We start from the raw sequence: 57,671 nt of genomic DNA on the forward strand, positions 1-57,671 counted from the left end.
CTCCCCGGCCCATTCCCCCATTGCCACAAGAAGCAGTCTGGCCCCGCCGCTCACGCGGCGGGGCCAGAACCCAAGATCTTCACGAGCCTTCTAGGCCTGGTCGCCGCGGACAACGACGACCGGGCACGGGGCGTGCTGGACGCAGTGCTGGCCCACTGAGCCCAGCAGTGTGCCGGCGAAGCCGCCGAGCCCCCGGTTGCCGACGACCAGGAGCTCGGCACCGCGCGCCCGTTCGAGAAGGATCTCTGCGGCGTGTCCGGACTCGACGATCTCGCGGATCTCGACCGGGTCGTCGTCCGTGGTGACCTCGGCGACGGCCTGCGCCAGAATCCTGCTGGCGACCGCTCCGAGTTCGCGGTCGACCGATGCCGGTGCCCAGCCGTGGACCGTCGGGAAGCGCCAACAGATCACCGCTTCGATCGCGGCGCCGGTCGCGGCGGCCTGTCCGACGGCCCATCGCAGTGCGCGCTTGGACGGGGACGAGCCGTCGACGCCGACGACGATCCGTCGCTCGTGAGGGACTGCGGTGTCCATCTCGTGCCCGTCCTCGGCTCGGGAGCAATGCGGTCGCCCCTGATCCGACCGTGCACTGCCGCGTGCCGCAACCCAAAGGGCCGCCCGGCCCCACCTCGGGGACAGTCCGGCCCTCGCGAGTGTCCCGTATCCGGGCGAGCATGGGAGATGCGCGAGAACCCGCCCGCCGGGAGATGTCCACGGCACGGCCCGAGGTCGGCCGCACCCCTCCCTGTCGTGTCGCCCAGGAGGTTGATCGCCATGGCCGCTCCCGCCCCGCCGCCGGTCCGGGTGGAAGCCCGGCTCGATCAGCCGCTCTCGCGCTGGCTCTGGCTGGTGAAGTGGGTCCTGGTCATCCCGCACTGGATCGTCCTGTGCTTTCTGTGGGTGGCTTTCGTCCTGCTGACCGTGGTCGCGTTCTTCGCGATCCTGTTCACCGGCCGCTACCCGCGCGGCATCTTCGACTTCAACGTGGGCGTGCTGCGCTGGTCCTGGCGGGTGTCGTACTACGCGTACGGAGGTCTGGGCACCGACCGGTACCCGCCGTTCAGCCTCGGTGCGGAGCCCGACTACCCCGCGTGGCTGGACATCGCCTACCCCGGTGAACTCTCGCGGGGACTGGTGCTGGTGAAGTGGTGGCTGCTGGCGCTGCCGCACTACCTCGTGGTCGGGTTCTTCCTGGGCGGCTTCCGTGAGATGTGGGGCGGCGGGCTCATCGGCCTGCTCGCGTTGTACGTGGGAGTGGCGCTCGCTGTCACGGACAAGTACCCGACCGGCATCTTCGACCTGTTGGTCGGCATGAACCGGTGGGTGTTCCGGGTCGCCGCGTACGCGGCCCTGATGACCGACACCTACCCGCCGTTCCGGCTCGACCAGGGCGGCCTCGATCCGGCCGACAGCGTCCTTCCGGGGGAGCAGGCCGAGCGGTGACGCCGACCGGCATCCGCCGTGCGGGGCTCGCCGAGGAGCAGGCGGAACGGCTGCTCGCGCTTCACGGGCCGAACGAGGTCGGCGCACCACCGAGCCCGCCGCTGTGGTCCCGCGTCGCTGCCCAGCTGCGCGATCCGCTGATCCTGGTGCTGCTTGCCGCGGTCGCGCTGACCGTGGCGACCGGCGACCACCCCGATGCGATCGTGATCGGGCTGGTCATCCTGGTGAACACCACCGTGGGGGTCACCCAGGAGATCCGTGCGGCCAACGCGGTGGCCGCGCTGTCCGCGCTCTCCGCTCCCGTGGCGCGGGTGCTGCGCGACGATGAGGAGCGCGAGGTGGCGGCCGCCGCAGTGGTGCCCGGTGACGTCGTGCTGCTCGCCGAGGGGGACATCATCCCCGCCGACGCCGAGCTGGTCGAGGCTTCGGCGCTGTTGGTGGACGAGTCGATGCTGACGGGCGAGTCCGTTCCCGTAGAGAAGGACGTGACGGGTGCCGTCGGCCTCAGCGCCGGTACGACGGTACTGCGCGGTCGGGGGGTCGCCACCGTCACGGCCACCGGCGCGGACAGCGCGCTGGGCCGGATCGCGACCTCGCTCCGTCCACGACCCCAGCCCACGCCGTTGCAGCGCCGACTGGCCGGGCTCGGCCGGGTGCTGGCGATGGTCACGGTCGGCCTGTGCCTGGTGGTGTTCGCGCTGGGGCTGGTGCGCGGCCAAGCGCCCGAGGCGATGGCGGTCACCGCGATCAGCCTCGCCGTGGCAGCCGTCCCCGAGTCGCTGCCCGCCGTGGTGACACTCGCGCTGGCGCTCGGCGCCCGCCGGATGGCCCTGAGGCATGCCGTCGTCCGCAGACTCCCGGCCGTCGAGACGCTCGGCTCGGTCACCGTGCTCGCGACCGACAAGACCGGCACGCTCACCGAGGGCCGCATGGTGGTCGAGCGGCTGTGGGCACCCGGATGGCAGGCGACGATCACCGGCTCGGGCTACCAGCCGGTCGGGGAGATCCAGGTGGAGGGCGCCGAAGCGAAAGCCGCAGCCCGGGCCCTGCTGCGGGTGACCGCGCTGTGCAACGACGCCACGCTGCGGCCGCCCGAGGCGGACGACGGCCAGTGGACCGTCCTCGGTGACCCGACCGAGGCAGCGCTGCTGGTGGCCGCAGCGAAGGCCGGATGCGACATCGACACCTTGGCCGAGGAGTGTCCCCGGGTCGACGAGCTGCCCTTCGACAGCGTTCGCAAGCGCATGGCAACCGTGCACCGCACCCCCTCCGGACAACGGGAGATCTGCCTCAAGGGCGCTCCCGAAGCCGTCCTCGACCCGGCCGTGCTCGACGCCGCCTCTGACGAGCTGGACCAGGCCCGGCAGGCGGCCGCCAGGCTCGCCGCCGAGGGCTACCGGGTGCTGGCTGTCGCGTCGGGGCTTCGGGAGGCCGCCGATGGTCAGGTCGAGTCCAAGCTGCGCCTGCTCGGACTGGCCGCGCTGAGCGACCCACCCAAGCCGGCGGCCGCCGCGACCATCGCGGCCTGCCGCAGGGCCGGCATCACCCCGGTGCTGATCACCGGGGACCACCCCGCCACCGCCCGCGCGATCGCCGACCGGATCGGCCTGCTGGAGGATGGCGAGACGGCGGCCGAGGTGGTCACCGGCCGGGAGCTCGCTGCAGGGGCCGTGCCGGACCTGTCGCGGGTGCGGGTCTTCGCACGCACCGATCCGCAGCAAAAGCTCGACCTCGTCGAGGCCTGGCGCGCGGGCGGCGCGGTCACCGCGATGACCGGCGACGGGGTCAACGACGGCCCGGCGCTGCAGCGGGCGGACATCGGGGTGGCGATGGGCCGGCGCGGTACCGAGGTGGCCAGGCAGGCCGCCGACCTGGTCCTGGCGGATGACGAACTCGCCACCGTGGTGGCGGCGGTGGAGGAGGGCCGCCGGGTCTACGACAACATCCGCCGCTTCCTGGTCTACGCAATGTCCGGTGGCGCGGCGGAGATCCTGGTCATGCTGCTGGGCCCGTTCATGGGCCTCGCGCTGCCGCTGCGCGCGGGCCAGATCCTCTGGATCAACCTCCTCACCCACGGGCTGACCGGCGTAGCGGTCGGTGCCGAGCCTGTCTCCGGCCGCGCGATGCGGCGCCCGCCCCGGCCGCCGAACGAGCATGTGCTGGGGGCCGGCCTGTGGCAGCGCGTTCTGCGCCTGGGCGTCGTGGTCACACTGGTCGCGCTGGGTGCGGGTCTGTGGGCCGAACGGGCCGGACACGCCTGGCAGAGCGTGCTCTTCCTCGCCCTGCTCGCGGCGCAGCTCGGCGTGGTGCTCGGCCTGCGGGAGCGGCTGTTCACCAGGGCGAATCCATTCCTCCCGCTGGCTGTCCTGGCTTCGGCGGGGCTTGGCGTCGCGGCGCTCTATGTGCCGTTCCTCCAGGACGTCTTGGAGACCGAGCCGGTGTCCTGGGCGGACGGCATCGTGGTGACGGCCGCCGCGTCGGTCGCCTTCGCCGCGGCTCGAGTCGCCGGCCGACCGGGCCGGGAGGGCCGGGAGGGCCGGGTCGGCCGCGATGCCGAGAGGCCGCGAGGAGCGCAGTGGCGAGGCCGTTTCCGGCACCACCGATGAAGGGCCGTGCTGGTGATGCAGGGCCGTGACGGGCCGGACAATCCGGTGGTTGCCCTCGGGTGCAGGCCCTGCCCGGAGTCGCCGACTCAGGGCGTCCGGTACCCGTGCTCGGCGGCGACCCGACGGGCGTGGGTGACGATCTCGGTGGCCGTGTGCTCGCTGATGCCGAGCGCGTGGACGAGGCGGTGGGCAGGCCAGCCGTGGCGGGCGAGCAGCACGGCCAGCCGGTGGTGGCCCGGTTCTCCGGTAACGAGGAGCGGCATTGCGGGCGCTGGGGGCCGGGCGGGCGCAGGCAGCACCGGAACGGCAGCCGCACGGCGGCGGACCAGGGCTCGGCGCAGCTCGTCCGCGCCCCAGACCACGAAGGGGAACGGTGCCACGATCGCGAGCTGCGCCGGGGTGAGTGCCGCTGTGCCGAACAGCCGGTGCAGGGCGGGGACATAGACGATCGCGGCGGCGACGGCCAGTGAGAAGGCGATGCCGACGAGCAGCTGCGGGTTGCTGAGGACACCGATCGACCGAAGGGAGGCCCGTTCGGTGCGGGCCGCGAAGGCGGTGCCGATCTGGCAGGTGACGATGCCGAGCCAGGCGACCGTGGTGGCCTGTTGGTACGTCAGGTGCATTGCGGTGCCCGCGCCGGTCGGGTCGCCGGGGCGCCAGCCGCCCGAGGTGAGGGTGAGGAAGTAGCCGCCCATGATCAGGACGGCGGAGATCAGTCCGAGGAACCCCCAGGCGCGGGCGAGCATGCTTCCTTGGATGACCCGCTCGTCGCGAGGGCGGGGCGGACGGTCCATCAGTCCGGGTTCGGCCTTCTCCCGGCCGAGGGCGAGGGCCGGCAGGGTGTCGGTGCCGAGGTCGATGGCGAGGATCTGCATCACCGTCAGCGGCAGGGGAATCGCGCCGCCCGCGAGTGCGAAGACCAGGAACGGGACGACCTCGGGGACCGCGTGGCTGAAGATGTAGACGATGAACTTGCGGATGTTGTCGTAGGTCCGCCGACCCGCCTCCACCGCCGCCACGATGGTGGCGAAGTTGTCGTCGGTCAGCACCATCGTCGCGGCTTCGCGGGCGACGTCGGTGCCGGATCGGCCCATCGCCACTCCGATGTCGGCGCGCCGCAGCGCGGGGGCGTCGTTGACGCCGTCCCCGGTCATTGCAACGGTGTGGCCCTCGGCGCGCAGGGCGTCGGCGATCCGGAGCTTGGCCTCCGGCGAGCTTCGCGCGAAGATCACCTCCTCGCCGAGGCCGAGCAGGGCGTCCAGCGGGTCGTCGTCCATCGCGTCCAGTTCCGTGCCGGTGACGATGCGCATGCCGCGGTGGCCGATGCCGACCTGCGCGGCGACGGCGGCCGCCGTCAGACCGTTGTCGCCGGTGACCACGTGCACGGTGATCCCGGCCCGGTGGGCCTGTTCGATGGCGCGGGAGACCTCCGGCCGGGGCGGGTCGGCCATGGCGACCAGGCCGATCAGGCACAGCCGCTGCTCGGCCTCCTCGCGGTCGGCAGGGGGCTGCTGCCCAGGAGCGAGCGGCCGCCGCGCCACGGCGAGGACCCGCAGCCCGCGCTCGGCCAGTCGGGCGACGGCGTGCGCGACCTCGGTGCGGTCGGCGGGGGTGAGCGCGCGCTCGGTGCCGTGGTCGAGCAGGTCGACGGCGTGGGTGAGGACCTCCTCGGGGGCGCCTTTGCTGTGCAGGACGACGGTGCCGTCACGCTCGTCGGCGGTGGTCATCAGTTTGACGTGCGGGTCGAAGCGGAACAGCGCCCGGCGTCCGCGGTCACGGCGCTCCGGCGGGCAGGGCGTGCCCACCCGGGCGGCCAGCTCCAGCAGGGCGAGTTCGGTCGGGTCGCCGTGGCCGGCCGCCGAGTCGGCGGTGGTGCAGGTGGCGGCCGCATCCGCGAGCAGGAGGAGTCCGGCGGGTACGGGCGAGGTGTCGTTGAGGGCGAGCTCACCGCCGGGCGTCCAGACGGCCGTGACACGCATGCGGTTCTCGGTCAGGGTCCCGGTCTTGTCGGTGCAGATGACCGTGGTCGAGCCCAGCGTCTCCACGGCGGAGAGCCGCTTGACCACGGCACCGCGGCGGGCCAGGTCACGTACCCCGGCGGCGAGGGCGAGGGTGATGGTCGGCAGCAGGCCCTCGGGCACGTTGGCGACCAGCAGACCGATTGCGAAGGACACGGCCGCCGCGAGTGACAGCCCGGCGGCGAGGCCCATCGGCAGGAACGCCAGCCCCACGCCGACGGCGATCACCGCGATCAGCCGGGCGACCCGCTTGACCTGGTGCTCCAGCGGGCTCTCCTCCCGGTGGGTGCGCTGGGTCAGGGCGGCGATGCGTCCCAGCTCGGTGTGCATGCCGGTGGCGATGACCATGGCCAGGGCCTGTCCACCCGTGCACGCGGTGCCCGAGAAGAGCAGGTCACGCGCGCCCAGGACGGGCCCGGTGACATCCGCGAACTCGGCGGAGCGGAACGCCGGGACGGACTCGCCGGTCAGCGCGGACAGGTCGACCTCCACACCGCCCGACATCAGGCGGGCGTCGGCGGAGACCTGGTCGCCCTCCTCGATCACCAGGACGTCCCCGGGGACCAGCGTGGTCGCGGCCACTTGGCGGCGTGCTCCGGCGCGCACCACGGTCGCCTGTTCGGGCAGGAAGTCGGCGAGGGCCTCCACGGCCTGCTCGGCCTGCCGCTCCTGAACGAAGGCGAGCAGCGCATTGAGCAGGATCACCGCAAGGATCGCCACCGCCAGGGCGAGGGCGCCGGTGACGGCCGCCAGCAGCGCGGCGAACGCCAGCAGCAGCGCCAAGGGGTGGGTGAACTGCTGAGCCAGCTCCCGGGGCCAGCGCCGTCCGCCGCGCCGCACGAGGGCGTTGGGTCCGTAGACCGTCAGACGGCGCGCGGCCTCACGCTCCGTGAGGCCCTGCGGGGAGCTCCGCAGATCACGGAAGAGCAGGGCGAGCGGCTCGCGTGGGTCCGTGCTGCCGGTCTCCTCGGCCTCCCGGGCCTGGCCCTGGGTGTTCGAGGGCTCGGTGGGCATGGTCAGGCCGGGAGGTGGGGGACCGTGACGACCGGGCAGTGGGCGCGATGCAGCAGGCCGTGTGGGACGGAGCCGAGCCGCATTCCGGTGAACCCGCCTCGGCCGCGTCGCCCCACCACGACGGCGAGGGCGTGTTTTGACGCCTTGGCCAGCTCCTCGACCGGGTGGCCGCGGATCACCTCGTGGGTGAGCTTCAGGTCGGGAAAGGCCATGGCCCGCCCGGCTGTGGTCTCGGCGAGCAGCCGCCGCAGCGTCTGGACGGCCGCCGTCTCGTCGAAGTGGGCGATCAGCTGGGACTGCCACACCCACACGGCGCGCAGCGCGGCTCCGCGCCGGGCCGCGAGGTCGAAGGCGACATCGACGGCGGCAGCGGACGATTCACTGCCGTCGATCCCGACCACCACGTAGGGCGGGTCCTGGGTGATGTGCTCGGGTTCGCGCACCACGACCACTGGGCAGTGCGCCTGGGCGCTCACCGGGACGGTCACCGAGAAGGCGCTGAACAGCTCCTCGAGCCGGTTCATCCGGCGTGAGCCGAGGACGACGAGCTCGGCATGAGCGGACTCCCGGCAGAGCACCTGCGCCGGGATGCCGTCCGCGACGGCGGTGGCGAGCGCCAGCCCCGGGTGGCGCGTGCGGGCGAGGCCGGTGGCCCGGTCGAGTGCCGCGTCGCCGCGCTCGCGCAGTGCCTTGTGGTAGCGGTCCTCCTCGAAGCCGCGCAGGTCGTGAATGACCGGCGGTACGGCGTGCAGCAGTCGTAGGGGCAGGCCGCGCCGGTCGGCCTCGTCGGCGGCCCAGGCCACGGCCATGGGCTCGGGTTCGAGGGCGTCTACGCCGAACACGATCGGACGGCGTTCGCTGACGGACGTCATGGCTCTCCTCCACCCGTATGCGGGGTCGGCGAGCCGGGGCCGGCCGCCGTGCCCATACCGGCACCGTAAGTCCCGCAGCGATCGGCCGCGAGGGCCGACAGGCCCACGGGGCCACCTGCTTCTCGGCCCGCCCCTGACTCGCGCCGCAGCATGGAGGGGAGCCACACCGGGGCTTACCGACCCAATGGGATCCGTGCCTCGCGGAGAACCAGTAGATCATCGGCACTCCGGAGCGCTTCTACGACAAGGAGAACCCGTACTACCTGCCGGACGACCTGGCCGACAGACCATCGGGCGGCTTCACGGGGTCCGGGCGCAGAACGCCCGTCGGCCGTTCTTCGTCTACTTCGCCACCGGGTGCAGCCACGCCCCGCACCACGTGGCGTCCGAATGGGCGGACAAGAAGGCTTGGCGGTCGGCGCTATCGGCTACTCAGTGACCCAGCGCCACCGAGCGCAGGGCACCCGTAGTGGGAACCGCGCGGGTCCCCGGGAATCTCCGAACCAGCTCACTAGTGTCCTGCACCTGAAATATCAGCTCTAAGTCTGCTTCAGGTTTCAGTGGTCGGCGGGTTGATTTTGGTGAGGTAGTCGGCGAGGGAGTTGAGGATCTCGTCGGCGGTCTTGGTCCAGGTGAAGGGCCTGGGGTTCTCGTTCCATCCGTCGATCCAGGCCCTAATGTCTTGCTCCAGGGCCTTCACGGAGGTGTGCACCCCGCGGCGAATGAGCTTGTCCGTCAGTATGCCGAACCATCGCTCGACCTGGTTCATCCAGGAGGAGCCGGTGGGGGTGAAGTGGACGTGGAAGCGCGGGTGTTTTCCTAGCCACGTCCTGATCTCGGCAGTGTTGTGGGTGGCGTAATTGTCACAGACCAGGTGGACATCGAGGCCGGCGGGCACAGCCTTGTCGATCGTGACCAGGAACTTCTTGAACTCGATGGCCCGGTGGCGGCGGTGCAGTGCCGATATGACAGTGCCGTCGGCGATGTTGAAGGCGGCGAACAGGCTGGTGATGCCATGCCGGTAGTAGTCGTGGGTGCGGCGTTCGGGCATGCCCGGCATCATCGGCAGCACCGACTGGGACCGGTCCAGCGCCTGGATCTGGCTTTTCTCGTCCACGCACAGCACCACCGCTTTCTCGGGTGGGTTGTGGTACAGGCCTACTGGTCCAGGAGGATCGAGGGCGGCCTGCCGGGACGCGGCTCATCACTCAGCCCGTCCAGCCGCAAGCGGATGAACCTCGACCGCCAACGGTTCACCGTTCCGTGCGAGACACCGAGTTCGGCGGCGATCTCCTTGTTCGTCCCGCCTTCCGCGCACCGCAGCACGATCCTCGCCCGCAGCGCCAGGAACTGCGCGGTCTTCGCCCGCCTTGCCCAGCGCGTCAACTCCGCCCGCTCGGCCTCGGACAGCACCAGCTCCGGCTTGCGCCGGCCAGGCCGCGGCTCATCCGCCAGCCCCGCCAGCCGCCGGGCTACGAACCGGGAGCGCCACTTGCGCACCGTCTCCGTACTGACCCCGAAGCCCGCCGACACAGCGGTGTTTGACGCCCCGTCCGCACAGGCCAGGATGATCCGGGCCCCGCTCCGCCACACGGGCCGATAGCGAGCCGGCCGCCCAGCGCGACAACTCCGCACGCTCCGCGGCGGACAGCACGACTTCGACAGCACGAGGACCCCGAGACGACATGAAAACAGCCTACAGACTTAGAGCTGATATTTCAGGTGCAGGACACTAGGACGGCGAAGACATGGAGGCTGGGCCGGCCGCCAGCCGTGGTGGTGCACAGGCATTCGTGCGGCGAGGTGAAGCCGACCTCGCGGCTCCCCGGCTCGGCGGTCTGGGTCCGCTCGGCGGGCTCGTCGACTACACGGCGGATGCCACGATCCGCTGACGGACGTCGTCCATGTCGACGGCACGGACCTGGCGGATCAGGTCCTCCAGCGCGGCCTCCGGCAGCGCACCCGGCTGGGCGTAGAGGACGACGCCGTCGCGCACCGCCATCAGGGTCGGGATCGAGGAGATCTGGAAGGCGGCGGCGAGCTGCTGCTGCGCCTGGGTGTCGACCTTGCCGAACACGATGTCCGGGTGCTTCTGCGAGACACGCTCGAAGACGGGCGCGAACATCCGGCACGGACCGCACCACGCGGCCCAGAAGTCCACCAGCACGATGCCCTCGCCGCCGGCTGTCTCGTCGAAGTTCTTCTCGGTCAGCTCGACCGTGGCCATGGCTAATCTCCTCTCGTAAATACCCCCACGGGTATTCCAACAGTGCAGCGCGGCCGGCTATTCCACCCCGCCGTCCCGGGCAACCTCGATCCGGACGGCGGGGGGCTGATGAAGCGTGTTGTGGACGGTGCAGCGCGAGGCGACGGCGAGCAGCGCGTCGTACCGTGCGGGGTCCAGGCCCTCCGGCGCCTTCACGGTGAGGGTCACCTCGGCGACCCGGGCGGGGCGGTCGGAGGCCATCGTGAAGCCAGCGTCCACCCGCAGCCCTTTCGGATCGACGCCGTGCCGGGTCAGGTAGCAGCCGGCTTAGAACGCCACGCACGAGGCGAGCGACGCGGCGAACAGTTCGGTCGGGGTGGGGCCGGTGTCCTGGCCGCCGGCCTCGACCGGCTGGTCCACCACGAGCCGGTGGCCGCGAGCCGCGATCTCGTAGCGGTCCTGGCTCAGGTGCTCGATCCTGATCCGGCCCGCGGGGAGGGCTGCGGCGGCGTCAACGGGTGGGGTGCCCTGCATCGGCGAGGTCATGGTCTGCTCCTGTCGGACGAGCCTCGAAGCGGCTGGTGACGGTCGTGTCCGGGTCCAGTAGAGATCGGTGCCGAGCCGCGGGCCAGAGCCGACCGGCCCGGCGGGCCGGGGCCCTTCATCCCCAAGGCAACGCCCGATATATACCCCACGGGGTAAACTGGCGGAAGAACGACACTCTGGAGGTACGCACATGCAGGTCGACGACGACGCGGTCGGCGCGGTCCTCAACCGCCTTCGCCGCGCGCAGGGCCAGCTTGCCGGCGTCATTGCGATGATCGAGGCCGGGCGCGAGTGCAAGGACATCGTGACCCAGCTCGCCGCCGTCTCCCGCGCCCTCGACCGGGCCGGGTTCAAGATCGTGGCCAGTGGCATGCGCCAGTGCATGGCCACTGCCGACGGCGACGCGCCGCCGATGAGCGAGGCCGAACTCGAAAAGCTCTTCCTCGCCCTCGCCTGACGTCCCGCCTGCCCATCGGCGGCGCCGCGCGGCGCCGCCCCGTGTGCTGTTGATCTGCCTGCGGTCGGGCCGCCCGCCCGGCGCGTGAGGCATGCGACACGTCCGATGGCCTGGAGTGGAATGCAGCTCTCCTGTGCGGCGTTGGCGTACTCTGTCACATACTCTGGGGGGTATTAGAGAGGTGGATCATGGTTCGGGAAGTCGACATCGAGGTGTTGGGGATGCTCGCGGGAGGGCTCGCCGAACTGCCTCGCGACCGGGCCGTCACGGTGACCTGCGCTTCCGGCAACCGGAGCCGGATCGGAGCCGAACTGCTCGGCCGTGCCGGCTTCGACGCCGCCTCCGTCCAGGGCGGGACCGCAGAGTGGTCGCTCTCCGGCCGCGATCTCGCTGTCTGACCTCTCTGACCTCCCTGACCTCACGCCACGAACGGAGCACGCCATGGACTACGGCATTCCCCTCACCCTCGATCTGCCCTTCGACGAGGCGGTCGAGCGGGTGCGGTCCGCGCTCGCCGAGCAGGGCTTCGGGATTCTCACGGAGATCGACGTCCGGGCCACCCTGCGGGCCAAGCTCGGCGAGGAGATCGAGGAGTACGTCATCCTCGGCGCCTGCAATCCGGCACTGGCCCACCGTGCCCTCGAGGTCGACCGGCGTATCGGGCTGCTGCTGCCGTGCAATGTGGTGGTGCGTGCGGCCGGCGGGCGCACCGTGGTCGAGGTGATGGACCCGCAGCTGATGGTGCGTATCACCGACCAGCCCGCGCTCGAAGCCGTGGCCGACGAGGCGGCCAGCCGACTGCGCGCCGCGCTGGACACCCTCGCCGGCTGACCGCCGCATCCCGGGCCCGCCCCCGCGGGCCCTTTCCCCTGGACTTTCATATACCCCTACCCGTATAGCGAGCCCGGACCGGGCCGCCCTCGGAACGGAGCACCCCGTGCATCACCCGGACACGTCCCTCGCCCAGCCCTCCACCGAAGGGCCGCCCGGTCCGCCGGGCCGTGCCGGCCTCCTGGGCCGCCTCGGCGCCTGGTCAGCCGGGCACTTCAAGGCCGTACTCGTGGGATGGCTGCTCGTCGTGGTCGCGCTCGGCGCGTTCGCCCCGCAGGTCACCACCGCGCTGTCCGGCGCCGGATGGCAGGCCAACGGCTCCGAGTCGGTCAAGGTCCGGCAGGTCGCCGAGCAGCACTTCGCGGGCAACGCCTCCACCGCCCTGCTGATCGTCGTCGCCGCCGACCGGCCGGTCAGCGAACCCGCCGTCCAGCAGGTCATCGGCAAGGCCGAGGCCGTCGCCGCCGCCGACCCCCGGATCTCCACCGTCGTCCCGCCCCAGCCCGGCGCCACCATCAGCCAGGACGGCCGCACCGCGATCCTCCTGGCGGGCGCCAAAGCCAACCCCGACGACATGGTCCGCGCCGCCGACGACCTCAAGGGTCCGCTGAACGAGCTGTCCACCGAGGGTGTCAGCGTGCACGCCACCGGCGCGTCCGTGCTGTGGAGCGACTTCAACAAGGCCAACCACGACGCCATGATGAAGTCCGAGATCATGTCGTGGCCGGTCACCCTGGCCATCCTGGTGCTCGCCTTCGGCTCGCTGGTCGCGGCCGGACTGCCGCTGCTGCTGACCATGGCCGGGCTCGCCGCCTCCGCCGGGTCGCTGGTGCTGATCAGCCATCTGTTCCCGGTCTCGATCTGGGCGATGAACTTCGCCATGATGTTCGCCCTCGCGCTCGGCATCGACTACGCGCTCTTCCTGGTGGTCCGCTTCCGCAGCGCCCGGATGGGCCGCTCGCTGAGCAGCGCCGAGGCGGTCGCCGAGACCATGGACACTGCCGGCAAGGCCGTCCTGCTGTCCGGCGCGACCGTGCTGGTCAGCCTGTCCGCCGTGATGCTGGTGCCATCCCCGGCGTTCCGCTCGATGGCCGGCGGCATCATGCTCGCCGTCCTGTTCGTCCTCGCCGCCACCCTCACCCTGCTGCCCGCCGTCCTCGGCAAGCTCGGGCACCGCGTCGACGCCCTCGCCCTGCCCTGGGTGAAGAGCGGCGAACACCGCTCCGCGCGCTTCGCCGCCTGGGGCGAGCGCCTGTGGAAGCACCCCGTCCGCTACGGCGCCCTCGCCCTGGCCGCGCTGATCGCCCTGGCCGCGCCGGTCATCGGCCTGCGCACCGCGATGCCGTCGATCACCGTCATCCCCGCCCACGACAGCGCCCGGGCCGGCTACACCGCCGTCCAGCAGGCGTTCGGTCCCGGCGCGCCCGGTACGCTGCAGATCCTCACGCCCACCGGGCAGGCCGCCGACGTCGGCGCGCAGATCGCGGCGACCCCCGGGATCGCCGGAGTGATGCCGGCGCAGCTGGCCGCCGACGGCTCGGGCTGGTCGATGATCCAGGCCGTGCCCACCGTCGACCCGTCCAGCCCGCAGCTCGGCTCCACCGTCGACACGCTGCGCGCTGAACTCCCGCACGACACCCTGGTGGGCGGCGCGGCGGTCGAGAATCTCGACCTGCAGCACCTGCTCACCCAGAAGACCCCGCTGGTCATCGGCGTGGTGATGGGCCTGGGCTTCCTGCTGTTGCTGGTCGCCCTGCGCGCTCCGCTGATCTCCGCGCTCGGCACCGCCGCGAGCCTGCTGTCCACGGGTGCCGCGTTCGGCGTCGCCCGGCTGGTCTTCCAGGACGGTCACGGCGCCGGGCTGCTGGGCTTCAAGCCGCAGGGCTTCCTGGACGACTGGGCGCCGGTGTTCTTCTTCGCGATCATCTTCGCGATCGCGATGGACTACACCGTCTTTCTGCTGGCCTCAGCCAAGGAGCACTACGAGCGCAGCGGTGACCCCAAGGAGGCGATGGTCGGCGCACTCGCGCACTCCGGCCGGGTGATCTTCGCGGCGGCCGGCGTCATGGTCGCGGTGTTCTTCACCTTCGCGATCTCCGGGCCGCTGCCGCCCAAGGAGATGGGCATCGTGCTCGGCGTCGCGGTGCTGCTCGACGCCGCGCTGGTCCGGCTGGTCCTGCTCCCGGCCATCCTCCGGCTGACCGGCTGGGCCGCCTGGCACACCCCGGCCTGGCTCGACCGGGTGCTGCCGAAGATCTCCTTCTCCCACGGCTGAGCTGTCCGAACCGCCGGTGGCGGGACCGCTGGAGTGCGGTCCCGCCACCGGCGGTTCTCCCATGTCCCCGAGCGGGGCCGTTCGGCCCGCAGTGCAGACAGGTAGTGGAGAGCAGTAGGGGCCTGGGCCTCCCGTTCAAGCGCGGTCGTCAGCGGCCCGGCGCAGCGCTCTCCGGGCGGGGCCGCCGGGTCGAACCGTGTGTCCGTGTACGGAGTCGGCGCCCCCGAAGGCGGCGGAACAACGGTGGGCGGACGTGCCGCGGGCCGTGCCGGGGATCCCCGGCACGGCCCGACGGATCGGCCCTTGCTTGCTCAGTGGCGGCCCAGAATCCTTGCCAAGAGGCCGCCGCCCTTGTTCGCGTTCCGGTCGCAGGTGCAGCGGTCGGCCTTGGGGACTCCGGCAAGCACCTGGTCGACGTGCATGCCGCACCCCGCGTAGGTGGCCTTGCCGCAGGTGCGGCACTTGGTACGTCGACACATCGCGGAACTCCTCGCGTCCATTCAATGGAAGGGCACTCCTTCCTCCCAATAATACCCACTGGGGTATTTTACGGCTGCGATGCCCGCTTCGTATCTCTTGGCGGGCCATTGCCATCTGCTCGGAACGGCCCGCCCCACCGGACACATGAGCACTGGGTCGGAGGAACGAGGTGTCCCCCTGGCAAGGATTTCCCTTCCGGTGCAGTAGCGGCGCGTTCGGCAGGTGGGGACCGGTACGGTGGCGCGTTCCATTCGGCCCTGCCTCGGTGCTCTCGCCTCGGACGGTGGACCTCCCAGCGCGTCGGAACGTCAAGTCGTGCGTAGGGGTGCGCGTATCGGGGTTCTCGCCCGCTGGTGCCGGGGCGCCGAGGATGGCGGTCCGGTTTACGAGGAGGCCGGGTTGCCGCACGCGTCGCCCCGAGCCTCGTCCGGCCGCCGCGGCTACCCGCCGCAGCCGGCCAGCTGATCTTCCACCGAGAGGTGCAGGCGGCCGGGCTCACGCTCGGCGAGGTCCGTGTGGTGCCGGGGATCCGGGACTCGGGCGAGCACGCGGCCGCGCCCCTGGGCGGAGCATCCGCGGACGGTGGAGGAGAACCTCGCGGAACCGATACCAGACGGCGCGCCGTCCGCGCCTGCCCCCGACCTGCTCTCCACGCCGACCCGGCCCCACGCTGAGTAGCTGGCGCCACCGCCCAACCGGCCCTGTCGAGTGCGCAGGCCTGTCAGCAAACCGACAATGAACTCGACGACCGACAGGAGCGGCTGACCGATGACCTTCTTCGACCGGCTCAACCCGCACCAGGAGAGCCACAGCGCGGGCCGGGCCGGCTGGTTGCGCGCCGCCGTGCTCGGCGCCAACGACGGGCTGGTGTCCGTCGCGAGCCTGATGGTGGGCATCGCGGCCAGCGGTGCGAGCACCTCGACGGTGGTCACCGGCGGCCTCGCGGGGTTGTCGGCGGGTGCGATGTCGATGGCCGCCGGCGAGTATGTGTCGGTCAGTTCCCAGGTCGACGTCGAGACCGCCGACCGTGCGAAGGAGCAACGCGAACTCGCCGAGAACCCGGCGGCCGAGCTCGCCGAACTCACCGCCATCTACCGGGCGTCCCGCCGGATCTCGCGCGGCAGGTCGCGGTCGCCCTCCACGAGGCCGATCCGCTTCAGGCCCACTTGCGTGACGAACTCGGCCAGAGCGAGCACACCGCCGCGAAGCCGCTGCAGGCCGCCCTGGCCTCAGCCACGAGCTTCCTGGTCGGCGGACTCGTCCCCTTCCTCGGCCTCCTCGCCGGCACCACCAGCGCCCGGCTGTGGCTGATCGTCGCCGTCACCCTCCTCGGCCTCGCCACGGCCGGCGTGCTGGCCGCCCGCGCCGCCGGCACCGGTGTCCTGCGCCCGACCCTGCGCGTCGTCCTCAGCGGCGGGCTGGCCATGGCCATCACCGCTGCGGTCGGGCAACTTGCCGATGTCTCCGGCATCTGACCGCAGCGGCGTGCGAGACCCGCGAGCCGGCACCGGTGACCGTGATCGGCCTGCCCCGGGCCGCCGGGGTGGGCATGATCGGCACACTGCCGGTGATCTGCGGCCCACCGACGGTCGGCGCCCGGCACGTCACGCGATCGCCCGCGCGCCTTCGCACGGCGTAACTGGGTAGTGCGGGTACAGGCTGGACGCTTGGAGTCACGCGGCAACAGCCCGGTGACGTGGGCTGGCTTGGGGCCGGCCGGCCCGGCATCGGGACCGTCGGACCCAGGGCACCGCATGGGGACGGTATGGACACTGGTCATGACCCGCAGCAGGGGCGCTCTGAGGAGGCACGATGACGGTTCTGGTCGGCTATGCGAGCACGCACGGTTCCACCCGGGAGATCGCCGAGCGCATCGGCGCCCGCCTGGCCGAGTCCGGCTGCCCTGCCGATGTCCGGCCGCTCGACGACGGGACGACCGTGGACGGCTACACCGCCTTCGTCCTGGGCAGCGCGGTCCACAACCGACGGTGGCTGCCGGAAGCGGCCGCCTTTTTGCGACGCCACCGTGACACGCTCGTGCACGATCGGGTCTGGGCCTTCAGCGTCGGTATGCCCGCCGCGCTGCGGGGGCCATGGCGCAGGTTCGCCTGGCGCGAGGAGGCGATCATCCTCGACGCGCTCGCGCCGCTGCCCGGCCTGTGCGGACACCGCCTCTTCTCCGGTGTCGTCACCCGCGAACAACTCGGCCGGGTGGGCACACTCACCCTCCGCCTCCTGGGCGGCCACACCGGGGACTACCGTGACTGGGACGCCATCGACGCCTGGGCCGCCGAGATCGCCGAGACGCTCGCCGCCGCCGGAAAGGCCCAGGGGCGCTGACCTCGGGCCCTGGGGATCACTGCGACACCACCGCACCAATCCCCGGTTGCTGACCGCTCATGGACCTCCCGGCTGTGCGGTCCTGGCACGGGCAGGCGGTTCTGAAGCCGGGCCAGCGCCGAAAGTGCGTGGACATGGCTCAGCCCTCGCACCTCGCAGGGCCAGTCGCAGCCCTTCCGGCGGCCCTGTCCGGCTCGCCGGGACGCCGGGACGTGACAGCACCGGTTTGTGCGCCGGGCCTCGCCAGCTCCTGCCGCCCCCGTACGATGGCGGAAACCACCGCCTCTTCCACTGTGCGAGTGTCGACTCTCATCAACGCTCGTTCCTATGGCGGGCCAGATTTTCGGAGAAGGAGTGTGGGGTGCGTGGCTGCGACAGCTGACCACCTCAAGGCGCTCCTCACCGCGCATGCCGAAGGCGACGAGGACCTCTTCTACAGCGTCGCTCTCCAGGTTGCCGCGAAGTCCGCCCGCCAGGGGCACGGAAAGCTCGCCGTCGAGATCCGCGAACTCATCGACGCCGCCCGCGCCCAGAAGATCCCCCGCACCGGCCCCACCCCTGTGGTGCAGCCCAGGGGTGAGCTGGCCAGCCTGCTCACCGCCGGCTACTCCGATGTCCGCCTGGACGACATGACTCTCGCCGAGGATCTTCGCGCCTCCCTCGACAAGGTCCTCCACGAGCAGCGCCAGCGCGCCCGCTTGGAACGGTTCGGCTTCACACCTGTCCACCGGATCCTGCTGTCCGGGCCGCCGGGCACCGGCAAGAGCATGACCGCCGCCGCCCTGGCCAAGGAACTCTCCCTGCCGCTGTTCACCATCCGCCTCGACGGGCTGATCAGCCGCTTCATGGGCGAGACCGCCTCCAAGCTCCGCCTGCTCTTCGAAGCAGCAGCCGAGACGCGGGCGGTGTATCTCTTCGACGAGTTCGACGCGCTCGGCGCCGAGCGCACCGCCGGCAACGACGTCGGCGAAGCCCGCCGCATCCTCAACTCCTTCCTCCTCTTCCTCGACGAAGCCCCCTCCGAAAGCCTCGTCGTCGTCGCCGCCACCAACCACCGCCAGCTCCTCGACCGAGCCCTGTTCCGCCGCTTCGACCTCGTCGTCCGCTACGCATCCCCCTCCGCGGAGCAGGCGATCGAGGTTTTGCGGCGAAGGCTCACCGGTATGAACACCGCAGCAGTACGGTGGGCCGACCTGACCGGCAAGGTCGATCAGCTCAGCCACGCAGAGCTGGTCAAGGCAGCGGAGTCGGCGGCCAAGCGCGCCATCCTCGGAGGGGACGACATGATCGACGAACGCCTACTCATCGACGCCCTGGACGAGCGGCACGCGCTGCGCCATGCCTGACCCGGCCCAGCCGAGGTTCACCCCGCACCTGCTCGTCCCGTGGAGCGCCGCAACCTGGTGCCGAAGAAGCAGACCGCGCGTGGCGGCGGGGACGACCTGGTCGACAGGTCCGCCGACCGGCACGGCCACGTCACGCGTCTGCTCGAAGGACTGCGTCAGGCCCAGCAGGAAGCCGTCGAGGACCGGCGGGACATCCCTGCGGAGAACCGGCCCGATGGGTTCGCCATCCGCGTCGAAGCTGCGGAAGGCCATGGCCTGAACCTGGGTGCCCTGGACAGCTCCGGCCTGACCCTGCTGAGCGCCCACCCGGCGACTCCTGGCCACCCGCAGGACGCGGTGGTCTGGATTCCGGACGGACTCGTGCCGTCCTTCGCCGACAAGATCAGCCAGTTCACCCAGGACACCCGGGACCACAACCCGAAGCAGGCCGCGACCGTCGCCAACATGGAGCGGATCCAGCGCGCCCTGCTCGAACACTTCTGGCAGGAGGAGGCACCGCTCCCGGAGCTGCAAGCGCCCAGATGGTGGGAACTGTGGTTCGACCCCTCCATCACCGAAGAGGACCAGATCCAGGGTCTGCGCCGCACCGCCGCCGAGCACGGCTGGCGGCTCCCACCCCGGTCGATCACCCTCGGGGACTACCACGTCGCCCAAGTTGAGGCCCCGGGCGACCAGTTGAGGCTCCTGCTGACCACCAACTGCCCCGCCGAGATCAGACGGCCCAACTTCACCGAAGAGATCCACACGACCCAGCGCGCCCTGCAGATGCCGCTCGTGGCCGACCTCGCCACCCGTCTCGAGCAGGCACCGCCCGGATCACCCACGGTGTGCATCCTGGACACCGGAATCCGCCAGGAACACGTTCTGCTGAAGGATGCGCTCGCAGGCCGCGCGCAGAGCGCCTTCCCCACGGAAGGCCCGGACGACCGCAACGGGCACGGCACCTGGATGGCCGGCCTGGTGCTCTACGGTGACCTCGACACCGCACTGGCGACCAACGATCCCGTGCGCCTCACCCACGGCATCGAAGCGGTCAAGCTCCTGCCGGCGAATACCCCGGACACCCCCCGCACCTTCGGCGAGGTCACGGCCGACGCCGTAGCCGTCGCCGAGACCGGATCCGTCGAGCAGCCCCGCGCCCGGGTGTTCTCGATGGCCGTCACCACGCACTCCGTCCGCCCGGAGAACGGCACCGACGGAACGGCGACCCTCTGGTCCGCCACCGTCGACGCCCTCGCGGCCGGCACGTCCGTCACCGTCCGCGACGACCGCATCGAACTGCACGGCGCCCCCGACCCGGCCGCCTCCCGGCTGATCGTCGTCTTGGTCGGCAACATCCGCGACCGCCTGCCCCACGAGATGCGAACCGCCGACGGCAGCCCAACCCACCTCGACCTGTGCGACACCTCCCGCATCGAAGACCCCGCACAGGCCTGGAACATCCTCGCCGTCGGTGCCCACACCAACCTCACCGACATTCCCGACCACCCTGACTACAAGGGCTACCGCGCCCTCGCGTCGGCCGGTGAACTCTCGCCCTTCAGCCGCACCTCCGTAGTGATGAGCGAGTCCACCCCCATCAAGCCCGACATCGTCCTCGAAGGCGGCAACCTCCTCGTCGACGACGCCAACACCCAGTGGCACGAGCACGACATCGTCGGCCTCACCACCACCGGCATCCACATCGACCGGCCCCTCACCACCGCCAACGCCACCAGCGCGGCCACCGCCCAGGCCGCCCGCCTGGCAGCGATGGCCCACGCCGCCTACCCCGCCCTCGGTCCCGAAGCGATCCGCGGCCTGCTGGTCCACGAGGCCCGGTGGACCACGCCCATGCTCCAGGGCGTCTACACCAGGACCGGCAGGCCCAAGATGGGGCCGGGTGACTTCGCCAGAAAGGTACTGCGCCGCTACGGCTGGGGCGTACCGACCGAGGAGAGGGTCCTGTCGAGCGCCGCGAACGCCGTCACCCTCATGATCCAGGGCTCGCTCATCCCCTACCACCGCTACCCGGGCGGCGTCCGCCTCGGCGAGCTCAAGCTCCACGAGCTCCCCTGGCCACGCGAGCAACTGGACGACCTCGGCGGCACGGACGTCGAACTACGGGTCACCCTGTCCTACTTCGTCGAACCCAACCCCGGCCGGCGCGGTGTCAGAGGCCAGCGCACCTACCCCTCCCACCGGCTCAGGTTCGCCATGAAGGGCTCCCTCGAGTCCCAGGCCGCCTTCGAGCGCCGCATCGCGGAGACAGCGGAGGCAGAGGACGACGGAATCACCAAGGTCAAGAAGTTCGACAGCGACGACGCCTGGGTCGTCGGCCCGACCAACCGCAAACGCGGCTCACTCCACTCCGACGTCTGGAGGGGCGACGCGACAGCACTGGCCGGCAGCGGCATGCTCGCCGTCTACCCCGCCGGCGGCTGGTGGAAGGACCACGACCGCTCCGACCGGGTCGGCCTCCCCGTCTCCTACGCCCTGCTGGTGTCCCTCGCGACACCAGAAGTCGAGACCGACCTCTACACGCCCACGGCCGTAAAGCTCGACGTGCCGATCCCGGCCGACCTCGCCGCCCGAGTCGAGACGTCCTCGGGAGTGCCGGTCCAACTGCCAATCAGCTGGTAGGTGACATCGGGCAGGCAGCGCTCACGTCGATTACGACGACAGCGGAGGCAGCAGTAGGTATGGAGGGGCAGGAGAGGGAGTTGGCGTACCACGGCGATCCTCCGCGGCTGGGGGTCAAGGGGTCGCAGGTTCAAATCCTGTCGTCCCGACTGTGAAGTCGGTTGTGAGAGCCGGTACTTGGGAAACCGAGTGCCGGCTCTTTCTGTTGTGGCGTCAGTTGGTGGTCGCATGGTGGTCGCGCCGTTCACAGTGGGATGGGGGCGCGACCTGCACGTATGCGGCGGGCCCGGCGTTGGCGGTCGGCGAGGTGGTCGCGGAACTGCTCGATCAGATTCCGTGGGCGGTCGGTGCATTGGGCTGCGTGGAGGGCGAGTTCGGCGCTGTCGAGGAGGCGGGCGATGGCGTCGACGGCTTCGCGGGCAGCCTGGCGGGTGAGATGGCTGTAGATGTTCGCGGTGGTCGACAGCGTGCGATGGCGCAGGGTCTTGGAGACGATCACGAACGGGACGCCGCCGTTGAGGGCGAGTGTGGTGGCGAGGTGGCGCAGGTCGTGGACGGCGATCCGCGGGACGCCGGCCTTGTCGCACAGCTTCTGGAAGCGCTTGAGGACCCGGTGCGGGTCGAGTGGCCGGCCGTTGTGTTGGAAGACGTAGCCATGGGCGGGGATGGCGAGGCCGAGGAAGTGGTGGTCGGCCAGGTCTTCGAAGACGCGGCGGGCGCGGTCGTTGATGGCGATCCAGCTGAGGCTGCTGGATGTCTTGGGCGGGGTGAGGACGGTATAGGAGTTGTCGACGGCGGAGAGGGTGTAGCGCACGAACAGGACGCCCTCGTCGAGGTGGACGTCGTCCCAGTGGAGTCCGAGGGCTTCGCCTTTGCGCATGCCGGTGTTGATGATGAGCTCGACGAGGTGGGCGAACAGCGGGTCGTGCTCCCTTGCGTAGTCGAGGAAGCGGACGGCCTCGTCGGGGGTCCAGATTCGGCGTTCGGGCGTGGGCGGTCGGGGGATGACGGCGGGCTTGGCGGGGTTGTGGCCGAGGCGGTGGCGGACGACGGCCGCGCCGAGTGCGCTGGAGAGGGTGGCGAGGATCCGGTGGACGGTGACGCGACCGCGGCCGGCCTTGAGCTGGGTGCGCGCGTAGTGGTCGATGTGCTCGTAGGCGAGGTCGTCGAGGGGGATGCGGCCGAGCGCGGGCACGAGGTCCTGGAGGACATAGGCGCGGTAGCGGGCCAGTGTCGTGGGCTTGAGCCACTGCTCCTGGATGGCGAGCCAGGCGAGCAGGTAGTCGCCGGTGCTCTGCCGCGGGTCCGGGTTGCAGCCGAAGGCCTTGCCGTCGAGGAAGCGGCGCAGGTCGGCGCGGGCGGCGTGCTCGTTGTCGTAGCCGCCGCGGCGTACGGTGTGGCGCCGGTTGTCGGGCCAGGGAACGTCGACGGCGTAGGTCCAGGTCCCATGGTCGGGGTCGGCGGCCAGGCGCGGGCAGCGGGCGCCGAGCTGTCGGCGGCTGTGGTCACGGCAGCCGCAGTGCCGGTATACCCGGCCGCGATCGTCGGAGCGTCGCATGACGATCACCTCGAAGGCTCGGGTGGAGAGCTGCTCCCAGTCTCGTTCGGCTCGTCGGGGGGCGCCCCTTGTCGCCGAACCAGGGGATCGCCGCAGGTCAGGGGCATGATTTGCCGGTGGTGATCGTACGGTGGTCGCAGCCGGGCCGGCCGGCGGTGCCCGTGCGGGTGCGCGCCAGTCATTCGGCGGCTCGCCCGACGGGTGGTGGGCTGGCCGGCAGCAATCTGACCGCGCTTTCGGTCTCTTTCTGTGACTGAAAGGAGGGCGGGTTCGTCGATGGACGTGACCCCGGTGCGGCTACAGGGAGTAACTGGTCTCGGTTGGTCGGGCCGGCCCCTCGTCTGAGTGGGTGGTGGGTCAGATGAGGCGGTCGCGGTGGCGGGCGGCGGCTTCGCGGACGAGCTGCGCGAAGCGTTCACGACTGCGGTTCTGATGCTCCTCGGCCTGTGCGTCGTCCCGGTCCTCGAGGTCTTCGTCGTCGTACTCGCTGTGGAGGAGCCAGCAGGCGTGGATGCCGGTGAGGAGGTCTTCGAGGAGGTCCCTGGCCGGGCGCGTGGGGTCGAGCGGTGTCAGGCGCAGGGCGACGTCCGCGGGGTCGATATCTGTCTCGTCGTCGGTGAGTTCGGTGAGGGCTTCGTCCAGGTTATCGAGTTGCTCGCGCAGGGCAGCCGGGTCGGGCAGGAGGCCGTCGGCGACGTTCATGGCGTGGCGGACGAGTCCGGTGACCGCGTCGTAGGGGGAGGCGCCGGATTCGAGGAGTTCGAGGACGAGGGTGGGCGTCTCGTGGGGGAGGGCTTCGATGTTGTCGGCTTCGAGGACCACGGTGGTGGGGTCCTGGCCCGAGGCTTCGGCGGCGACCTCGGCCGCGGCGGCGAGCCAGTGGGCGGCGGCGACGGCGGCGGCGGTCGGGTCGATGGCGGAGAAGAGGGTCTTGGAGCCGAAGGGTTCCTGTTCGAAGAGGTGGTTGGCGGCGGCGACCTGGGCGGGGGAGGCGCCTTCGCGGCTGAGCAGCACGGCTTGCTGGGCTCGTCCGGTGAGGTCGCCGAGCTCGGCGTTCTCGATGGCGGCGAGTTCGACGGAGGCCTCGGTGAGGACGGCCTGGGTCAGCTCCGGGCTGTCGAGGGCGACGAGGGCGCGGCCGATGCGGTTCGCGGATTCGAGGACGGGGCTGTAGGAGACGGTCATCGTGCCGCCGTGGGGGAGGTTCGGCTGGGAGATGGCCCGGACGACGTCGTCGAACCTCTTGCGCTCTTGATCGGGTTGCGAGTCCTCCGTGTCGGTCTCGAGGCCGTCGGTGGCGCTGGTGGGGTGGGTGTAGGTGCGCCAGGCGGCATCGGACAGTTGGGTGAGGGTGCGGGCCAGACTCAGGAGGGCGGTGGTGCTCGCCTCGGCCGGAAGGAGCGCGATACGGGTGGCGAGGTCGCCCTCGCCCGTTCCCCATGTAGCGATCAGCTCGCGGCGGTCGAGATCGACGCAGTACCGCGTCATGGGACGTACCTCCGGTTCCGTTCCTGCGCGCCTTCTGGCACATGGTCAATTCTGGCGCACCGGCAGATCCTCATCTCTGTACGGCTGCTCGGAGGGTGCAGCAGCCCTTTGCCTCGGGGCGGTTCGGTCTCTGCGCCTGGGGCGCACCTGCCGCGGGGCAGCTGCAGACTCCCTCATTCCGCTCGGGCAGCTGTTGGGCGCCGTCAGCGGTGAGCCCGGTGGTGATCGGCTGCTCTGAGCGCGCGGCGGCTGCACGTGGCGTCCGCTCTCAGGACCCGGCATCGCGCGCGTCGCCGGCTCGGCGGTGCAGGAGCCGGCCATGGGCGGCCTCGAAGTGCGTCACGACGTAGACGTCGATCTCGTCGCCGGAGCCTTCGATGATCGCCTCGCCGGTGCCGCGGGCGAACAGGCTCTTGAGACGGCTGCGCCGGGTGGCGCCGATGACGATCTGGGTGGCGTCGACCTCGCGGGCGAAGGCGAGGACGGCCTGGGCCGGGTCGTCGCCGGTGAGTGTGTGCCAGGTGCCGCCGAGGCTTTCCGTCAGGGTCCGCTGGCGGGCCAGCAGCCGTGCGGAGGGGCCGGCCAGGCCGTCGTCGCGTGCGACGTGGACGGCGAGGAACTCGCCGCCCGCGCCGCGCGAGGCGGTCCGTTTGGCCCGCCGGATGAGCGTGTCGCCCTCCGGGCCGCCGGACAGGGCGACCAGCACGCGTTCCCGGACGCCCCAGGGCTGCTGGATGCCGTGGTCCTTGCGGTAGCGCAGCAAGGCTTCCTCGACCCGGTCGGCCGCCCAGAGCAGGGCGATCTCCCGCAGGGCGGTCAGGTTGCCCGGGCGGAAGAAGTGGGCGAGGGCGGCGTCGATCTTCTCGGGCGGGTAGATGTTGCCGTGGGCCATCCGGCGGCGCAGCGCCTCGGCGGACATGTCGACCAGCTCGATCTGGTCGGCGCCGCGTACCACGTCGTCGGGCACCGTCTCGTGCTGCCGGACGCCGGTGATCTGTTCGACGACGTCGTTGAGGGACTCCAGGTGCTGGATGTTCACGGTGGAGATCACGTCGATGCCCGCGTCCAGCAGTTCCTGGACGTCCTGCCATCGCTTGGTGTTCCGGCAGCCGGGGACGTTGGTGTGGGCGAGCTCGTCGACCAGGGCCAGCTGGGGATGGCGGGCCAGGACCGCGTCCAGGTCCATTTCCGTGAAGGACGTGCCCCGGTAAGGCACCGTCTTGCGGGGGACCGTCTCCAGGCCCTCGGCCATCTGACGGGTCAGGGGTCGCCCGTAGTCCTCCATGAACGCGATGACCACGTCCGTGCCCCGCCCGGCGCGGCGCTGCCCTTCGCCGAGCATGTCGTAGGTCTTGCCCACCCCGGGGGCCGCCCCGAGGTAGACCCGCAGTCGGCCGCGCGGCATGTCGCCTCCTCTCGAGCGGGGCCCGGTTCCCGGGCCGGGTCGCCCTCAAGGCCCGGACCGAGGTGACCGGAGCTCTTGATCGGCGCTTCCATCGTCATCCAGGCCGGTGGGAGAGCGCCGCCGGGCCACGCCGGCGAAAATGCCGTGCTGCTGCTCGCTAAAGTCCCGATAAAATGAGCGCAGGTGTGCCGGGAAGCCTGGTCGGCTCGGGGGATGACCGCAGCGATCGGGCGGCGGTGACCCCTCTCGTCGTGATGGGGTCATTTCCGCCGATGCGCGTTGTGGGGATCGTTCTCGTTCTCGTGGTGCTGGCGACCGCCGTGGCCACCTTCGCCCGGCGGCTGCGCCTGCCGGCGCCGTCCCTGCTGGTGCTGGCCGGAGTGGCGGTGGCGCTGATACCCGGTGTTCCCGCGCTGCACATCCCGCCGCAGGCCATCGCACTGGTGGTGCTGCCGCCGCTGCTGTACGCCTCCGCCGAGGAGCTGTCGCTGCGCGACCTGCGGACGGTGTGGCGGCCGGTGACGATCCTCTCCTTCGGCCTGGTCTTCGCCTCCGCCGCCGCCGTGGGCTTCGCGGCCGTCGCCGTCGCGGGCCTGCCGCCCGCGATGGCGTTCGTGCTGGGTGCCGTGCTGTCCAGCACCGACCCGGTGGCGGTGACCGCGCTTGGCCGCCGACTCGCGCTGCCCGGGCGGGTGCAGGTCCTGGTGCAGGCGGAGAGCCTGTTCAACGACGCCACCTCGCTGGTGCTGTTCAAGGTGGCCGTCGGCATCGCCGTGGCCGTCGGCGCGACGGTGAGTGTTCCGGCGGCGGGCGGGGAGTTCCTGCTGCTCGGCGGAGGGGGAAGCCTGGTCGGCGCGGCCGTCGCGGGCCTGGTGTGGCTGGTGCGCCGCCGCACCACCGACCCGGTGCTGGAGACCGTGATCGCCCTGGTCACGCCGTACGCCGCGTACGTGCTGGCCGAGTCCGTCCACACCTCCGGCGTCACGTCGGTCGTGGTCGCGGGTGTGCTGCTCGGACGCTCCGGCCACCGCCTCACCGACGCCCACATCCGCCTCCAGCTGCACGCCGTGTACGCGGTGGTGGTGTTCCTGCTGGAGAGCGTCGTCTTCAGCATCGTCGGCCTGGAGCTGCCCGCCCTGGTGCGGGACCTGCCGGCCGGCACCGGCTGGTGGCCGCTGCAGGCCCTCGCCCTGGCGGCCGTGCTGATCGCGGTGCGGGTGCTCTCGACGCTGCCGCTGACCCGCGCGGTCAAGCCCACCCAGGGCCGACTGTCCTGGCGGGTCGCCGGAGTGGTGACCTGGGCTGGCACCCGCGGGGTGATGCCGCTGGCCGCAGCCCTCTCCATCCCGCTGGTCACCGACGACGGGACGCCGCTCGCCGGCCGGCCGCTGGTGCTGGTGCTGACCACCGCCGTCGTGGTGTTCACCCTCGTCGTGCAGGGCCTGACGCTGGCCGCCGTGGTCAACCGCTCCGGCCTCGCCCTCGAACCCGAACACACCGCCCGCGAGGAGGACGACGCCCGCGACGCCCTCAACCGGGCCGCCCTCGAGCACGTCGAGCACCTCGCCACGCTGGAGACGATGCCCGACACCGCCCTCGACCGGGTCCGGCGAAGCCTCAACGCCCGCCTCGACCGCAGCCCCGAGGGCCCGGACGGCAGCACCGCCGACGCCGCGCACCGGCAGCTGCGCCATGAGGTGATCGCCGTGCAGAACAACGAACTTCACCGCCTGTACGACGAGCACCGCATCAGCGACACCACCCGACGCCGCCTTCAACACGACCTCGACCGCGAGGAAGCCGCTCTCGGCACCCCCTGATCATCGCGTGACAGAGCGGCAGCCCGAGGGCGGCCGTGCCCCTGCGGGCGAAAGGAGGACAGCGGGCGCCGTCGGGTGTGCGTCAGGTGACTCGGGCGGGCATCAGCGCAGTGCCCGGATGCCTGGGACCGCCGTGGGAGGCTGGCGGCCGTGAACCGGTGCGGATCGCGAGTTCGAGGCAGTCCAGGAGCGCGGCCGGGGAGACGACGAGCATCGGGCACCCGGCGTGCGCGCGGCAGTACCGCACCGTCACGCTGAGCCGGACGGGCTGGCGGCGGCTGCGGTGACCGCAGCCGAGGACCAGGAGATCGTCGGCGCGGCCCGCGGCTCGCACCAGCGCGGGGCCAGGAGTGTCCCGCACCACGAGGGGGCGGATCACCAGATCGTCCGGGTGGCCGCCGAAGGCCTGCTCGAAGGCCGTGTCCAGTCGTCGGCAGGCCGCGCGCTCCAGCTCGGAGGTCGGCCGGAACTCCTCGTCGCTCGACCACGCGGTGACCGGCACCAGCACGGCGCCGCGGCTCCGCGCCTCCTCGGCCGCGCGGCCCAGGGCGGCCAGACTGCTCAGCGTGTCGGTCACTCCGACGACGACTCTGGATTGCGTGCTCATGGCTCCAGTGGACACCTGCACGGGCGCGGGCCGGCGGTTCTTGACGCGGCGGATACGGATCGGTCCCCGGGTTTCACGCAGTCCTGACAGTCCGCCCGTGTCAACGCTCCGTCAATCGCCGCTGGCGGAACGTCAGGATTCCGCCATGGTCCGGTGATCGGCGCCGGGCGCGCGTTTGGCTGGGCTGTCGGCCTCCGGGCCGGCCTTCATTCACCGGCCCGTGCCCGAGAAGGACTGCCCCATGCTTCCCCTGGCTCCCGAGAAGGACGCCGTCACGCCCGAGCCGGTGGCATCGCCGTCACCTCGACGCCACCGCGCGGGTGGCGCCCTGTTCGATCCGAAGCAGCTGGCCGCCGCCTTCCCGGAGGCGCTGCGCAAACTGCATCCCCGGGTGATGGTGCGCAACCCCGTCATGTTCGTGGTCGAGGTCGGCTCGGCGCTGACCACACTGTCCGCGATTCTCGCGCCGAGCGTGTTCGCCTGGCTGATCAGTGCCTGGCTGTGGCTGACGGTGGTATTCGCGAACTTGGCCGAGGCGGTCGCCGAAGGGCGAGGCAAGGCGCAGGCGGCCTCGCTGCGCCGAGCCAGGACGGGAACCACCGCGCGACGCCTGCGCAGCTGGCGGGTGGGGCTCACCCGCTTCGAGGAGGAGACCGTCCCGGCGGAGAAGCTGCGCCTGCACGACTTCGTGGTCGTGTCGGCGGGGGAGACGATCCCCGGTGACGGGGACGTGGTCGACGGCGTCGCGGCGGTCGACGAGTCCGCGATCACGGGGGAGTCCGCGCCGGTGATCCGGGAGGCCGGCGGCGACCGCTGTTCGGTGACCGGCGGCACGACGGTGCTGTCCGACCGGATCGTCGTGCGGATCACCTCCAAGCCGGGGCTGACCTTCATCGACCGGATGATTGCCCTGGTCGAGGGTGCCGAGCGGAAGAAGACCCCGAACGAGATCGCGCTCAACCTGCTGCTCGCGTCGCTGACCGTCGTGTTCATCCTGTCCGTGGTCACCCTGCAACCGATGGCGATCTACGCCGGGGCCGAGCAGTCGACGGCGGTACTGGTGGCGCTCCTCGTGGCGCTGATCCCGACCACGATCGGCGCGTTGCTCTCGGCGATCGGCATCGCCGGCATGGACCGGCTGGTGCAGCGCAACGTGCTGGCGATGTCCGGCCGGGCGGTGGAGGCGGCAGGCGACGTGGACGTCCTGCTGCTCGACAAGACCGGCACGATCACCTTCGGCAACCGGCAGGCCGTGCGCTTCGTGCCCGCCCCCGGCGTCCCGGCGGACCGGATGGCCGAGGCCGCCCAGCTGTCCTCGCTGGCCGACGAGACCCCGGAAGGCCGGTCGATCGTCGTTCTCGCCAAGCAGTACGGGCTGCGGGAGCGTGCCGACGGCGAACTGGGGCGGATGGAGTTCGTGCCGTTCAGCGCGCAGACCCGGATGAGCGGCGTCGACCTCAACTGGCCGGACGGGACGGTCATCCACGTCCGCAAGGGCGCCTCGGCGGCGATCTCCGCGTGGGTGTACGAGCGGGGCGGCCTGGTGCCCGGCGAAGCGCTGGAAGCGGTCGACATCATCTCGGCGAACGGCGGCACACCCCTGCTGGTCGCGGTCCACGACCGGCACGGCGCGCGGGTGATGGGCACCGTCCAGCTCAAGGACGTGGTGAAGGACGGCATCCGGGAGCGCTTCGCCGAGCTGCGCCGGATGGGCATTCGTACGGTGATGGTCACCGGCGACAACCCGCTGACCGCCCGGGCGATCGCGGCCGAGGCCGGCGTGGACGACTTCCTGGCGGAGGCGACCCCGGAGGACAAGCTCGCGCTCATCAAGCGGGAGCAGGAGGGCGGGAAGCTGGTCGCGATGACCGGTGACGGCACCAACGACGCCCCGGCCCTCGCCCAGGCGGACGTCGGCGTGGCGATGAACACCGGCACCTCCGCCGCCAAGGAGGCCGGCAACATGGTCGACCTGGACTCCAGTCCCACCAAGCTGATCGAGATCGTCGAAGTCGGCAAGCAACTGCTCATCACCCGCGGCGCGCTGACCACGTTCTCGATCGCCAACGACGTCGCCAAGTACTTCGCGATCATCCCGGCAATGTTCGCCGGCGCGTACCCGGGCCTGCGGCACCTCAACATCATGGCGCTGCACAGCCCGACCTCCGCCATCACCTCGGCGATCATCTTCAACGCGTTGATCATCGTCGCGCTGATCCCGCTCGCCCTGCGGGGGGTCCGCTACCGGCCGGCCTCCGCTTCCCAACTGCTCGCCCGGAACCTGCGCGTCTTCGGGCTCGGCGGGCTGCTCCTGCCGTTCGTCGGCATCAAACTGATCGACCTGCTGGTGGTGCGGTTCCTGGTCTGAGCGGAGCCGGTACGCGCTGGTGCCGCACCAGCTGGCGTCTGTCAGGTGTCCAGTCGGGCGCGGATGAGTGTGTCGAGTCGCTGCCAGGCCGGGGACGAGGCGTTGACCGTGTCCTGGATGAGCGAAGGGATCTCGGAGGGCGCGTCCAGCCCGGGCAGTTCGTCGGGACCGTAGCGTTCCCGGGTCGCCTCGGCGATCCGGCGGGCGAGGTCGTCGATGCGGGGATCGTCGGCGTCGAGGTCGTGCGCGTGGTCGTAGTCGAGGAAGAGCTGCCGCAGTGCCGGGTCGGCGAGGGCCTCGGCCTGGTCGTGGAGCAGGGCGATCGCGCGGTCCGGGTGGGTGGCGAACACGAGGATCCACAGGTCCCGTTGCAGCTCCACCCATCGGGGCGTGAATCCCCAGTGGGCCAGGTGTCGCAGGTGGACACCGGCCTCGGTGGGCAGCGGCGCCAGCTGCCCGGCGGCGAGCTCGCGCAGGCGTCCCTGCGTTGCCCGCAGGCCGCGGATGCGGACGGTCAGCTCGTCGTCGATCTCGCGCAGTGCCTGCTGGAACTCCTCGTCGCTCGCGGATCTCAGGTCTCTGATGCGGGACAGGGGGACGCCGGCTTCGGCGAGAGTCCGGATCTTGATCAGCTCGATCGCGTCCTTCGCGTCGTACCGCCGGTAGCCGGACGCATCGCGGCCGGGCTCGGGGAACAGCCCCTTGTCGTGGTAGACGCGGATGGTCTTGGTCGACACGCCGATGTACCTGGCCAGCTGTCCGATCGTGATCACTCGGCCATCATCCCGCTTGACCTTTCCCTTGGGGCAGGGTTGCACGATGGCGTCATGACGAACATCAATGTCGATCGGGAGACCCTGCGCGAGCTGGCCGATGAGGGCAACGAGACCGCTCTGGACCGGTTGGCCGACCTCGCCGACACGGCCGGCAACGTCGAGGAGCTGAGCGAGCTGCTGGACGAGGGGTCCATGCGCGCCGGTCTCCTGCTCACCCGACGCGCGGTCGCGACCGGCGACCTGCGCGAGCTGCAGCGGATCTCCGACGCCGGGTACGACGAGGCCGGGAACGAGCTGGACCGGCTGCTGAAGCCGCCGGCCGGCGAACCGAACGACTGAGGATTCGATCGGCCGCGACGGCGGCACTCGTTGGTCCTCCGGCGTCAAGAACCCGTAGGGATTGCGGCCCCCGGCGTCAGGAATCCGTCAACAAACGCGTGGATCGCCGGGAACGCGCTCTTGGCTGGACCGGGCAGCACAACGGCACGCGCCCGTTCCGGTGATCCGCCGGGACGGCGGCTGCCCCATCCGGGAAGCCCGGTGTGTGCTGAACGAGACGGACCGAGGGCCGAGGAGCGCACCGGTGAGGATGTACCGTGTCCGGCCCGGTGGCCGGTGGTTCCACCCGGTGGCGCAGCGCCTCGGGGTCGGCATGTCCCTCGCCGTCGCGCTGACCGGTAGCGCGGTCCTCACGCCTGCCCTGGGCTGGGTGCGTGAGCTGAACCCGGGCTGGTTCGCCTTCGGCGCCTACGCGCTGCTCTGCACCCTGATCAGCGCGGTGTCCCGCCCTGCGGCCGCGCCGCTCGTGGGGCTGTCCGGGTGGCTGTTCTTCGACGGGTTCGCCGTGCACCGGTACGGGGCGGTGGCTTGGGCCGGGCGTATCGACGTGCTGCGGTTCCTCGTGCTCGCCGCGGTGGCCCTCGCCGCCTCGCTCCCCGCAGCGTTGCCCCGGCGGAGGATCCGCATCCACGCCGTCCGCGTGCCCGACAGGGTCGCGGGCGGTCGGCGTTGACGGTCGTCAAGGATCCATCAGGACCCGCGGTTGCGCCTTGTCCGGCCCTTCGCGGTGGATTTGAATGAGCGTCATGAACCGTCCGGCCCGTCACCACGACCGCCCGCCGCATCCGCGGGCGCTGGGCTGTGCCGCGGTCATCACCTGCGCCATCCGGTAGGGATTGCCTCCCCGCAACCCGCCCGATCGCGCCCCGCAGGCGGGCGGTAGCAGCGGCCCGCCTGCGGAGGTACCCGGCCTGGCCCGAGCGCTGAACGCACACTGCCGCAGCCTCCTTCTCGCTGTTCACTTCCCGCACGCCCGGCACCCGGTCGCTCCACGCGCGCCCGCGGCCCTCCGGGGTGCCCTCCTACCCAGGGACCGAACCATGTCCGAAGTCCTGTCCGCCCGCACCGCCCTGGTGACCGGAGCCTCGTCCGGTATCGGTTGGGAGACCGCCCGGCTGCTGGCCGAACGCGGTGCCACCGTCGTCGTTCATGCCCGTACCGCTCGCGAGGGCGAGGACGCCGTCGAGCGGCTGGTATCCCGCGGTATCGCCGCCGGGAGGCTGCACATGTTCGCCGCCGATTTCACCCGCCTGGCCGAGGTCGGACAGCTCGCGGACACCGTCGCCCGGGCGTTCCCGGCGCTCGACCTGCTGGTCAACAACGCGGCCGTGATGGCGCCCGAGCGGTGCACCCTGACCGATGACGGCATCGAGGTCTCCTTCCAGGTCAACTTCCTCGCCGCCCACCTGCTAGCCCGGCTGCTGCGCGGACCCCTGTCCGCGGCCGCCGGCGGCGGACGGATCGTCAACGTCTCCTCCTCCCTGCACCGCACGGCTGCGATGAACTGGAACGACCCGAACCGGGTCAGGAAGTACTCCCGCGTCGCCGCGTACGCGCAGTCGCAGCTGGCACTGAGCATGGACACCCTCGCGATGGCCCCCGAGGGCTCGGGCATCACCGCGGTGAGCGTCAACCCGGGCCTGTGCGACACCGCGCTGCTGCCGCTGTACGGCCGGGTCGGCGCCCCGCCGGCCGAAGGCGCGGCCGCCGTGGTCCGCCTGTGCCTGCCGGCCTTCCGGCTCATCAACGGCGAGTACTACGACGGCGGCGACATCGCCCCGACCGCGGTCGCCGTCCACGAGGACCGCTCGCAGCGCCGCCTGGTCAAGCTCGCCGACCAGCTGACCGCCGCCGGCGCCTGACCCCGCCGCGCAGAAAGAGGAGCGCCCGCGTGTCCAAGCGCGCCCGCAAGAAGAAGACCCGCCGGAAGAAGAAGGCCAACCACGGCCGCAAGCCCGGCCAGTAGACCCACCACAGACCCACCCGGTGCCGCGTGCCACCGGCACCGGGTGACGCACCACCACGGCCCCGAGGCCGCCGTCCGCCAGCCGCTCGGCGACGGCGCCTGGGGCCGTGGCGCGGACCCTGTCAAGGTCGCATCAAAGGCCCGTGGCGTGGCGTCAACGTCCCGTATGGCAGCCCGGCCGCCCGCGCCGGGAGCCCGGACGATCGGAGAACACCGCATACCACGGAGGCCCGAGCACGATGTCCGACACCGCCCGAGTGCAGCAGTCCACGACGGAACCTCCTGATACCGCCGCCGTCCACGACCGGCACCGGCTGACCGCACTTGGCGGGCTGGCCGCCCTCTCGCTGGACGCTATGGCCTCAGTGGCGTACGGCCCGGAGGCGATCGTGCTGGTGCTGGCCGCGGCCGGCTCGTACGGACTCGGGTTCACGCTGCCGGTGACGGTGGCGATCGCGGTGCTGCTGGCGGTGCTGGTCGCCTCCTACCGCCAGGTGATCGCAGCCTTCCCGGACGGCGGCGGCTCGTACGCAGTCGCCAAGGCCCACCTGGGCCGGCGTACCGCGCTTACCGCGGCGGCGTCGCTGGTGATCGACTACGTCCTGAACGTCGCGGTGTCCGTCACGGCCGGCGTCGCGGCGCTTACCTCGGCCTTCCCCGGCCTGTACGGCGAGCGGGTCTGGCTGTGCCTGGGCGTGCTCACCCTGGTGACGGCGGTCAACCTGCGCGGCATCGCCGAGTCGGCGCGCTGGTTCATGGCGCCCACCGCCGTCTTCGTGCTGTCGATCCTGGCGATCATCGCGGCCGGCCTGTTCCGCGGCGCCCCCGCCTCCACCGCGGCCGCCACCGGCCATGCCTCGGCGCTCGCCGGCAGCGCCACGACGGTCGGCGTGCTGCTCCTCCTGAAGGCCTTCGCGGCGGGCTGTTCGGCACTGACCGGCGTCGAGGCGATCGCCAACGCCGTCCCCACCTTCCGTACGCCCGGGGTGCGGCGGGCCCAGCGGACCGAGGTGGCGCTCGGCGCGCTGCTGGGGGTGATGCTGATCGGCCTCGCGGTGCTGATCGGCCGATTCCACCTCCAGCCGGTGGAGGGCGTGACCGTGCTGGCCCAGCTCGCGGACGCCTCGCTCGGGCACGGGTTCGGCTTCTACCTGGTGCAGTTCGCGACCGTGATCCTGCTGGCGCTGGCCGCCAACACCTCCTTCGGCGGCCTGCCGGTGCTGCTGCGCCTGCTGGCCCGCGACAACCACCTGCCGCACGTCTTCGCGCTGCGCGCCGACCGGCAGGTCCACCGGCACGGCGTCCTGTTCCTCGCCGTGGTCTCGGCCGCGCTCCTGGTCGCCTCCGGCGGGGACATGAACAGCCTGGTCCCGCTCTTCGCGATCGGCGTGTTCGTCGGCTTCACCATCTGCCAGGTCGGCATGGTCCGGCACTGGCGGCAGGAACGCGGCCCGCGATGGCGCGGCCGGGCGCTGCTGAACGGCTTCGGCGCGCTGCTCACCGGCATCGCCGCCCTGGTCGTGGCGGGCACCAAATTCACCGAGGGCGCCTGGGGCATCTGCCTGGCCCTTCCGCTGCTGGTCCTGCTCTTCGAGGCGGTCCACCGCGCGTACGGGCGGATCGGCGAACGCCTGGAGCTCGGCCGGATCCCCGCGCCCGTCGCACCGCAGCGCTCGCTGGTCGTCGTCCCGGTCCACGCGATCACCCGCCTCACCCGGGAGGCGCTGTGCGCGGCGGCCTCACTCGGCGACGACGTGCTGGCCGTCACCGTCGTCCACACCTCACCCGACGAGGAGGACCGCCGCGCCGCGGAGGCGCTGCGCCGCGACTGGGAGCTGTGGCGCCCCGGCGTCCCGCTGGTCGAGGTCCCGGCCGGCCACCGCCGCGTCGGCGCGCCGCTGGCCGACTACGTCAACCGGCTGGCCTCCGACCGCAGCCATGACCGGATCACCGTGCTCGTGCCGGAGGTGGAGCCGGCCCGGCTGTGGCAGCGGGCCCTGCAGAACCAGCGCGGCGCCGTCATCGTCCGAGCACTGCGCCGGGACACCGAGGCCGTGGTCTGCCGGCTGCGGTTGCGCGTGCCCCGGTAGACGCTGGTCGATATGACCGAATTGCTCCGACTGGTGGAGTTCGAGGGCTGATATTGACGATTCCTTAACGGGTCCTCTTAGCGCCCGGGCGCGACGCTGCCTCGGACGGTGGAATGTCGCTTGACCTGCGGAAACGTGGAAGCCATGGGCGGGCGGAGCCTTCTGGGACGAGCTCCTCGGGGTCATTGTCTTAACGCCGGCGGCCCCTACTCTCGCTTACGTGTTCAACGTGCCCCAGGCGCTCAAGCGCCTCGTGATCGGCCAGGCCATGCGCAGCGAGGAGCTGGGCGAGACGCTGCTCCCCAAGCGGCTGGCGCTGCCGATCTTCGCTTCCGACCCGCTCTCCTCGGTCGCCTACGCGACCGGTGAGATCCTGCTCGTCCTCACCGTGGGCGGCACCGCCTTCCTGTACCTGACGCCGTGGATCGCGGCGGCCGTCGTTGCCCTGATGGCGGTCGTGGTGCTGTCCTACCGCCAGGTGGTGCGCGCCTACCCGAGCGGTGGCGGCTCGTACGAGGTGGTGTCCAAGAACCTCGGCGCCAACTCCGGCCTCGTGGTCGCCGCATCGCTGCTGGTCGACTACGTGATGACCGTCGCGGTGTCGGTCGCCTCGGGCGTGGACAACATCATCTCCGCGTTCAACGGGCTCGCGGACTACCGGGTCGTGCTGGCGATCGCGTTCGTGGTCCTGCTGACCGCGATGAACCTTCGCGGTGTGCGCGAGTCCGGCCGGGCCTTTGCCGCGCCGACGTACCTGTTCATCGGCGGCATCCTGCTGATGGTGATCACCGGCCTGATCCGGGTGGTCTTCGGCGATAACCCGCAGGCGCCGACCGCGGCCTTCGGCATCAACCCCGAGGACCACAAGGACACCCTGGCGGGCCTCGGCCTGCTGCTGCTCGGCCTGCGCGCCTTCGCCTCCGGCTGTACGGCGCTGACCGGCGTCGAGGCGATCTCCAACGGCGTGCCGGCCTTCCGCACGCCGAAGGCGAAGAACGCCGCGACCACCATGGCCGTCATGGGCATCACCGCCGTGGTGATGTTCGTCGGCGTCACCGTGCTGGCGATGACCTCGCACGTGCACTACGTCGAGAACGCCTGCCAGCTCGTCGGGATCACCGGCGACTGCAACAGCTACACCCAGCAGACGGTGATCGCGCAGCTGGCGTCGACCTTCCTCGGCGGCGACAACAGCATCCTGTTCTACTTCATCCAGGCGGTCACCGCCCTGGTGCTGATCCTGGCTGCGAACACCGCGTTCAACGGCTTCCCGCTGCTGGCCTCGATCCTGGCCGAGCACCGCTACCTGCCCCGGCAGATGCACACCCGCGGTGACCGGCTGGCCTTCTCCAACGGCATCATCGCGCTCGCGGTGGTGGCCGGCGGCCTGCTGTGGTTCTACCAGGCGGACGTCACCAGCCTGATCCACCTGTATATCCTGGGCGTGTTCACCTCCTTCACGCTCTCCCAGATCGGCATGGTCCGGCACTGGAACCGCGCCCTGGCCACCGAGACCGACCCGTCCGTGCGCGGAGCCGCCCAGCGCTCCCGGATCATCAACGGCCTGGGCGCGGTCACCACCGCGCTGGTCCTGGTGATCGTGCTGATCACCAAGTTCACCCAGGGCGCCTGGCTCGCCGTAGTCGCCGCCGTGCTGCTGTGGCTGATGATGCGCGGCATTCGCCGGCACTACGACGCCGTCTCGGCGGAGCTGGCGATCGAGGACCCGCGTGAGGAGTCGGCCAAACCTACGAAGGTGCACGGCGTGGTGCTGGTCTCCAAGCTGCACAAGGCCACCCTGCGCGCCTTGGGCTACGCCCAGGCGTTCCGCCCCGACACCCTGGAGGCGGTCACCGTCGCGGTGGAGAAGGACGCCACCGACGAGCTCAAGGCGCAGTGGGACTCCTACGAGATCCAGGTGCCGCTGAAGGTGCTGGACTCGCCGTACCGCGAGATCACCAAACCGGTCGTGAACTACGTCCGCGAGTACCGCAGGTCCAGCCCGCGCGAGGCGGTGGCGGTGTTCATCCCCGAGTACGTGGTCGGGCACTGGTGGGAGCACCTGCTGCACAACCAGTCCGCGCTGTGGCTGAAGTCCCGGCTGCTGTTCACCCCTGGCGTGATGGTGATCAGCGTGCCGTGGCAGCTGGCCTCCGCGCCGCGCGCCGACCGTCCGGCCCGCCGCGCGCCGGGCGCCGTGCGCCGTGGCGAGCCCGCGCCCGTCAAGGACGTGCCCGAGCCGCAGAAGATCTGACCCCGTTCCCGATGCCCCGGACAGCGCCGCTGGCCGGGGCATCGGCACGTTTCGGCCAAGCCTCGGTCTCGGCCGAATGACGCGGGCGTCAAGGCGGCGTCAATGTTGGTGGTTCACCCGTATGGAGGGCGTCAGGAAACCGGGAACGGCGCTGACCGGCTGGTTTGCTGCTCTCGCCGGTCCTTCGCCGGCCCCGCCCGGAGCGTCCGGGGATCTCCGGCGGTGACAGCCCCCTTCGACCAGTTGGTGGAGCACCCATGCTCGATCTCGTCTTCGTCGGTGTCACGGTCGCCGTGTTCGCCGTCATCGCCCTCATTGCGAAGGGGGTCGAGAAGCTGTGAGCGCCGAGAACATCGCAGGTCTCATCGTCGCCGTCGCACTCGTCGGCTACCTCGTCGTCGCGCTGATCTACCCGGAGAAGTTCTGATCATGAGCTCCACTCTCGCCGGGTGGCTGCAGGCCCTCGCCCTGGTCGGCGCGCTGGCTCTCTGCTACCGCCCCCTGGGCGACTACATCGCCCACCTGCTCACCTCCGCCAAGCACCTGAGAATCGAACGCGGCCTCTACAAGGTCGTCGGCGTCGACGGTGACGCCGACCAGCGCTGGCCGGTCTACCTGCGCTCGGTCCTCGCCTTCTCCGCGCTGTCGATCCTCTTCCTGTACGGGCTGATCCGCCTCCAGACGCACCTGCTGCTGTCGCTGGGCATGCCGGAGATGGCCCCGCACCAGGCGTGGAACACCGCGATCTCGTTCACCACCAACACCAACTGGCAGTCGTACTCCGGTGAGGCCGCCCTCGGCCACCTGGTGCAGATGGCCGGCCTGGCGGTGCAGAACTTCGTCTCGGCCGCCGTCGGCATCGCGATCGTCGCCGCCCTGATCCGGGGCTTCACCCGCAACCGCACCGACCGGGTCGGCAACTTCTGGGTCGACCTGACCCGCATCGTGCTGCGCCTGCTGCTGCCGCTGTCGATCGTCTTCGCGCTGGTGCTGGTCGCCAACGGCGTGATCCAGAACTTCCACGGCTTCCACGACCTGGCGACCCTGGGCGGCGACACGCAGTCCATCCCGGGCGGCCCGGTGGCCTCGCAGGAGGTCATCAAGGAGCTGGGCACCAACGGTGGTGGCTTCTTCAACGCCAACTCCGCGCACCCCTTCGAGAACCCGAACGGCTTCACCAACTGGCTGGAGATCTTCCTGCTGCTGGTGATCTCCTTCTCGCTGCCGCGCACCTTCGGCAAGATGGTCGGCGACAACCGCCAGGGCTACGCGATCGTCGCCGTGATGGCGATCTTCTGGGTCGCCTCGGCCGCGCTGATCACCTTCGCCGAGTCGCAGCACTCCGGCACCGCCCTGCAGGCCGCGGGCGGCGCGATGGAGGGCAAGGAGCAGCGCTTCGGCATCGCTGCCAGCTCGCTCTTCGCCGCCTCCACGACGCTGACCTCGACCGGCGCGGTGAACTCCTTCCACGACTCGTTCACGCCCTTCGGCGGCGGCATCACGATCTTCAACATGATGCTCGGCGAGATCGCACCTGGCGGCACCGGCTCGGGCCTTTACGGGATGCTGATCCTGGCGATCGTCGCGGTGTTCGTGGCGGGTCTGATGGTCGGCCGCACTCCGGAGTACCTGGGCAAGAAGCTCGGCGGCCGGGAGATGAAGTTCGCCTCCCTCTACATCCTGACCACGCCCGCGCTGGTGCTGATCGGCACGGGTATCGCGATGGCGCTGCCGGGCGAGCGGGCGGGGATGCTGAACTCGGGCGCCCACGGGTTCTCCGAGGTGCTCTACGCGTTCACCTCCGCGAGCAACAACAACGGTTCGGCGTTCGCCGGCATCACGGTGAACACGCCGTGGTACGACACCGCGCTGGGTCTGGCGATGGTGTTCGGCCGGTTCCTGCCGATGGTGTTCGTCCTGGCGCTGGCGGGTTCGCTCGCCCAGCAGCAGCCGGTCCCCGCGAGCGCGGGCACGCTGCCCACCCACAAGCCGCTGTTCGTCGGGCTGCTGTCGGGCGTCGTCCTGATCGTCGTCGGCCTCACCTACTTCCCGGCTCTCGCTCTCGGGCCGATCGCGGAAGGTCTCCACTGATGTCCACCACTCTTACTCCCGCACCGGTCGAAGGCAGCCAGGCGCCGCACAGAGTCTCTGCCGGCCTGCTCGACCCGAAGCTGATCGCCAAGTCCCTGCCGGACGCGGTGAAGAAGCTCGACCCGCGTGTCATGGTCAAGAACCCGGTCATGTTCGTGGTCGAGGTCGGCTCGGTCGTCACCACGATCTCCGCGATCGCCGACCCGTCCGTGTTCGCCTGGGCGATCACCGTCTGGCTGTGGCTCACCACGGTCTTCGCCAACCTCGCCGAAGCGGTCGCCGAGGGGCGCGGCAAGGCGCAGGCCGACACGCTGCGCAAGACCAAGACCGAGTCGGTGGCCCGCCGCCTGCTCGACTGGCCCGCCTCGCAGGACGAGGAGGAGGTGCCGGGCACCGCGCTGCGTCTCGGCGACCACGTCGTCGTGGAGGCCGGTCAGACCATCCCCGGTGACGGTGACGTCGTCGAGGGCGTCGCGAGCGTCGACGAGTCGGCGATCACCGGCGAGTCGGCTCCGGTGATCCGTGAGTCGGGTGGTGACCGCAGCGCGGTGACCGGCGGCACCAAGGTGCTGTCCGACCGGATCGTGGTGAAGATCGCCTCGGAGCCGGGCAAGTCGTTCATCGACCGGATGATCGCCCTGGTCGAGGGCGCCGCCCGGCAGAAGACCCCGAACGAGATAGCCCTCAACATCCTGCTGGCCTCGCTGACGATCGTGTTCCTGATCGCGGTGGTCACCCTGCAGCCGATGGCGACCTACGCCGGTGCCCCGCAGTCGATGATCGTGCTGGTGGCGCTGATCGTGGCGCTGATCCCGACCACCATCGGCGCGCTGCTCTCGGCGATCGGCATCGCCGGCATGGACCGCCTGGTGCAGCGCAACGTCCTGGCGATGTCCGGCCGTGCGGTCGAGGCCGCCGGTGACGTCAACACGCTGCTGCTGGACAAGACCGGCACCATCACCCTGGGCAACCGTCAGGCCGCCGAGTTCCAGCCCGCCGAGGGCGTCGAGGTGGGCGAGCTCGCGGACGCCGCCCAGCTGTCCTCGCTCGCCGACGAGACGCCCGAGGGCCGCTCGATCGTCGTCCTCGCCAAGACCGCGTACGGTCTGCGGGCCCGCGCCCAGGGCGAGCTCGCGCACGCCACCTGGGTGCCGTTCACCGCGCAGACCCGTATGTCCGGCGTCGACCTCGACGAGGCCGACGGTGTCCACCAGGTCCGCAAGGGCGCGGCCGGCTCGGTCGCCAACTGGGTCACCGAGAACGGCGGCGCCGTCGGCTCGGACGTGGCGCAGCTGGTCGACGGCATCTCCGCGGCCGGCGGCACCCCGCTGGTCGTCGCCGAGAAGAACGGCGAGAAGGCCCCCCGCGTCCTCGGCGTCATCTACCTCAAGGACGTGGTCAAGGAGGGCATGCGGGAGCGGTTCGACGAGCTGCGGCGCATGGGCATCAAGACCATCATGATCACCGGTGACAACCCGCTGACCGCCAGGGCGATCGCGGAGGAGGCGGGCGTGGACGACTTCCTCGCCGAGGCCACCCCCGAGGACAAGATGGCCCTGATCAAGAAGGAGCAGGCCGGCGGGAAGCTGGTCGCGATGACCGGCGACGGCACCAACGACGCCCCCGCCCTCGCCCAGGCCGACGTCGGCGTGGCGATGAACACCGGCACCATGGCGGCCAAGGAGGCCGGCAACATGGTGGACCTGGACTCCAACCCCACCAAGCTGATCGAGATCGTCGAGATCGGCAAGCAGCTGCTCATCACGCGCGGCGCGCTGACGACCTTCTCGATCGCCAACGACGTCGCCAAGTACTTCGCGATCATCCCCGCGATGTTCGCCGGCGTCTACCCGGGCCTGCGCCACCTCAACATCATGGGCCTGCACAGCCCCCAGTCCGCGATCACCTCGGCGATCGTCTTCAACGCCCTGGTCATCATCGGCCTGATCCCGCTCGCCCTGCGCGGCGTCAAGTACCGGCCTTCCGACGCGAGTTCGCTGCTGGCCCGGAACATCGGGGTCTACGGGCTCGGCGGCCTGGTCGTCCCCTTCGTCGGCATCAAGGCGATCGACCTGATCGTCCAGTTCATCCCCGGCCTGAGCTGAGAGAGGCCATCATGCCCACTGTTCTGCGCACCCACCTCACCGCGCTGCGGATGCTGCTGGTGATGACCGTCATCCTCGGCCTCGCCTACCCGCTGCTTGTCACCGGCATCAGCCAGGTCGCCTTCGCCGACAAGGCCAACGGATCGATCGTCACCTCCGACGGCAAGGAGGTCGGCTCCAGTCTGCTCGGTCAGAACTACAACCTGCCGAAGCAGGACCCGAACAACGCGGACGAAGAGGCGAAGCCGGACCCGAAGTGGTTCCAGCCGCGCTTCTCCGCCGGTAGCTACGACCCGAAGGCCTCGGGTGCCTCCAACCTCGGCCCCAATGACGAGAAGCTGACCAAGGCGATCGAGGACCGCCGCGCCGCGATCGCCGCCTTCGACGGCGTCGACCCGGCAACCGTCCCGGTGGACGCGGTCACCGCCTCCGGCTCCGGCCTGGACCCGCACATCTCCGTCGCCTACGCGAAGGAGCAGGTGGCCAGGGTCGCCAAGGCACGCAACCTGTCCGCCGACACGCTGAACCAGCTGATCGACAAGTACACCGAGGGCCGCTCGCTCGGCTTCCTCGGCCAGGACGGCGTCAACGTTGTCCTTCTGAACAAGGCGATCAGCGAGCAGAAGTGATGCCGCAGACGACCGGCTGGTGACAGGCCGACCCGGGCGAGGGAAGTGGATCCCGCGCCCGGGTCGGCCTGCCACGCGTTCGGAACCACAGCCGGCGCCCGCCCAGCGGAACAACGGAATCCGCACAGATGCTGTCGTCGACAGCCCCCTCCCCGGCCGCTTTCGTACGGAAAGAGCAGCGCCCATGTCCCGTGACCTCACCCCCGGCACCACCACGCGCCGCGGGCAGTTGAGGGTCTACCTCGGTTCGGCCCCCGGCGTCGGAAAGACCTACCGGATGCTCGACGAGGCGCACAGACGGCTCGACCGGGGCGCGGACGTGGTCGTCGGATACATCGAGTGCCACAGCCGACGGCACACCGAGAACATGCTGCAGGGCCTGGAGACCGTGCCGCGCCTGACCCGCCGCTACCGCGACACCGATTTCCCGGAGATGGACCTGGACGCGGTCCTCGCCCGCCGGCCGCAGGTCGCCCTGGTGGACGAGCTCGCGCACACCAACATCCCCGGCGGGCGCAACGCCAAGCGCTGGCAGGACGTCGAGGAACTCCTCGCCGCCGGGATCGACGTCATCACCACCGTCAACGTCCAGCACCTGGAATCGCTCAACGACGTCGTCCGGAAGATCACCGGCATCCCGCAGCGCGAGACCGTCCCCGACGAAGTCGTGCGCCGCGCCGACCAGATCGAACTGGTCGACATGGCCCCCCAGGCCCTGCGCCGCCGGATGGCCCACGGCAACGTCTACAAGGCGGAGAAGGTGGACGCCGCGCTCTCCAACTACTTCCGGGTCGGCAACCTCACCGCCCTGCGCGAACTCGCCCTGCTCTGGGTCGCCGGCCGCGTCGACGAAGGCCTGCGCGACTACCGCGCCACCCACAACATCGACCGCGTCTGGGAGACCCGGGAACGCGTCGTGGTCGCCCTCACCGGCGGCCCCGAGGGCGAGACCCTGATCCGCCGCGCCGCCCGCATCGCCGACCGCACCGCCGGCGGCGAACTCCTCGCAGTCCACATCAGCCGCAGTGACGGGCTGGCGGGCGCCTCCCCGGGCGCCCTCGCCGAACAGCGGCAGCTGGTGGAGACCCTCGGCGGCAGCTACCACGTAGTGGTCGGCGACAACATCCCGACCGCCCTGCTGGCATTCGCCCGGGCGCACCACGCCACGCAGCTGGTGCTCGGCACCAGCCGCCGGGGCAGGATCAACCGGTTCCTCACCGGACCCGGCACCGGCCAGACCACAGTGGACGGCTCCGAGGACATCGACGTCCACATGGTCACCCACGAGTTCACCGGCCGCGGCCGGCTGCCCTCGCTCGGACGGCGCCACTCCCGGCGGCGCACGGTCGCGGGAATCCTCGCCGGCCTGGCCGTGCCCGCGGTGCTGACGGCGGTGCTCTCCCAGTTCCACACCCAGGTCAACCTGACCACGGACGCGCTGATCTTCCAACTGGGCGTCGTCGGAGTGGCACTGCTGGGCGGGGCGGCCTCCGCCCTGCTGGCGTCACTGGTCGCCTCGCTGCTGCTCAACTACTACTTCATCCCGCCGGTTCACACCTTCACCATCGGCGAACCCAACAACGCCATCGCGCTCGTGGTGTTCGCCGCCGTCGCGCTCACCGTCTCCACCGTGGTCGACCACGCCGCCCGGCTCACCCAACGGGCCGCCCGCGCGACCGCCGAGGCCGAGACACTCTCCACCCTGGCGGGCAGCGTGCTGCGCGGCGCGGACGCGCTGCCCGAACTGCTGGACAAGACCCGCACCGCCTTCGCCCTGGACTCGGTCGCCCTGCTCGACCGCGTGAGCGGTGAGGCAATGGGCCGCAGCGACGCGGGGGGTGACTCCGCCCCGGACCGCACGGTCACCGAACTACCGGTAGGGGCAGGCGCGCTGCTCGTCCTGGCCGGGCGCCGCCTGCCGGCCGCCGACCAGCGGGTGCTCACCGCCTTCGCCGCCCACATCGCCGCCGCCCTGGAACGCGACCGCCTCGCCACCGCCGCTGCCGAGATTGAGCCGATCAAGGCCGCCGACCGGATGCGCACCGCGCTCCTCGCGGCGGTCAGCCACGACCTGCGCACTCCGCTCGCCGTCGCCCTCGCCTCGGTCGGCTCTTTGCGCAGCCCCGACGTCGAGTTCTCGCCCGAGGACCAGGCCGAACTCCTCGCCACCGCGGACGAGTCCCTGGTCAAGCTCACCCGCCTGGTCGACAACCTGCTCGACATGAGCCGCCTGCAGGCCGGCGCCCTCATCCTGCACCTCGAACCCGTCCACCTGGACGAGGTGCTGCCCCGAGCCCTCGACTCCCTGCTCGACCGGTACGCACCGATCCAGCCGCTCGACCTCGACACTGCGCCGCCCGTGCTCGCCGATCCGCCCCTGCTGGAACGCGTGCTGGCCAACGTCATCACCAACGCGCTGCGGTACAACGCACCCGGCGCGCCTGTCCTGGTGGCCGCCAGCCATTACCTCGAACGGGTCGAGATCCGGGTGATCGACCGCGGCCCGGGGATCCCGCCCGAGGACCGTGACCGGGTCTTCCTGCCGTTCCAGCGCCTCGGCGACACCGACAACACCACCGGCGTCGGCCTCGGCCTCGCCCTCTCCCGCGGCCTCGCCGAGGCGATGGGCGGCTCCCTGGAGGTCGAGGACACCCCGGGCGGCGGCACGACGATGCTGCTCACCCTGCCCGCGGCCGAACTGTCCGACGCCGCCGCGAGCGTGGACGACCTGACGGTGGACAAGAACGGAGGGCCGGGGGAGTGACGCAGATTCTGGTCGTCGACGACGAACCGCAGATGCTGCGCGCGCTGAAGATCAACCTGCACGCCCGTCGCTATGCGGTGCTGACCGCAGCCACCGGGGCCGAAGCACTGGAAGTGGCCGGCCGTACGCCGCCGGATGTGGTGCTCCTCGATCTCGGCCTGCCCGACTTCGACGGCATGGACATCATCCGCGGGCTACGTGCCTGGAGCGCCGTGCCGATCATCGTCCTGTCCGGCCGTACCGACGCCCACGAGAAGGTGCAGGCCCTGGACGCGGGCGCCGACGACTACCTGACCAAGCCGTTCGTCATGGACGAACTCCTCGCCCGCCTGCGGGCCGTCATGCGCCGGCCCGCAGGGGAACCCGCCGTGCCGCAGTTCACGGTCGGCGAGCACACCATCGACCTCGCCGCCGCCGTCGTCACCGGCCCGGACGGCCCGGTGCGGCTCACCCCCACGGAGTGGAAGATCATGCGGCTGCTGCTGGCCAGCCCCGGCCGGCTGGTGCCAGGCAAGCAGATGCTGCGTGAGGTCTGGGGCCCGGACGCGGAGAGCCACGGCAATTATCTGCGGGTCTACCTGGCCGGCCTGCGGCGCAAGCTCGAGCCCGACCCCACCCGCCCCCGTCACCTGATCACCGAACCCGGCATCGGCTACCGCTTCGAACCATGACGGCCCGGCGACCCCGTCAACGTGCCGTCAAGACCCCTTCGCGCGGCGCAAAGGAAGCGTTAGGACGGCGGGGCTCCCCCTCGGTCCGGGCATAGCGTCAGCTGCGAGGAAAGCGGTTCCGACTTCGTGGGGGAAGAAGGACCGCTTCCACGCCGGTGGAGACCTTCACCGATCAACCATCGGCGGCCAGGTGAAAAGGGGAGGGGGACGCGCGCCATGACAGCGGGCACATCGGGCACAAGTGCCGTACCAGGAAAGACAGGAGGTTCGCCGGGGGTGGCGAACCGAGGTACGGCCGGCCCGATACCCGGGGCACGCGTCCCCCGCACCTGGGAAGCGGGGGGAGCGCAGGCACCGGTCCCGGACGCGAGCACCTCACCCTCACGCCCGGGGCCGGTGCGGCACCGTCCTCCCCAGCTCACCCGCGCCTGGTGGAACACCCCGCGGTTGGTCCGGGCCCTGACCGCACTCGTGCTCACCGCCGTGCTGGCCTTCGGCGCCACCACCGCCACCGTTCTGGCGGGTGCGAGGGACGGCACCGACACCATCGGCCACCGCTCGGGCCCGCAGGCCGCGCGGGCCGCCGACCTGTACTTCGCGCTCAACGACATGGACGCCCAGGCCGCCAACCTGCTGCTGCTCGGCGCCGACCCCGACTACACGGCGCTGCGGCGGCAGACTCTGGACACCTACGAGCAGCGCCGCGCGCAGGCCGACGCCGATCTGCAGCGCGCCGCCGAGGCCACCGCCGCAGACCCGGCCGGGCAGCGGGCCGTCCAGACCGTTCTCGGGGAACTCGGCCGCTACGAGGCACTGGTGGCGCGTTCCCAGCTCCTGGCGGAACAGTCCCACGATCCGGCCGGAAAGCCCTCGGCGGAGGCGCTGGAGGCGTACCGGCAGGCCACCGACCTGCTCCGGCAGCAGCTACTGCCCGCCGCCGACCAGGTCACCGCCGCCAACGTCGCCACCGTCGAGGCCACACACACGGAGCGGCGCGACGCCCTCGCCGACGGCCTGTGGTGGATCCTCGCCACCGGGCTGCTCGCCCTGGCCGCCCTCGCCGTGCTGCAGCGCACCCTCAGCCGTCGCTTCCGCCGTCTGCTCAATCTGCCGCTCGCCGCGACCACCCTGCTCGTGGCCGCCGGCCTGATCGGAGGCATGACGCTCGCCTCGCGCGCCGCGGACCAGCTGGCCGTCGCCAAGGCCAACGCCTACGACTCGGTCATCGCGCTCAGCCGGGCCCGCGCCGTCGCCTACGACATGAACGCCGACGAGAGCCGCTACCTCACCGACCCCGCCCGCGCCGCCGCGTACGAGCAGAGCTTCCTCGACAAGTCCCAGACGTTCGCGCGCCTCGACGGCGCCACGCTCACCACCTACGACGACCGGCTGGCCAAGGCGGCTGACCGGCACCGCGCCGACCGCACCCAGGTCCCGTTCGCCGGCTACCTCGGCACCGAACTCGGCAACATCACCTTCGGCGGCGAGCAGGACGCCGCCGAACGGGTCCTGACCGCCTACCAGCAGTACCAGCGGGACGACCGCGCCATGCGGGCCCTGCTACACCAGGGCCGGCTGAAAGACGCCGTCACCTTCAACACCGGCCTCGCCGCCGGCCAGTCCAACGCCGACTTCGCTGCCCTCACCGCGGCCCTCGACGACGTCCTCGCGATCAACCAGCACGCCTTCGAGCAGGCCGTCGCCGACACCGACGCCGACCTGGGCGCTACCACCGCGACCACCGGCGCACTCGTCATCGCCGCGGCGCTCGCCCTGACCGTGATCGGCGTCCGTCCCCGCCTGCGCGAGTACCGCTGACCCGGTCGCGACCACCGGCCCACAAACCTTCGCCCCAGTGCTTCCTCGTCGGACAGAAGATGCTCCTCCGGCAGAACCCGGGGCCGGGCCTGCGGAAGCGAGACCAACCACCCGCACGGCTACCGCGCCCAGCTGTGCCGCAGGCTCGAGAACGGCCCCTCCCACGCTCGGCTCTTCGACACCGAACCCGGGCCGGCTGCAGGTTCGAGCCGTAGCCGGCCCGGCGGATCACGCCGCGGCAATCCCTGTAGTGCGCCGTCCCGTCAGAGACCGCAAAGATCCCCCTGTGCGCCGCAAGGACCTCGTCAAGAACAGCCGACCGATGCCGGTTCCGGGGATCTGATGGTCCCAACACAGCATCGGAGGTTCGGGGAACATGGACATCCACGCGGAGGGCCGCGAGCCGCGGCCGACACGAGTCGTGGTCGGGATCAGCGGCTCGCTCGGCAGCCTGGCCGCACTGCACAGGGCCGTCGACGAAGCCCACCGGCGTGACGCCGAGGTCCTCGCCGTTCTCGCCTGGCAGCCGCCCGGCGGCGAGCACGGCTACCGCCGCTCCCCGTGCCCGCCCGTGCTCGCCGCCGTCCGAGCCGCCGCCGCAGACCGGTTGCGCACGGCCCTCGACAACGCCTTCGGCTCGGCCGGCCCGACCGTCCCACTTCACGCCGAACTCGTCCGCGCCGAGCCGGGCGCGGCGCTCGCCGCCCTGGCGGACCGGCCAGAGGACCTGCTCGTGGTCGGCGCGGGCAGCGGCAACTGGCTGCGCCGCGGTATGCGGCCCTCGGTCACTCGGTTCTGCGTTCGGCGTGCCAGCTGCCCGGTCCTGGTCGTGCCCCGTCCGGCGATGTTGCGCGAGCTCGACTGGCCGAGGCGACTGCTCCGCTCGTGGGACACCCACGAGGCCGGTGACGCACCGGGCGCAACGTGCACCCTCTGAAGCGGGCGCGATCGGGGGTCGTAAGTGATCTCCGTCCTCACAGGGGAGCGCTGCGGGAGCCACCGGCTGGACCACTACGTCGTCTCGGTTCCATCCTGCACGTGCCACGTGGTCGCTGGGCGCGGCACGGTGACGGCTCTCCCGCATGTGCGTCAGGGCAGCAGCCGCTGATCTCCGTAACGACGGCGCTCGCGCGCTGCGCTCCGCCCAAGCGGCAGTGACTCAGGCGCCACGTTTTGTCCCTCGGTTACGACTGTCCCAGCTTGGCTGTGACGCTCTGTACGAAGTCCGGTGGGAGCTCTTCGGGCATCGTCAGGGACACACGGACCTCAGCGGCGAGCGAGTTGCCGGTCAGCTCCGCCTCGGCGTAGCAGTCCGCCCGTGCGTCGCGCAGCGGCCCCAAGAGCCGGCGCATCTTTTCGGAGGTCTGCCGGCTCAGCTCGCCGACCACGCCGTCGCCGATGCGTACGACCACGATCGGAGTCACCGACCGGGGGCCGGCGCGGTCGACCAGATCCAGGCGGGCATAGGCGAACGCCCGCCCGGGGAAGTACGCCCTCTCCAGCAGGGGCACGAGGACATCCATGTGTTTGTCCTCTCCGGTCACCTGGAACCATCGGCCCGCAGGAACTACCAACTCACCCTCGGGTGCTCGGACGAGCGGCACGATGCTCCCCGGTTCGGCGAGGTCGAGCGAGACGCATGCCACGAGCTCCTGCTGCTCCCGGCGCCACCACAATCGTGCCGGGCACTGCGCCGACCGTCCCCAGCTCTCCACCTCTTTCAGCTCCTCCTGATACGCCGGCGCATCCGCGCGGGGAACGTAGCCGACGAGCTGCCCATCGAGGAGCACTCGGATGGCATCGCGGTCATGGGGGTTGCGTGGCTCGCGCCGCAGCTCGGCCATGAGTCGCTTCTCGCCGGCGGCTTCCGGACCGGCGATCTTCTCGAGCTGATCACTGTGGTGCGACTCGCCGGCCACGTCCTGGCGGAACCACCCCACCGTGTGCAGCAGCCAGGGTTCCCTGCCGACCCGTGCCGTAGATGACCTGGCGGGACCTGCCTGGACTCCTCCTGGCCGTCCGCCGGCACTGCTTTGGGCGGGGCGGCAGCGGGAGACGTGGTCGACTGCGTCCAGAAGCCGGCGGTGAAGGGAGACGAAGCTTGGTCGCTGCCTTCGCGTGAAGTGAAGCTGGTAGACGCCGCCACCGCAGGTGAAGACGTCGAGGTGGCCATCCGCCATCAGCCTCGGACTCTTGATCGTGACCGACGCAATCTCCGCCGCGGGCACGAGCAGGTCGTCAGTGCCGAACCGGTTTCGCTCGATGACGTTGTTGGCCCGGACATGCAGGTAGGAACCGTCGAATTCCACGCTGATCCCGTCTCCGTCCATACCTCCAAGCCCACACGAGGGAGATGCTGATCGCCACCAGTGGAGGTTGCAGAGGTCAGCTGCGGCGTGCGTGCTGCGCCCCCTCGACAGCGGTCCCCCGAATCCGCACCTCATGTTCTAAGGGGCGCCCGACCTGCTCGTGTGACCCACCGCCCACGCGTCTGCCTTCCTTCTGATGCCCGGGCTTCTCCAGTGGCCACCGGCCCGTTGCGGGCCCAGATTTCGCGGTCGGAAAGGGCCGGTCAGCGGCCGAGGGGGGCGTACATGATGACGGCGACGCCGGTCAGGCAGATCAGGGCGCCGATGACGTCGGCGCGGTCCGGCCGGTAGCCGTCCACGGCCATGCCCCAGGCGAGGGAACCGGCGACGAAGACGCCGCCGTACGCGGCGAGGATGCGTCCGAAATTGGCGTCGTCCTGCAGAGTGGCGACGAAGCCGTAGATACCGAGAGCGATGACACCGGCACCGATCCAGGCCCAGCCCTTGTGCTCGCGAACGCCCTGCCACACCAACCAGGCGCCACCGATCTCGAAGAAGGCGGCGGCGACGAACAATGCGACGGAGCGCAGGACGGCCATGGTCGGTGACCCTACCGGCGGGCGAGCCGGGTGATCTCCAGAGGGTCCTGGGCCTTCCGGCACCCGCACTCGCATCCGCCGGTGCCGCTGCCGCAGCCGTCTTCGGCATGGCGGCGGCCCAGCCATCAGGCGCGGCGGCGATCGCAGGGAGCCGGCGCTGCACCGGAGTATCAGTGCGAACGCCCCTTCCGGTCGTCAAGGATGCGCTAAGCCGGACGGACTACCTCGCCTGATCAGCCGATATTCAGAAAAGAGGCCGTAGTCTCGGGGGCATGGTGCACACGGGCCGCGGCCGACTGCGGATCTACTTGGGAGCGGCCCCCGGTGTCGGCAAGACGTACGCGATGCTGGCCGAGGCGCATCGCCGGGTGGGCCGCGGCGCCGATCTGGTGGTCGGCTTCGTGGAACACCACGATCGGCCTCGCACCGCCGAGCTGCTGGAAGGGCTGGAGAGCGTCCCACGCCGGACCATGACGCACCGCGGCGCCGAGTTCACCGAGATGGACCTGGATGCCGTACTGGCCCGCCGGCCTGCGGTGGCTCTGGTCGACGAGCTTGCGCACACCAACGTGCCGGGGTCACGTAACGCCAAGCGCTGGCAGGACGTGGAGGAGCTGCTGGCCGCCGGCATCGACGTGATCTCCACGGTCAACATCCAGCACCTGGAGTCGCTGGGCGACGTGGTGGAGACGATCACGGGCGTCCGCCAGCGCGAGACGGTACCGGACGAGGTGGTGCGCCGCGCCGACCAGATCGAACTGGTCGACATGTCGCCGCAGGCCCTGCGCCGCCGGCTCGCCCACGGCAACGTGTACGCCCCGGAGAAGATCGACGCGGCGCTCGCCAACTACTTCCGGCCCGGCAACCTCACCGCGCTGCGCGAGCTCGCCCTGCTGTGGACCGCCGACCGGGTCGACGAGTACCTCCAGCGCTACCGCGTCGAACAGGGCATCAAGGGCACCTGGCAGGCCCGCGAGCGGATCGTGGTCGGCCTGACCGGCGGCCCGGAGGGCGCAACCCTGATCCGCCGCGCCGCGCGGATCGCCGCCCGAACCTCCGGCGGCGAGCTGATGGCCGTGCACATCGCCCGCTCGGACGGGTCGGCGGGTAGCTCCCCGCGGTCGCTGATCGAGCAGCGGGCACTCCTGGAGAGCCTCGGCGGCTCGTTCCACACCGTACTCGGCGACGACCCGGCGGTCGGCCTGCTGGACTTCGCGCGGGGCGTCAACGCCACCCAGATCGTGATCGGGACCAGCCGCCGCAAGTTCTGGCAGTACCTGTACGGCCCGGGCGTCGGCTACACCGTCACCCGCGACTCGGGCGACATCGACGTCCACATGGTCACCCACGAGCACGCGGCCCGCGGACTCGGCCGGGTTCCCGTCCGCCGGGTCACCGACCTGGGGCGGACCCGGACAGTGGCCGGCTGGTTGATCGGCGTGCTCGGGCCGGTGCTGCTCGCCCTGGTGCTCACTCACTTCCGCGGCGTCGGTCTGCCCACCGACATGCTGCTGTTCCTGTCGCTGACCGTGGGCGCGGCGCTGGTCGGCGGACTGTTCCCGGCGATCGCCTCCGCCCTGGTCGGCTCCACGGTGCTCAACTATTACTTCGCGCCCCCGATCCACACCTTCACCATCTCCGAGCCGCAGAACATCCTCGCGGTGGCCATCTTCACGGCGGTCGGCATCGCGGTCGCCACCGTGGTGGACGTGGCCGCTCGCCGCAGCCACCAGGCCGCCCGCAGCCAGGCCGAGGCACAGGCCCTCAGCGTGCTCGCCGGTACGATGCTACGCGGCGCGCCCAGCGGCGAGGGGCTCCTCGCCGCCCTGCTCGACCAGGTCCGGGAGACCTTCCACGTGGAATCGGCGGTGCTGCTGGAACGGCGGCACGAGTTCGACCCCTGGCATCCGCTGGCGGTCAGCGGCCCGCACCCGCCGGAGCACCCGGAGGACGGCCAGGTCGCCGTCCCGGCCGGCACCACCCTCTCGCTGGTGCTGGCCGGCCGGATGCTGCCCGCCGCAGACCGGCGGCTGCTCGGAGCGTTCGCCGCCCAGGCGGCCGTTCTGGCCGAGCGCGAGCGCCTCGCCACCGAAGCGGCCGCCGCCCGGCGGGAAGCGGAGGGCAACCGGATCCGCACCGCCCTGCTGGCCGCCGTCTCGCACGACCTGCGCACCCCGCTGGCCGGCATCAAAGCCGCCGTCACCTCACTGCGCGCGGTCGACGTGGAGTGGGACGAGGAGGACGAGGCCGAGCTGCTGGCCGGCATCGAGACCGGCGCCGACCGCCTCGACCACCTGATCAACAACCTGCTGGACATGAGCCGCCTGCAGACCGGCACCGTCACCCCGCTGATCCGGCCCACCGACCTGGACGAGGTCGTCCCGTACGCGCTCGGCGGGGTGCCGGCCGCGGCGGTGCGGGTGGACGTGCCCGAGAGCCTGCCGATGATCCACGCCGACGCCGGACTGCTAGAGCGCTCGCTCGCCAACCTGATCGAGAACGCCGTGAAGTACACCCCGGACGGGGTGCCGGTGCTGATCAAGGCCGACGCTCTGCTGCGGCCGGGCGAGCCGCCCAGGGTGGAGCTGCGGATCGTCGACCGCGGTCCGGGCGTCCCCGAGGAGGCCCGGGAGCGGATCTTCGCCCCGTTCCAGCGGCACGGCGACGCCCCGCGCGGTGCCGGTGTGGGCCTGGGCCTCGCAGTGGCCCGCGGCTTCGCCGAGGCGATGGAGGGCACCGTCACCGCCGAGGACACCCCCGGCGGAGGCCTGACCATGGTGGTCTCGCTTCCCGCCGTCGACCTGCCCGACGTCGGCGACTCCGACGGGCAGCCGAACGGCCCCGACCGCCGCCATACCGACCGCGACCTGAACGACCCTGACTGGAACGACCCTGACCGAAAGGCGGAGCCTGCATGACCCGGGTCCTCGTCGTGGACGACGAACCACAGATCGTCCGCGCCTTGGTGATCAACCTCAAGGCCCGCAAGTACGAGGTGGACTCCGCCCACGACGGCGCGAGCGCCCTGGAGCTGGCCGCGGCCCGCCACCCCGACGTGGTCGTGCTCGACCTCGGCCTGCCCGACATGGATGGAGTCGAGGTGATCAAGGGCCTGCGGGGCTGGACCCGCGTCCCGATCATCGTGCTGTCCGCCCGGCACGCCTCCGACGAGAAGGTCGAGGCCCTCGACGCAGGCGCCGACGACTACGTCACCAAGCCCTTCGGCATGGACGAACTCCTGGCCCGGATGCGCGCCGCCGTCCGCCGGGCCGAGCCGGTGGCCGGCGAGGACGGCTCCCAGGTCACCACCGCGACCTTCACCGTCGACCTGGCCGCCAAGAAGGTCAACCGGGACGGCACCGACGTCCGCCTCACCCCCACCGAGTGGCACCTGCTGGAGGTCCTCGTCCGCAACGCCGGGAAGCTGGTCGGCCAGACCCAGCTGCTCCAGGAGGTCTGGGGCCCGGCCTACCGCAAGGAGACCAACTACCTGCGGGTCTACCTCGCGCAACTGCGCCGCAAGCTGGAGGCCGACCCCTCGCACCCGCGCCACTTCATCACCGAGCCCGGCATGGGCTACCGGTTCGAACCGTAACGGACTGGGAAGATCGCCAGACAGGCAGCAAGGGCCTGTGGCTGTTCGGGGCTCACGCCGCCATGAGGCGGCGCGTGGCCGTGGCGTGGGCGTACCCGGTCAGGCGTGGGTGCCGGCGACGTCGCGTACGGCCTTGGCGGCGGTCGCGAAGTCCTTCTTCAGGATCATGTCGTGGTTGCTCGCGACCTTCGCGCTGATCTTGATGTTCGGGTTCCGTTCGGTCACAGCCTGGAGGCTCGCGCGGATCCGCTCCTGCTCGTCGCCCTTGCTGCCGAGGGACGACCCCGACGCGACCACATACCGAGCCGGCACCGTGATGGCGTCGAGAACCGGGCCCATCGCGCTCTCGCGGGCGATCCTGCCGAGTTCGATGTTGCACTCGGCCATCTCGTCGACCGTCATCCGCGGGGTCAGGCCGGTCGCGCATCAGCGCCATCAGCGGGCGGAACCGCCTGAACTGCCTGCGGATCCGCTGCTCCATGGCGTCGTCCAGCCAGTCGTACGGCTGGGCGCCCTCGACCATGGCGGCGCCCAGCGCCCGTTCCGGGTTGCGGCTGGCCCAGTGCGCCGCGACGAACGCCCCGTAGGACCAGCCAGCCACCACCGCCCGGTCCACTTTCCGGGCGGCGAGCACCGCGTCGACGTCCGTGACCATGGTCTGGAAGGAGTAGTCCGCCGAGCGCCCCGACTTCTTGCCGCGGGCCCGCATGTCGTAGGTGATGTGCCGCCAGCCCGGGCCCAGTTCGGCGATGGTGTGCCGCCAGTAGCCCTGGGTGGCGAACTGGCCGTTGAGGTAGATCACCGGGGTACCGGCGCCGCCGGTGTCCGTGACGGCCAGGGTCGTGTCGTCCACCGGCGCCATGCCGGTCCACTGCGTGTTCGTCATGACGTCCTCCTGCTCGGGATGGCTGTCGCGTCGTCAGGCTGCGTCGAGGGCAGAGGTGATCTTGCGGGTGATGTCGGCCAGGACCGGGCCGGGATCGCCCTTGAGGCCCCGGGTGGCCGCATCGAGGGCGACCAGGACGGTGCTGCGGAAGTTCTCGGCCTCGGCCTGGTCCAGTCGCTTGAGCAGGACCATCGCTGCGGTCAGGGCCGGCAGCACCTGGTCCGCACCGGGGTCGTCGCAGGTCTCGCTGAGGTGGACCTTGTAACCGTCCCAGCCGGACCCGCGCTTCATGGCATAGCGGGAATCGACGTCATAGGGGGAGGTGATCCTGGCTCTGCTGGGCGGGCAATCGCCTTTCCCCCGCCAGGCCACCTCCTGGACTCCGCCGGTCACCGTGCGGCTGAACTGCTGCATCCCCCGAGTTCGACAGTTGGTGGGCATACGGCGGGGGCGAATTCGCGGCGTGACCTGCGGCGATGGGCGTGAGGCGGCCTCGGGGCCGTTTGCCCACGGCTCCGTAGTGCGTTTCCCCAGTTCAGGGGCTATTCGGAGGTCTTGAGGGCGCTCATCTTTGGGGGAAGGGACACGCTGCAGTCTTTGAAGAGTTTGGTCTGGGTGTCGGTGAGGCGGGTGGTCTGCTGGAGGCTGCCGGCCGGGCCGGTGAGGGTGACCTGGTGGATGCGGCCGAGTTCGGCGGCGATCTTGGGCCAGGTCTGCTCGGTGCGGCGTTCGGCGACGCGGATCAGCAGCAGGGCAAGCCAGCACAGCAGCACGTGGGCCCGTATCCGCTCGTCGAGGCGGTGGTAGACGGGTCGCAGGTCCAGGGTCGACTTCATCGTGCGGAAGGCACGTTCGGCTTCCAGCAAGTTCTTGTAGCCGAGCGCGACGTCCTCGGCGGACAGGTCCGGGTCACTGGTGGCCAGCAGGTACTTGCCGTCGAGGCGGGCCTCGGCGGTGATCTTGGCGGTGTTGATGGACAGGCGTCCAGTGACGGGGCGCTGTTTGAGCCAGCGGCCGAGGGAGGGATGGTCGCGCAGGGCGCATTCGGCCTTGCGGTGGGGCGCGTCCGAGGGGGCGGCGGGTCGGGTGCCGGTCTTGGCGGCCTTGGTCTTCGCCTTCTTGGCGTCCGCGGCTCGTGCGGTCTTGATGCGCGCCAGTTCGTCGCGGATGGCGGTGAGTTGGTCTTCGCGTCGGGCGTGGTCGCGTTCGGCTTCGGCGGGGTTGTGGCAGATGATCCAGCGTCGGCCGTCGTCGCCGTCGAGGCGGACTTCCTTGACGCGCAGGTTGTCGCGGACCTGTTGGTAGCGGCCCTGCCGCGCGAGTGCCTGGTCGGCCTTCTTGGAGCCTTCGCGCATCTTGACGCCGGTGATGTAGTGGCCGCCGGCCCGGCGCAGGTAGGTCTGGTTGGCCTCGGAGGAGAATCCGGAGTCGGCGACGGTGACCACCCGGCCGAGCCGCCAGTCGCGCAGGCCGTCCTTGACCTCGGTGATGACGGTCTGGTCGTTGGTGCCACCGGGCCAGGTCCAGCAGCGGACGGGGATGCCCTCGCGGGTGACGGCCAGTGCGATGACGATCTGCGGCAGGTCCTTGCGGTGGTCCTTGGAGTGCCCGTACTGGCGCAGGCTGCTGCCCTCGCCGTCGGGGTCGTCGGCTTCGTCGCGTTCGAAGTATGTGCTGGTGGTGTCGAAAAAGACCAGGTCGACTTCGAGGTTGAGCAGGTGGGCGGCGGAGAAGAACACGGCCTCCTGCACGGCGCCCTGGGTGTCGGCCTCGACCAGCAGGTCCATGGCCCGGTAGGCGTGTTGTTCGGTGAGCGCGTCCAGGCCGGGGATCACCTGGTCCCGGGTGACCCACTCGGCGGCGGCGAGCTTGGATGAGGGCGCGATGGCCCGGTTGGCGACCAGCGCGAAAATCGTGCGCTCGATGTCCGTGCGGAACCGGCGCCCGTCGATGCGGGATGCCAGCGCGGTGTCGATGCCCAGTAGGTTCCACAGCCCGTTGAGCAGCCAGCCCGCCCCGAGCGGGCGGGAGGATTCCACGGTCAGCGGGCCGGCCTCAGCTCCCAGCGGGGCGGCGACGTCGTCCTCCTCACCGAGGTAGCGGTTGATCGAGGCGACCAGGCGGCGCAGCCCTCGACGTCCAGGCGGTCCTCGCGGCCGAAGTTGACCAGCACCTCCGCCTGGGTCGTGCCGTCCTTGCGCCGGTTGTGGGCGAGCTGGAGGTAGTGCACCACCGACCCGTCCTTGTTCCGCCGCTGGATCTTCCGCAAGTACATGCCCGCATCATCAGGCAACAGCCCAGATCAGAGCAATACTTTCGTTAATTCGTTTGCCCACGCCTTCGAGCGGCTTCGGATCGACACCCCGCCTCTCACCTGCACGGATCCGTCGCCAACCCGCCCCGCATGCCCACCAACTGTCGAACTCGGGGACATCGACGTACAGTTCCGCGTCCTCGGGGTGCCGGGCCGCCAGGCT

General features: G+C 71.1%; 45 protein-coding genes and 2 pseudogenes (1 of these 47 running past the window's edge). 27 read left to right on the forward strand and 20 right to left on the reverse strand.

Annotated features, from left to right (window positions below; translation table 11 throughout):
* Positions 1–90 precede the first annotated feature (90 nt).
* Complete coding sequence (locus ACIOFR_RS34015) at positions 91–534, reverse strand: universal stress protein (protein WP_401003318.1); 444 nt, start codon at positions 532–534, stop codon at positions 91–93.
* 240 nt (positions 535–774) lie between these two features.
* Between ACIOFR_RS34015 and ACIOFR_RS34020 the strand changes: the two genes are divergently transcribed.
* Positions 775–1,443, forward strand: coding sequence for a DUF4389 domain-containing protein (locus ACIOFR_RS34020; protein WP_401003320.1), 669 nt, complete (start codon positions 775–777; stop codon positions 1,441–1,443).
* A complete protein-coding gene (locus ACIOFR_RS34025) occupies positions 1,440–4,049 on the forward strand; it encodes a cation-translocating P-type ATPase (RefSeq protein ID WP_401003322.1) in 2,610 nt (869 codons plus the stop codon). The genes ACIOFR_RS34020 and ACIOFR_RS34025 overlap by 4 nt, the downstream gene beginning before the upstream one ends.
* An 86-nt stretch (positions 4,050–4,135) precedes the next feature.
* Here the strand turns inward: ACIOFR_RS34025 and ACIOFR_RS34030 are convergent, their stop codons facing one another.
* The 6 genes and pseudogenes from ACIOFR_RS34030 to ACIOFR_RS34055 all read right to left on the reverse strand — a co-directional run bounded on the left by ACIOFR_RS34030 (position 4,136) and on the right by ACIOFR_RS34055 (position 10,705).
* Positions 4,136–7,081: a cation-translocating P-type ATPase gene (locus ACIOFR_RS34030; protein ID WP_401003324.1), complete on the reverse strand. Its 2,946-nt coding sequence runs from the start codon at positions 7,079–7,081 to the stop codon at positions 4,136–4,138.
* 2 nt (positions 7,082–7,083) lie between these two features.
* A complete protein-coding gene (locus tag ACIOFR_RS34035) occupies positions 7,084–7,953 on the reverse strand; it encodes a universal stress protein (RefSeq protein WP_401003326.1) in 870 nt (289 codons plus the stop codon).
* Positions 7,954–8,503: 550 nt separating this feature from the next.
* Positions 8,504–9,621, reverse strand: a pseudogene (locus ACIOFR_RS34040) (IS630 family transposase).
* Between the two features lie 196 nt (positions 9,622–9,817).
* A complete protein-coding gene (gene trxA, locus ACIOFR_RS34045; protein WP_401003328.1) occupies positions 9,818–10,180 on the reverse strand; it encodes a thioredoxin in 363 nt (120 codons plus the stop codon).
* A 57-nt stretch (positions 10,181–10,237) separates the two neighbouring features.
* Entirely contained in the window at positions 10,238–10,474 is a 237-nt protein-coding gene (locus ACIOFR_RS34050; RefSeq protein ID WP_401003407.1) for an OsmC family protein, read from the reverse strand.
* A gap of 12 nt (positions 10,475–10,486) precedes the next feature.
* On the reverse strand, positions 10,487–10,705 hold the full coding sequence (locus ACIOFR_RS34055) for an OsmC family protein (RefSeq protein ID WP_401003330.1): 219 nt from the start codon (positions 10,703–10,705) through the stop codon (positions 10,487–10,489).
* Positions 10,706–10,895: 190 nt separating this feature from the next.
* On the opposite strand from ACIOFR_RS34055, the gene ACIOFR_RS34060 reads away from it, so the two are divergent.
* From ACIOFR_RS34060 to ACIOFR_RS34075, 4 genes are all read left to right on the forward strand, one after another.
* A complete protein-coding gene (locus tag ACIOFR_RS34060) occupies positions 10,896–11,162 on the forward strand; it encodes a metal-sensitive transcriptional regulator (protein WP_360508690.1) in 267 nt (88 codons plus the stop codon).
* Between the two features lie 188 nt (positions 11,163–11,350).
* Positions 11,351–11,560, forward strand: coding sequence for a rhodanese-like domain-containing protein (locus tag ACIOFR_RS34065; RefSeq protein WP_401003333.1), 210 nt, complete (start codon positions 11,351–11,353; stop codon positions 11,558–11,560).
* A 43-nt stretch (positions 11,561–11,603) separates the two neighbouring features.
* Entirely contained in the window at positions 11,604–11,993 is a 390-nt protein-coding gene (locus ACIOFR_RS34070) for a DUF302 domain-containing protein (RefSeq protein WP_401003335.1), read from the forward strand.
* 106 nt (positions 11,994–12,099) lie between these two features.
* Entirely contained in the window at positions 12,100–14,268 is a 2,169-nt protein-coding gene (locus ACIOFR_RS34075) for an MMPL family transporter (RefSeq protein WP_401003337.1), read from the forward strand.
* Between the two features lie 311 nt (positions 14,269–14,579).
* Here ACIOFR_RS34075 and ACIOFR_RS34080 read toward each other — a convergent pair whose 3' ends face one another.
* On the reverse strand, positions 14,580–14,747 hold the full coding sequence (locus ACIOFR_RS34080) for a hypothetical protein (protein WP_401003339.1): 168 nt from the start codon (positions 14,745–14,747) through the stop codon (positions 14,580–14,582).
* Between the two features lie 886 nt (positions 14,748–15,633).
* On the opposite strand from ACIOFR_RS34080, the pseudogene ACIOFR_RS34085 reads away from it, so the two are divergent.
* The 4 genes and pseudogenes from ACIOFR_RS34085 to ACIOFR_RS34100 all read left to right on the forward strand — a co-directional run bounded on the left by ACIOFR_RS34085 (position 15,634) and on the right by ACIOFR_RS34100 (position 21,056).
* A pseudogene (locus tag ACIOFR_RS34085) lies at positions 15,634–16,223 on the forward strand (VIT1/CCC1 transporter family protein).
* Between the two features lie 337 nt (positions 16,224–16,560).
* Complete coding sequence (locus ACIOFR_RS34090) at positions 16,561–17,088, forward strand: flavodoxin domain-containing protein (RefSeq protein WP_401003341.1); 528 nt, start codon at positions 16,561–16,563, stop codon at positions 17,086–17,088.
* 365 nt (positions 17,089–17,453) lie between these two features.
* Positions 17,454–18,434 carry an AAA family ATPase gene (locus ACIOFR_RS34095; protein WP_401003343.1) on the forward strand — a complete coding sequence of 327 codons (981 nt, stop codon included), beginning with the start codon at positions 17,454–17,456 and terminating at the stop codon, positions 18,432–18,434.
* Between the two features lie 39 nt (positions 18,435–18,473).
* Positions 18,474–21,056 (forward strand): S8 family peptidase, encoded by a 2,583-nt coding sequence (locus ACIOFR_RS34100; protein WP_401003345.1) that lies wholly within the window; start codon positions 18,474–18,476, stop codon positions 21,054–21,056.
* Between the two features lie 244 nt (positions 21,057–21,300).
* On the opposite strand, the gene ACIOFR_RS34105 is transcribed toward ACIOFR_RS34100, so the two are convergent.
* The 3 genes from ACIOFR_RS34105 to ACIOFR_RS34115 form a co-directional block, all read right to left on the reverse strand.
* A complete protein-coding gene (locus ACIOFR_RS34105; protein ID WP_401003347.1) occupies positions 21,301–22,614 on the reverse strand; it encodes a tyrosine-type recombinase/integrase in 1,314 nt (437 codons plus the stop codon).
* Positions 22,615–22,971: 357 nt separating this feature from the next.
* Positions 22,972–24,102 carry a hypothetical protein gene (locus ACIOFR_RS34110; protein ID WP_401003349.1) on the reverse strand — a complete coding sequence of 377 codons (1,131 nt, stop codon included), beginning with the start codon at positions 24,100–24,102 and terminating at the stop codon, positions 22,972–22,974.
* Positions 24,103–24,370: 268 nt separating this feature from the next.
* Positions 24,371–25,507: a universal stress protein gene (locus ACIOFR_RS34115; protein WP_401003351.1), complete on the reverse strand. Its 1,137-nt coding sequence runs from the start codon at positions 25,505–25,507 to the stop codon at positions 24,371–24,373.
* 272 nt (positions 25,508–25,779) lie between these two features.
* Here ACIOFR_RS34115 and ACIOFR_RS34120 point away from each other — a divergent pair, with 272 nt between their 5' ends.
* Positions 25,780–27,327, forward strand: coding sequence for a Na+/H+ antiporter (locus tag ACIOFR_RS34120; RefSeq protein ID WP_401003353.1), 1,548 nt, complete (start codon positions 25,780–25,782; stop codon positions 27,325–27,327).
* A gap of 82 nt (positions 27,328–27,409) precedes the next feature.
* Here the strand turns inward: ACIOFR_RS34120 and ACIOFR_RS34125 are convergent, their stop codons facing one another.
* Positions 27,410–27,934: a universal stress protein gene (locus ACIOFR_RS34125; protein WP_401003355.1), complete on the reverse strand. Its 525-nt coding sequence runs from the start codon at positions 27,932–27,934 to the stop codon at positions 27,410–27,412.
* A 241-nt stretch (positions 27,935–28,175) separates the two neighbouring features.
* On the opposite strand from ACIOFR_RS34125, the gene kdpB (ACIOFR_RS34130) reads away from it, so the two are divergent.
* Positions 28,176–30,302, forward strand: coding sequence for a potassium-transporting ATPase subunit KdpB (kdpB, locus tag ACIOFR_RS34130; protein ID WP_401003357.1), 2,127 nt, complete (start codon positions 28,176–28,178; stop codon positions 30,300–30,302).
* Positions 30,303–30,343: 41 nt separating this feature from the next.
* Here kdpB (ACIOFR_RS34130) and ACIOFR_RS34135 read toward each other — a convergent pair whose 3' ends face one another.
* On the reverse strand, positions 30,344–31,075 hold the full coding sequence (locus tag ACIOFR_RS34135) for a MerR family transcriptional regulator (protein WP_401003359.1): 732 nt from the start codon (positions 31,073–31,075) through the stop codon (positions 30,344–30,346).
* A gap of 54 nt (positions 31,076–31,129) precedes the next feature.
* Between ACIOFR_RS34135 and ACIOFR_RS34140 the strand changes: the two genes are divergently transcribed.
* From ACIOFR_RS34140 to ACIOFR_RS34200, 13 genes are all read left to right on the forward strand, one after another.
* Complete coding sequence (locus tag ACIOFR_RS34140) at positions 31,130–31,417, forward strand: hypothetical protein (protein WP_401003361.1); 288 nt, start codon at positions 31,130–31,132, stop codon at positions 31,415–31,417.
* Positions 31,418–31,661: 244 nt separating this feature from the next.
* Positions 31,662–32,090, forward strand: a complete 429-nt coding sequence (locus tag ACIOFR_RS34145; protein ID WP_401003363.1) for a hypothetical protein — start codon at positions 31,662–31,664, stop codon at positions 32,088–32,090.
* Between the two features lie 367 nt (positions 32,091–32,457).
* Positions 32,458–33,279: an SDR family NAD(P)-dependent oxidoreductase gene (locus tag ACIOFR_RS34150; RefSeq protein WP_401003365.1), complete on the forward strand. Its 822-nt coding sequence runs from the start codon at positions 32,458–32,460 to the stop codon at positions 33,277–33,279.
* 343 nt (positions 33,280–33,622) lie between these two features.
* Positions 33,623–35,473 (forward strand): APC family permease, encoded by a 1,851-nt coding sequence (locus ACIOFR_RS34155; RefSeq protein WP_401003367.1) that lies wholly within the window; start codon positions 33,623–33,625, stop codon positions 35,471–35,473.
* A gap of 220 nt (positions 35,474–35,693) precedes the next feature.
* Positions 35,694–37,727, forward strand: coding sequence for an APC family permease (locus tag ACIOFR_RS34160; protein WP_401003369.1), 2,034 nt, complete (start codon positions 35,694–35,696; stop codon positions 37,725–37,727).
* Between the two features lie 337 nt (positions 37,728–38,064).
* The gene (kdpF, locus tag ACIOFR_RS34165; protein WP_097237446.1) at positions 38,065–38,154 is read left to right on the forward strand and encodes a K(+)-transporting ATPase subunit F; all 90 of its coding nucleotides are present in this window, start codon (positions 38,065–38,067) and stop codon (positions 38,152–38,154) included.
* Between the two features lie 2 nt (positions 38,155–38,156).
* A complete protein-coding gene (gene kdpA / locus ACIOFR_RS34170; protein ID WP_401003371.1) occupies positions 38,157–39,818 on the forward strand; it encodes a potassium-transporting ATPase subunit KdpA in 1,662 nt (553 codons plus the stop codon).
* A complete protein-coding gene (kdpB, locus tag ACIOFR_RS34175) occupies positions 39,818–41,923 on the forward strand; it encodes a potassium-transporting ATPase subunit KdpB (protein ID WP_401003373.1) in 2,106 nt (701 codons plus the stop codon). The genes kdpA and kdpB (ACIOFR_RS34175) overlap by 1 nt, the downstream gene beginning before the upstream one ends.
* Positions 41,924–41,934: 11 nt before the next feature.
* Entirely contained in the window at positions 41,935–42,552 is a 618-nt protein-coding gene (gene kdpC / locus ACIOFR_RS34180) for a potassium-transporting ATPase subunit KdpC (protein ID WP_401003375.1), read from the forward strand.
* A 184-nt stretch (positions 42,553–42,736) separates the two neighbouring features.
* Positions 42,737–45,316: an ATP-binding protein gene (locus ACIOFR_RS34185; RefSeq protein WP_401003377.1), complete on the forward strand. Its 2,580-nt coding sequence runs from the start codon at positions 42,737–42,739 to the stop codon at positions 45,314–45,316.
* Positions 45,313–45,987: a response regulator gene (locus ACIOFR_RS34190; protein WP_401003379.1), complete on the forward strand. Its 675-nt coding sequence runs from the start codon at positions 45,313–45,315 to the stop codon at positions 45,985–45,987. Before ACIOFR_RS34185 ends, ACIOFR_RS34190 begins: the two co-directional genes overlap by 4 nt.
* Before the next feature lie 396 nt (positions 45,988–46,383).
* Positions 46,384–47,805, forward strand: a complete 1,422-nt coding sequence (locus tag ACIOFR_RS34195; RefSeq protein ID WP_401003381.1) for a hypothetical protein — start codon at positions 46,384–46,386, stop codon at positions 47,803–47,805.
* 376 nt (positions 47,806–48,181) lie between these two features.
* On the forward strand, positions 48,182–48,742 hold the full coding sequence (locus ACIOFR_RS34200) for a universal stress protein (RefSeq protein ID WP_401003383.1): 561 nt from the start codon (positions 48,182–48,184) through the stop codon (positions 48,740–48,742).
* A gap of 247 nt (positions 48,743–48,989) precedes the next feature.
* Here ACIOFR_RS34200 and ACIOFR_RS34205 read toward each other — a convergent pair whose 3' ends face one another.
* Both ACIOFR_RS34205 and ACIOFR_RS34210 read right to left on the reverse strand, forming a co-directional pair.
* Entirely contained in the window at positions 48,990–50,114 is a 1,125-nt protein-coding gene (locus tag ACIOFR_RS34205; RefSeq protein ID WP_401003385.1) for an HIRAN domain-containing protein, read from the reverse strand.
* A 263-nt stretch (positions 50,115–50,377) separates the two neighbouring features.
* A complete protein-coding gene (locus ACIOFR_RS34210) occupies positions 50,378–50,713 on the reverse strand; it encodes a YnfA family protein (protein WP_401003387.1) in 336 nt (111 codons plus the stop codon).
* 272 nt (positions 50,714–50,985) lie between these two features.
* Here ACIOFR_RS34210 and ACIOFR_RS34215 point away from each other — a divergent pair, with 272 nt between their 5' ends.
* Complete coding sequence (locus ACIOFR_RS34215; protein WP_401003389.1) at positions 50,986–53,631, forward strand: ATP-binding protein; 2,646 nt, start codon at positions 50,986–50,988, stop codon at positions 53,629–53,631.
* On the forward strand, positions 53,628–54,308 hold the full coding sequence (locus tag ACIOFR_RS34220) for a response regulator (protein ID WP_401003391.1): 681 nt from the start codon (positions 53,628–53,630) through the stop codon (positions 54,306–54,308). Before ACIOFR_RS34215 ends, ACIOFR_RS34220 begins: the two co-directional genes overlap by 4 nt.
* Positions 54,309–54,360: 52 nt before the next feature.
* On the opposite strand, the gene ACIOFR_RS34225 is transcribed toward ACIOFR_RS34220, so the two are convergent.
* The 5 genes from ACIOFR_RS34225 to ACIOFR_RS34245 all read right to left on the reverse strand — a co-directional run.
* Entirely contained in the window at positions 54,361–55,194 is an 834-nt protein-coding gene (locus ACIOFR_RS34225; RefSeq protein WP_401003393.1) for an alpha/beta fold hydrolase, read from the reverse strand.
* A gap of 33 nt (positions 55,195–55,227) precedes the next feature.
* The gene (locus tag ACIOFR_RS34230; RefSeq protein ID WP_401003395.1) at positions 55,228–55,485 is read right to left on the reverse strand and encodes a hypothetical protein; all 258 of its coding nucleotides are present in this window, start codon (positions 55,483–55,485) and stop codon (positions 55,228–55,230) included.
* A gap of 251 nt (positions 55,486–55,736) precedes the next feature.
* Positions 55,737–57,233 (reverse strand): IS1634 family transposase, encoded by a 1,497-nt coding sequence (locus ACIOFR_RS34235; protein WP_401003397.1) that lies wholly within the window; start codon positions 57,231–57,233, stop codon positions 55,737–55,739.
* A gap of 2 nt (positions 57,234–57,235) precedes the next feature.
* The gene (locus ACIOFR_RS34240; RefSeq protein ID WP_401003399.1) at positions 57,236–57,469 is read right to left on the reverse strand and encodes a hypothetical protein; all 234 of its coding nucleotides are present in this window, start codon (positions 57,467–57,469) and stop codon (positions 57,236–57,238) included.
* Positions 57,470–57,479: 10 nt separating this feature from the next.
* On the reverse strand, positions 57,480–57,671 hold the final stretch of the coding sequence (locus ACIOFR_RS34245) for a protein kinase (RefSeq protein WP_401003409.1). 669 nt of this gene lie beyond the right edge of the window; 192 of the gene's 861 nt are visible here — the last part of the coding sequence; the start codon falls outside the window, past its right edge; it ends in the stop codon at positions 57,480–57,482.

It is taken from the genome of Kitasatospora sp. NPDC088346 (genome assembly GCF_044740765.1).
Lineage (GTDB): Bacteria > Actinomycetota > Actinomycetes > Streptomycetales > Streptomycetaceae > Kitasatospora.

What these genes read in the sequence shown, in the direction of transcription:
- ACIOFR_RS34015 (WP_401003318.1), bottom strand. Translation starts at nt 534, where the DNA reads ATGGACACCGCAGTCCCTCACGAGCGACGGATCGTCGTCGGCGTCGAC.
- ACIOFR_RS34020 (WP_401003320.1), top strand. Translation starts at nt 775, where the DNA reads ATGGCCGCTCCCGCCCCGCCGCCGGTCCGGGTGGAAGCCCGGCTCGAT.
- ACIOFR_RS34030 (WP_401003324.1), bottom strand. Translation starts at nt 7,081, where the DNA reads ATGCCCACCGAGCCCTCGAACACCCAGGGCCAGGCCCGGGAGGCCGAG.
- ACIOFR_RS34035 (WP_401003326.1), bottom strand. Translation starts at nt 7,953, where the DNA reads ATGACGTCCGTCAGCGAACGCCGTCCGATCGTGTTCGGCGTAGACGCC.
- trxA (WP_401003328.1), bottom strand. Translation starts at nt 10,180, where the DNA reads ATGGCCACGGTCGAGCTGACCGAGAAGAACTTCGACGAGACAGCCGGC.
- ACIOFR_RS34055 (WP_401003330.1), bottom strand. Translation starts at nt 10,705, where the DNA reads ATGACCTCGCCGATGCAGGGCACCCCACCCGTTGACGCCGCCGCAGCC.
- ACIOFR_RS34060 (WP_360508690.1), top strand. Translation starts at nt 10,896, where the DNA reads ATGCAGGTCGACGACGACGCGGTCGGCGCGGTCCTCAACCGCCTTCGC.
- ACIOFR_RS34065 (WP_401003333.1), top strand. Translation starts at nt 11,351, where the DNA reads ATGGTTCGGGAAGTCGACATCGAGGTGTTGGGGATGCTCGCGGGAGGG.
- ACIOFR_RS34070 (WP_401003335.1), top strand. Translation starts at nt 11,604, where the DNA reads ATGGACTACGGCATTCCCCTCACCCTCGATCTGCCCTTCGACGAGGCG.
- ACIOFR_RS34080 (WP_401003339.1), bottom strand. Translation starts at nt 14,747, where the DNA reads ATGTGTCGACGTACCAAGTGCCGCACCTGCGGCAAGGCCACCTACGCG.
- ACIOFR_RS34090 (WP_401003341.1), top strand. Translation starts at nt 16,561, where the DNA reads ATGACGGTTCTGGTCGGCTATGCGAGCACGCACGGTTCCACCCGGGAG.
- ACIOFR_RS34105 (WP_401003347.1), bottom strand. Translation starts at nt 22,614, where the DNA reads ATGCGACGCTCCGACGATCGCGGCCGGGTATACCGGCACTGCGGCTGC.
- ACIOFR_RS34110 (WP_401003349.1), bottom strand. Translation starts at nt 24,102, where the DNA reads ATGACGCGGTACTGCGTCGATCTCGACCGCCGCGAGCTGATCGCTACA.
- ACIOFR_RS34115 (WP_401003351.1), bottom strand. Translation starts at nt 25,507, where the DNA reads ATGCCGCGCGGCCGACTGCGGGTCTACCTCGGGGCGGCCCCCGGGGTG.
- ACIOFR_RS34120 (WP_401003353.1), top strand. Translation starts at nt 25,780, where the DNA reads ATGCGCGTTGTGGGGATCGTTCTCGTTCTCGTGGTGCTGGCGACCGCC.
- ACIOFR_RS34125 (WP_401003355.1), bottom strand. Translation starts at nt 27,934, where the DNA reads ATGAGCACGCAATCCAGAGTCGTCGTCGGAGTGACCGACACGCTGAGC.
- kdpB (WP_401003357.1), top strand. Translation starts at nt 28,176, where the DNA reads ATGCTTCCCCTGGCTCCCGAGAAGGACGCCGTCACGCCCGAGCCGGTG.
- ACIOFR_RS34140 (WP_401003361.1), top strand. Translation starts at nt 31,130, where the DNA reads ATGACGAACATCAATGTCGATCGGGAGACCCTGCGCGAGCTGGCCGAT.
- ACIOFR_RS34150 (WP_401003365.1), top strand. Translation starts at nt 32,458, where the DNA reads ATGTCCGAAGTCCTGTCCGCCCGCACCGCCCTGGTGACCGGAGCCTCG.
- ACIOFR_RS34155 (WP_401003367.1), top strand. Translation starts at nt 33,623, where the DNA reads ATGTCCGACACCGCCCGAGTGCAGCAGTCCACGACGGAACCTCCTGAT.
- kdpA (WP_401003371.1), top strand. Translation starts at nt 38,157, where the DNA reads ATGAGCTCCACTCTCGCCGGGTGGCTGCAGGCCCTCGCCCTGGTCGGC.
- kdpB (WP_401003373.1), top strand. Translation starts at nt 39,818, where the DNA reads ATGTCCACCACTCTTACTCCCGCACCGGTCGAAGGCAGCCAGGCGCCG.
- kdpC (WP_401003375.1), top strand. Translation starts at nt 41,935, where the DNA reads ATGCCCACTGTTCTGCGCACCCACCTCACCGCGCTGCGGATGCTGCTG.
- ACIOFR_RS34185 (WP_401003377.1), top strand. Translation starts at nt 42,737, where the DNA reads ATGTCCCGTGACCTCACCCCCGGCACCACCACGCGCCGCGGGCAGTTG.
- ACIOFR_RS34200 (WP_401003383.1), top strand. Translation starts at nt 48,182, where the DNA reads ATGGACATCCACGCGGAGGGCCGCGAGCCGCGGCCGACACGAGTCGTG.
- ACIOFR_RS34210 (WP_401003387.1), bottom strand. Translation starts at nt 50,713, where the DNA reads ATGGCCGTCCTGCGCTCCGTCGCATTGTTCGTCGCCGCCGCCTTCTTC.
- ACIOFR_RS34215 (WP_401003389.1), top strand. Translation starts at nt 50,986, where the DNA reads ATGGTGCACACGGGCCGCGGCCGACTGCGGATCTACTTGGGAGCGGCC.
- ACIOFR_RS34220 (WP_401003391.1), top strand. Translation starts at nt 53,628, where the DNA reads ATGACCCGGGTCCTCGTCGTGGACGACGAACCACAGATCGTCCGCGCC.
- ACIOFR_RS34225 (WP_401003393.1), bottom strand. Translation starts at nt 55,194, where the DNA reads ATGACGAACACGCAGTGGACCGGCATGGCGCCGGTGGACGACACGACC.
- ACIOFR_RS34230 (WP_401003395.1), bottom strand. Translation starts at nt 55,485, where the DNA reads ATGAAGCGCGGGTCCGGCTGGGACGGTTACAAGGTCCACCTCAGCGAG.
- ACIOFR_RS34240 (WP_401003399.1), bottom strand. Translation starts at nt 57,469, where the DNA reads ATGTACTTGCGGAAGATCCAGCGGCGGAACAAGGACGGGTCGGTGGTG.